The organism is Candidatus Contendobacter odensis Run_B_J11, assembly GCF_000531125.1.
Taxonomy (GTDB): domain Bacteria; phylum Pseudomonadota; class Gammaproteobacteria; order Competibacterales; family Competibacteraceae; genus Contendibacter; species Contendibacter odensensis.
In genome coordinates this window covers 1-42366 of sequence record NZ_CBTK010000071.1, presented here as the reverse complement: position 1 = coordinate 42366, position 42366 = coordinate 1, and the positions used below count along the sequence as shown (strand labels likewise).

Here is a 42366-nt window from a genome sequence, read left to right as displayed (position 1 = left end):
GAAAAATAGAATGGTATCTAAAAATTCCACAACCTGCATAGGAGAGCTATACCAAAATACCGAATATCACGTCACAGGAAAATTTACAGGAGGGAGTTTTTCGCGCGGTTCGTGGTGCATGGAGTATTCGGTATTCCGTTTCAGTCATAACACTGCCAGCCCGGTTTGACCGGACCGGCAGTATTGAAAAAGCGCATGACGACTGGCCTTCAAGCTCACAAAATAGCGATTAATTGGCCTTTCCCGACCCCGAACCACTTTGGCTCAGCGCCGCATCCTTGGCTGGGTCAATCCACCAGGCTTCCAGTTGCACGCCCTGCATCGGCGTCACCGGCGGATAACCGAATTTGTCCCAGAACGCGATGCGGGCATACGGAAGATGCCAGTGCGGGATGACCAGATAATTCCATTGCAGCGCCCGATCCAGCGCCCGCACCCGAGTCACCAGGCTAACGCGGTCGGGAGCGGCGATGAGCTGATCCACCAACCGGTCAACGACCGGATTTTTCAGACCGGCCAGATTGCGGCTACCCGGTTCGTTGGCGGCGGCGCTGCTCCAAAATTCCCGCTGCTCGTTGCCGGGTGACAGCGATTGACCCCAGACATTCACGATCATGTCGAAATCAAAATCGCGCACCCGATTTTCATACTGAGCCGAATCCACGCTGCGCACCGTCATTTCAATCCCCAACCGCTCCAGATTGCGCGCGAACGGTAGCGCGATGCGTTCCCAGGTCGGCTCATCAATCAGCAACTCGAAGCGGAATGGCTCGCCGGTTTTCGCATTGACCAGCTTGCGATCCCGAAACATCCAGCCGGCCTCCTGCAACAATTGCAACGCTTTCTGAAAATTGGCGCGGAGTTGGGCGTCATCGTTCGCGGTCGGCGGTTCATAAGCGGCGCTGAACACCTCCGGCGGCAATTCCTTGCGCAGCGGTTCCAAGACCGCTAATTCCTCCGGCGACGGCAAGCCGCGCGCTGCCAGTTCCGAATTGTCGAAATAGCTGCGGGTGCGGGTGTACTGGCTAAAGAACAGATTGCGGTTACTCCACTCGAAATCAAAGGCGTAAGCCAGCGCCTGGCGCACCTTGGCATCCTGGAACAGCGGACGGCGCAGGTTGTAGGCAAAGCCCTGCATCCCGGATGGCATCTGATGCGGGAAATTCTCCTTCTTCACCAGACCCTTGCTCAAGGCCGGGAAGTCGTAACCGGTGGCCCATAGCTTGGCGACATTCTCCATCCGCAGGTCATAATTCCCCGCTTTGAAGGCTTCCAGCGCCACTGTGACATCGCGGTAGTAATCGTAGCGCAGCCGGTCAATGTTATACCGTCCCCGGTTGACGGGCAGATCCTTGCCCCAGTACTGGTCGTCGCGCTGGTACACCACGAAGCGGCCAGGTTCAAAGCGCTCCAGCCGGTACGGGCCGCTGCCCACCGGTATCTCCAGAGTCGTCGCGCCGAACTCGCGGCCCTGCCAGTATTTTTTCGACAGCACCGGCATCTGGCCGATGATCAATGGCAGTTCGCGGTTTTCGCCGGGGTTAAAGCTGAACTTTACCTGCCGCTCGCCCAGTTTCTCGACCTTGGCGATGTTGGTGTAATAAAAACGGAACGACGGGCTGCCTTTGGTTTTCAGCGTCTCGAAAGAAAACAGCACGTCATCAACGGTGATCGGGCTGCCGTCGTGAAACTTGGCCTGCGGTCGCAGCACAAAAATCACCGAGCCGCGATCCTCAGCGACCTCCACACTTTCAGCAATCAGCCCATATTCACTGAATGGTTCATCGGCGCTACCGGTCAGCAGGCTCTCGAATAACTGACCGATGCCCGCAGCAGCTTGACCCTTGATGTTAAAGGGATTAAAGGTATCAAAGCTACCAATGGTAGCAAACCGGGCCTCGCCGCCCTTGGGTGCATTGGGATTGACGTAATCGAAATGGGAAAACTCCGGCCCGTATTTAGGTTGACCGTGCAGGGCGATACCATGCGTCGGCGCCGCAATGACCATTGCGGTTAGCAATGCGCCGCCCAAGCCGAACAAGCCCGCTACCCACCTACGCCGAAAACAGTATTTTGCGCACGTCATGCAGTATCCTTTACAGCTTGTGAAATGACCCGTCGAAACGATACCAAAACAGCATTAGGAGTTCATTATGGGCTTTCTCGCCGGTAAACGTGCCTTGATCGTAGGCATCGCCAGCAACCGTTCTATCGCTTGGGGCATCGCCCAAGCCATGCGCCGGGAAGGTGCTGAATTGGCTTTCACCTATCAGAATGACAAGTTGCAATCCCGAGTCGAGAAGATGGCTATCGAACTGGGCAGTTCCATCATCCTGCCCTGCGACGTGGCCAGCGACACCGATATTAACGCGGTATTCGCGCACTTGGGGCAACACTGGGACGGGCTGGACATCGTGGTGCATTCGGTGGCTTACGCGCCGCGTGAAGCGCTGGAAGGTGACTTTCTGGAAGGTATCAGCCGCGAAAATTTTCGCATCGCTCATGACATCAGCGCTTACAGCTTCGCAGCGCTGGCCAAGGCGGCCCGACCACTGATGAAGGGCCGGCGGGGCGCGCTGATCACCATGACCTATCTGGGCGGAGTGCGGGCGGTGCCCAACTACAACGTCATGGGCTTGGCCAAGGCCAGTCTGGATGCCAGCGTCCGCTATCTGGCCCAAGCGCTGGGGCCGGAAGGGATTCGGGTCAATGCCATTTCCGCCGGCCCGATTCGCACTCTGGCCGCGTCCGGCATCAAGAATTTCCGCAAGATGCTGGACACTTTTGAACACACCGCCCCGCTGCGCAAGTGCGTCACCATTGAAGAAGTGGGTAACACCGCAGCGTTTCTGTGCTCGGATCTGGCCTCTGGCATCACCGGCGAGATTGTGTATGTGGACAGCGGCTTCAACACCGTCGCGCCGGGCGCGATGGAATAAACATACTCAGCCCAACCCTCTCCCCCCAACGGAGAGGGAGGATTTTCTACAACCGGTCGGCGTGAGTCACAACCTTGATCTTGACACGTTGACTGCCGAGCAGCTTGTCAAATTGCCCGGAACCGGTCTGTTGCGCCAGTTGTTGCGTCAGTGCCTTGCGCTCATCCTCGGATAGCGCATCCTTTTGACCCGGCGCTACCCGGACCACCTCCAGCACCACCTGATCGCCACTCGCCAGCGCCGCGGTGCCGAGCGCTACCTTACCCGCCTCCGGTTGCGGCAAACGGAACGCAACGTCCAGCACCGCAGCGTCTACTGATGGCGCATCGCGCCCCACCAGCCCGACATTTTTGAACTCGCCGCCCAATTCCCTCGCCAAGGTTTGCAAATGCCCGCCTTGAGCGGCGCGGGTTTTCAAAGTCTCGGCGTCTTTGGCAATAGCCTCGCGGGCTTTCTGCTCACGCAACACCTTGACGATATCCTCACGGGATTCTTCCAGAGTGCGTGGCGTGGCGTCCTTATGCTCCTTGACCCGGATCATTACCACATGGCTCGGTTCCAGTTCGAGCGGCTCGCTGTTGACGCCTCGCTTAAGCACCTCTTCCCCAAAGGCGCTCTCGGTAACCTTGGGGTTGGCGGTGATGCCCTCTCCACCCTTGCGGCTGAACCAGTCGCTGTCCTGGATCGGCACCTTCAACGCTTGAGCGGCCAGTTCCAAACTATCTGGATGCTCGTAGCCAAGATTGGTCAGCGTCTGGCTAGTCTCGTAGAAACGACTCTCAGCCTGTTGTTGGCGGAGGTCCTTGGTTACGGACTCACGCACTTCCTCGAACGGCTTGACCTGAGCCGGAGTGATAGCGTCCAGCCGGATGATGTGAAAGCCCGACGGCATTCGCACCGGCCCGCTGACCTCACCGGCTTTTTGCAGGGCGTACAGCGCGTTCTCAAACGCCGGACTGTCGAACATTCCCTTGCCGATCACGCCCAGTTCACCGCCTTCCACTGCGCCAGCCGGGTCGGCCTTGGTTTCTTGCAACGCCTGATCGAAGCTCTTGCCACCGGAATGGATGCTATCGGCAATCTGCTGAGCTTTGGCGCGGGCATTTTCCACCGTGTCCTGACTGGCATTCAGCGGCAATGGGATCAGGATATGTGACGCCGAACGCTCTTCAGGCCGACCGTACTTGGCGATCTGCTCCTGATAGGCAGCTTTCAGCTCATCCTCACTGACTACGATGCCTTCAGCGATTTGCGCCAGTTTCAATTCGATAAATTGCACTCGCACCTGTTCAGGGTTGAAGAAACGTTCCTTGTTTTTCTCGAAGTAATCCGTGATTGCCGCATCGTCCACTGTCGCTTGGGTCACATATTTCGCCAACGACAGGACCACATACTGCAATTCCCGCTGTTGTTTGAGGAGAGCAATTAATGACTCCAGTTCCACTGGGGTAACCAGCGCCGAAGCTACCACGCTATCGCGCAGTTGTTCCGTCGCCAGCGACTGCCGCAAGCCCTCCTCAAACATTGCTGCGGTATAGCCCTGATTGCGCAGCAGTTGCTCGTACAGAGTTCGATTAAAGCCGTCGCTCTGCTGGAAAATCGGCAGCGCCATGACCGCGTCATGCAGTTGCTGATCGCCGATTCGCAGCCGCTGATCGCGGGCTATCTGGTTCAATACCCGCTCATCAATCAGTTGCCGCAACATTTCCTGTTTCAAACGCGGCCCATCCAGCAGCGCAGGATCGGTGTTACTACCCAGCATGGCCTGCAACCGCTGGCGTTGCTGCTGGTAAGCCCGCTGGAATTCCTGGAGTGAAATTTTGCTGTCGCCCACTACGGCGACATCGGTCGGCCCGCCACCCTCGAAGTAATAGTTAATGCCCCAGACGGCGAATGGGATGATCAACAAACCAATGATGGTATAGGCAAACCAGCCTTTAGCATGATCACGAATTTTCTGTAGCAGCATGGCAACTACCCAGGGTCAGAACAGAGGGTTGGAAGCAGAAAATGCGGCGGGCGCGCATAAAAAAAGGTGTCTGGAGACACCCTGAACATTTGGCGGAGCGGACGGGGCTCGAACCCGCGACCCCCGGCGTGACAGGCCGGTATTCTAACCAACTGAACTACCGCTCCGGGATACAACGAAACATCGACAAGGCACGACTATGCACAGTGTAAAAGGATAATATTTGGCGGAGCGGACGGGGCTCGAACCCGCGACCCCCGGCGTGACAGGCCGGTATTCTAACCAACTGAACTACCGCTCCGATACCCAAACCGTGGTGGGTGCTGAGGGACTCGAACCCGCGACCCTCGCCTTGTAAGGGCGATGCTCTACCAACTGAGCTAAGCACCCTAAGAAAGAACTTATTATTTTAAGCCATCCCGAAGCGTTTTACCAGCCTTGAAAACTGGCGTCTTACTGGCTTTGAGATCCATCGGTTTGCCGGTCTTGGGATTGTGCCCCGTCCGGGCCGGGCGCTCCCGCACCGAAAAAGTGCCGAATCCGGTCAGCACCACAGAATCCCCCTCCCTAAGCGCCTTGCCCACTGTCGCCAGTACGGCGTCCAAGGCTTTGCCAGCGGCAACTTTGGACAGCTCAGCCGCTTGAGCAACAGCATCAACGAGTTCAGTCTTGTTCATAGCCCCTTCCTGTGCGGTATTGTGCGTTATTGGGTTTGAAGCTGCTTGGCATGGCGCACGGTAGCCCGTGCCACGCAGTGAATGACAGCGATTTATCCTTATAGCAGGGCGTTTGAAGCAGTGTCAATTGGCGCTGAAGACATCAATGCGCCCGCACACCTTCCAACGCACCACCGACCTTGGCCGTAGATTCTGGTGCAGGCACCGACTCATCCGGTTCCGCTCCATCACCCATTTTTGGTATTGGCCGGGATTGCAATGCGATATCCAGCACCTGGTCGATCCAGCGCACAGGGCGTACATCCAGCTTAGCCAGGATATTTTCCGGGATATCTGCCAAGTCTTTGCGATTTTCCTCAGGAATGATCACGGTTGCGATACTCCCCCGGTGCGCGGCCAACAATTTCTCCTTCAGCCCGCCAATCGGCAACACCTCGCCACGCAACGTGATCTCGCCGGTCATGGCCACGCTGGCGCGGGCTGGAACATGGGTGAGTGCCGATACCAAGGCTGTACACATGCCGATGCCCGCGCTAGGACCGTCTTTGGGTGTGGCACCCTCGGGAACATGGATATGCAGATCATATTTTTGATGGAATTCCGGGTCGATGCCCAGAACCTCGGCGCGACTGCGCACTACGGTCATTGCTGCCTGAATGGATTCGCGCATCACTTCGCCCAACTGACCGGTATGGATCAGTTTGCCCTTGCCAGGCACCAGCGCCGCTTCAATGCTGAGTAATTCGCCGCCCACCTCGGTCCAGGCCAGCCCCGTCACCTGGCCGACCTGATCCTGTTCCTCGGCCAAACCATAACGGAAACGCCGCACTCCCAAGTATTTATCCACCATGTCAGGCGTAACCACCGTCTTTTGGCCGATGGGATGCAGGGTAACTTCCTTGACTACCTTACGGCAGATTTTGGCGATCTCACGTTCCAGATTACGCACCCCGGCCTCGCGGGTATAGAAGCGGATGGTATCGCGGACGGCATCCTCAGCGATTTCCAGTTCATCCTTCTTCAAACCATTATTGGCAATCTGCTTTGGAACCAAATAACGCAACGCGATATTGAGCTTCTCATCTTCGGTATAACCGGGAATGCGGATGACCTCCATCCGATCCAGCAACGGCGGTGGAATGTTAAGCGAGTTAGCGGTTGCTACGAACATCACATCAGACAGATCGAAATCCACTTCCATATAGTGATCGCTGAAGGTGTTGTTTTGCTCGGGGTCCAGCACCTCGAGCAAGGCCGACGAGGGATCCCCACGAAAATCCATCGACATCTTATCGATCTCGTCGAACAGGAACAGTGGATTACGCACTCCGACCTTGGACAGGTTCTGGATGATCTTACCCGGCAGTGAACCAATGTAGGTGCGCCGATGGCCGCGAATTTCCGCCTCATCACGCACCCCGCCCAGTGACATCCGTGAAAATTTGCGGTTGGTGGCGCGGGCGATGGATCGCCCCAGCGAGGTTTTACCCACGCCCGGTGGCCCGACCAGACACAGAATCGGTCCCTTGAGCTTACGCGCCCGCTGCTGCACGGCGAGATATTCGAGAATCCGTTCCTTGACCTTCTCCAAGCCATAGTGATCGGTTTCCAGAATCCCCTCGGCAGTCGACAGATTCTGATGAATCTTGGTGCGCTTCTTCCACGGCACATTGACCAGCCATTCCAGGTAGTTGCGGACCACGGTGGCCTCAGCCGACATCGGTGACATCATTTTCAGCTTGTTCAACTCGGCCTGCGCCTTGGCCTTAGCTTCCTTCGGCATTCCGGCTTTCTCGATACGCTGGGTCAGATCCTCAATCTCGTTAGGCGCGTCCTCCAGATCACCAAGCTCCTTCTGAATCGCCTTCATCTGCTCATTCAGATAGTACTCGCGCTGGCTCTTCTCCATTTGCTGCTTGACCCGGCCACGGATGCGCTTCTCAACCTGGAGAATATCAATCTCGCCTTCCACTAAAGCCAATAGATGTTCGAGACGTTCTCGCAGATCCTCAATTTCCAGTATTTTCTGTTTTTCGTCCAGCTTGAGTACCATGTGCGCAGCAATAGTATCAGCTAGCCGACCCGGATCCTCGATGCTGGAAACCGAAGTCAGCACCTCGCCAGGGATTTTCTTATTGAGCTTGACATACTGATCGAAGGTGCCGAGCAGCGAGCGCACCAGCGCCTGAATTTCCTGGGCTGCATCCTCGTCGGACAACTCCTCCAGTGGCGACACCTCGGCGATAAAGCAGGCATGGGTTTCGGTAAAACGATGGATGTAGACCCGTTGGCTACCCTCCACGAGTACTTTGACCGTGCCATCAGGCAACCGCAGCAATTGCAGAATATTCGATAGGGTACCAACGGCATAAACGTCGTCAGCTCCTGGATCGTCCACTTCGGCGCTTTTCTGCGCGACCAGAACGATACGCTTACTGCTCCGCATCGCCTGATCGAGCGCGTGAATCGACTTCTCCCGACCTACGAACAGCGGGATAACCATATGCGGATAAACGACCACGTCGCGAAGCGGCAACACCGGCATTAACGTCGGCACATCATTGGGCAAATAGTCAAACTGGGTTCCGCTAGGCTTCATGGGTAGTTCTCCGCAGTTGAACGCGGTCAACCGGTGGCAGGAATTTGACAAACCGCGCCGGACAATGTTGGAGCCTGAATGGGTGCAATACTGCACATTTTCAAGCCCCCCACTGCAAACAGGGCGGAAAAAGCGGCCACCCGGCGTGATTCACCGGGGTGGGAAAGGTTCCCCCTCAGTCGTTTCCGGTAGCGCGCCGTTCGGCGTTTTCGTAAATGAAATACGGTTTGGTGTGGCCTTCGACTACGGAATCATCAACGACCACCTTGCAAACGTTCTGCATACTGGGCAGGTCATACATGGTATCGAGCAGTATCTGCTCCAAAATAGTACGCAGACCGCGGGCGCCGGTCTTACGATTCATCGCCCGGCGCGCCACTGCTCGCAACGCTTCATCGCGGAATTCCAAGTCACTACCTTCCATCTCGAACAGCTTCCTGAACTGCTTGGCAATGGCATTTTTGGGTTCAGTCAAAATTCGCACCAAGGCATTTTCGTCCAGTTCGGTCAAGGTCGCCACGACGGGCAAGCGCCCGACAAATTCCGGGATCAATCCGTATTTGATTAAATCTTCTGGCTCAACCGCCATCAACACCTCGCCGACATTTTTGCCGGCGTCCTTGCTCTTGACCTCCGCCGAGAAACCAATCCCGCCCTTCTCGGAACGGCTGCGGATCACCTTATCCAGACCTGCAAACGCGCCACCACAAATAAATAAAATATTGGTGGTATCTACTTGCAGGAATTCCTGCTGCGGATGCTTGCGCCCACCCTGCGGCGGCACCGAAGCGATAGTGCCCTCGATCAGCTTCAGCAGTGCCTGCTGCACCCCCTCACCTGATACATCGCGGGTGATTGAGGGGTTATCGGACTTGCGCGAAATTTTGTCGATCTCGTCAATATAGACAATACCCGTCTGCGCCCTCTCGACATCGTATTCACACTTTTGCAGTAGTTTCTGAATGATGTTCTCTACATCCTCACCGACGTAGCCTGCCTCGGTCAGCGTCGTCGCGTCAGCGATAGTAAAGGGTACATTCAGCAGCCGGGCCAGGGTTTCAGCCAGCAGGGTCTTGCCCGAACCGGTGGGGCCAATCAACAGGATGTTGCTCTTGGCAACCTCAATATCAGGATTCTTGGCTCGCCCCGCATGTTGCAAATCAAGCCGCTTGTAATGATTATAAACGGCCACTGAGAGTACCTTTTTGGCGCGCTCCTGGCCGATCACATACTCATCGAGAACCTGGTTGATGTCGTGCGGCTTGGGTAGTTTGCTCGCGGCGACTGGAGCGCTCTCTTCCATCTCCTCACGGATAATGTCGTTGCAAAGTTCAACGCACTCATCGCAAATGAATACGTTTGGTCCAGCAATCAGCTTGCGAACTTCGTGCTGACTCTTGCCACAAAAGGAGCAATACAACAGCTTATCATCGTCGCTCCTGTCATTTCGGTCTCTGCTCATAGTGAAATCCTCATCATCGCGTTGGCGGGGGAACCAACAGATGCAGGGGGGCGACGGATGCCGCAGGAATTGAAACCGACGGCGGAACGCGACTCAGACCGCGACGCGACCCCGACGGCAGCGTGGATAAGAATCGGCTATTCAACGGGTAACAGCAGAGATGCGCTGATTTAACACGGCATCAATCAGGCCATACTCGACTGCCTCGGCGCCACCCATGAAGTTATCGCGGTCGGTATCCACCGCGATCTTCTCGACGGGTTGGCCGGTGTGTTTGGTCAAGATACGATTGAGTCGGTCGCGAACCAGCAGAATTTCCCGGGCGTGAATGTCAAAATCGCTGGCCTGCCCCTGAAACCCACCCAGCGGTTGATGAATCATCACCCGCGAGTGCGGCAGGCAAAATCGCTTGCCCGCCGCGCCGCCAGCCAGCAGCAGCGCACCCATGCTGGCAGCCTGTCCCACGCACATGGTGCTGACATCCGGCTTGATAAATTGCATGGTGTCGTAGATAGCCAAACCGGCGCTAACCGATCCACCTGGCGAATTAATGTAGAGATGGATGTCCTTGTCCGGGTTTTCCGCCTCCAGGAACAGCAGTTGCGCTACTACCAGATTAGCAGCGTAATCCTCGACGGGTCCAACCAGGAACACCACTCGCTCTTTCAGCAATCGGGAATAAATGTCATAGGCCCGCTCGCCGCGCGCCGTCTGTTCAACCACAATAGGTACGAGATTGAGCGCCCGGATCGAGGTGGAAGCAGTATTTTCATTCATTCCGCAGACTCCTGATCCACCGGATTCAGCGCCGATGCCTTGTTGGGCGTCATAATCTCGGCGAAGGTACTGGTTTTTTCGGTCACCTGCGCTCGCTCCAGCAACCAATCCACAACCTGCTCCTCGATCACCAAAGCACGTATGCTATCGAGCGCCTGCGGTGTCTGCTCGTACCAGCGTACCACTTCGGTGGGTTCTTGATAGGTAGCCGCGACGGAATGCAGATGATTTCGAACCCGCTGATCGTCCACCTTGATATCCTGAGCGGTTGCCAATCGGGAAATCAGCAGACCCAAGGCTACTCGCCGACGGGCATCGGCCTCGAACACGTAGGTCTTAAGCTGTTGAGTGCGCTCGTCGTCAGCGCCGGGTGGAAGACGCAATTGGCGGGCCAATTGCTCAATCTCACTATTGATCAGCACCCGTGGCAGCGGAATGGCATTAGCAGCCAACAGTCCCTGTAGCACTTGATGCTTGACTGCCGCATTAATGCCTTGGCGTAATTCGCGTTCCATATTCTCGCGCAGCGACTGCCGCAGAGCGGCAACACCGCCTTCCTTGACATCAAAACTCTCGGCGAAGGCATCATCTATTTCGGGCAGATGGGCTTCTTCGACTCTATGCAGCTTGATCTGGAAGTGAGCGACCTTGCCGGCGACTTCCTTAGCCTGATAGTCTTCTGGAAAAGTCAGATCAAACCCGGTTTCAGCACCCGCGCTTAGACCAACTAGGCGATCTTCAAAATCCTTGAGCATCGTTCCCTTGCCCAGCACGATATCAGCGTTCTCCCCCTTGCCTCCTGCGAAGCCTTGACCATCGCTGGCACCTTCAAAATCGAAACGAACCCGGTCGCCTATGCAAGCCGAACGCTCTACCGCGTTCCAGATCACCCGCTGCTGACGCAGAGTTTCGATCATATGATCCACATCCTGATCGGTGACTTCCGCTACTGGCCGCTCGACTTTGATATTCTCGAATCCGGACAATTCAAACTCGGGCATGACTTCAAATGTGGCGCAGTACTCCAGATCCTGGCCTTCTTCCAGCATTTTGGGCTCAAGCCTAGGCCCCCCCAACGGATTCAGTTTTTCCTGAACCAATGCCTCACGCAGGCTGTGCTCCATCAGTTCGCTGACTACCTCGTAGCGCGCCTGATCGCCGTACATCCGCCTGATAACTTTGAGCGGCACCTTGCCCGGACGGAAACCGTCCACTTTGAGTCGCCGGGACATGGATACCAGTCGATCCTGGATCTCCCTGGTGACTTGTTCTGCGGGCAACTGTACCGTCACCCGGCGCTCCAGATCGTTCAGCGTCTCAACTGAAACCTGCATCGATGCACCTCAAAACTTTCAATCATTGTGTTAGCGAACCCGCCAACGCCTGTTATCCAAAAGACAGGAGCTAGGTCAACCGCTCCCGAGCGCACGGCATGAATGGTGCGAAAGGAGGGACTCGAACCCTCACAGGTTACCCTACTGGAACCTAAATCCAGCGCGTCTACCAGTTCCGCCACTCTCGCGATGAATCGTGCTACACCGCAAAATAAACAAAAAACACCCACATGCAGAATGCTGCCACCCTTTAGAACAAGTATACAAGACAATGAGCTTCCCCGGGATAGTCATCGAGGTCGCTCTATCTGTGGCAGATGAGAATAGACAAAAAACCGCAGGTGTTTTGAAGATGGTGGGCCGTGTAGGACTCGAACCTACAACCAATTGATTAAGAGTCAACTGCTCTACCAAATTGAGCTAACGGCCCGAAAACGAGTGCGAATGAAACTAAAAATTGCTTACCAAAAAAACAGGCTTGAATGGGGTGAGCGATGGGGCTCGAACCCACGACCACCGGATCCACAATCCGGAGCTCTGCCAACTGAGCTACGCCCACCATTGCAACTTCACTGAATGAGCCGGGTTTGGCGCGCCCGGCAGGACTCGAACCTGCTACCCTCAGCTTAGAAGGCTGATGCTCTATCCGGATGAGCTACGGGCGCATTGTCACGAACCACAACTCCTTGCTCCAGGCGAACTTGGTTTTGGTCGGGGTAGAGGGATTTGAACCCCCGACACCCTGCTCCCAAAGCAGGTGCGCTACCAGACTGCGCTATACCCCGTCGCCAACTCACCTCAACGATTCCACGCGTCCATGCAGGATTGCGGATTCTATTTTTGAACCCGGCTGGCGTCAAGCGGGTTTTTCACTCCCGCCGCCAGATTGTGCCCTTCGGAGTATCCTCCAGCAGGATCCCCGCTTCTTGCAACAGGGCACGAATCCGATCCCCTTCCGCCCAATTTTTCGCTTTTCGGGCGGCGGTGCGCTGGTCAATCAACACATTAATCTGTTCTTCGGGGATCGTGGCAACTGTTAAGTCTGCGACAGAAGTCGTAGAACGGGACAATATGGAACTAACCAGAAAAATAGATTTGCCCTGAAGAAGTCTTTCAGGATCATCTTGTAACAATCCCAAAGCCCCTCCTAAATGCTTTAACGTAATGCCCAATCGTGCCGCCGCCGCTTCGTCTTCAACCCGTAGGCGATTGATCTCACGCGCCAGATCGAACAGTACCGCCAGCGCTTCGGGCGTGTTGAAATCATCGTCCATCGCCTGCTCGAACCGGGTGCGCCAACCTTCTTCAACTGGAGCTTCCACCATGGGCAATCCACGCAACGCCGTATACAGCCGGGTCAACGACGCTTTGGCATGTTCCAGATTCTCGTTGGCATAATTCAACGGACCCCGATAGTGACTGGATAAAATAAAAAATCGCACCACTTCGGGTTGGTAGCGTTGTAGCACTTCGCGAACCGTGAAGAAGTTGCCCAGCGACTTGGACATCTTCTCGTCGTCCACCTGAACAAAACCGTTATGCATCCAGATGTTGACATAACGATGGCCACTAGCGGCTTCGGACTGGGCGATCTCGTTCTCGTGATGAGGGAATTTCAAATCCATGCCGCCGCCGTGAATATCAAAATGCGCGCCCAGGCAGCGGGTAGACATCGCTGAACACTCGATATGCCAGCCGGGCCGACCTGCACCCCACGGCGACGGCCAACTCGGCTCACCGGGTTTAGCGGCTTTCCACAGCACGAAATCCAGCGGATCATTTTTGTCATCCTCGATCTCGACTCTGGACCCTGCGCGCAAATCATCCAGTTTCTTGTTAGCCAGTCGCCCATAACAGTCGAAGCGGCGCACGTCGTAGTACACATCGCCGCTGCCGCCTGCGTAGGCAAAACTTTTGTCCAACAGGGTTTGAATCAGGGCAACGATATCGGCTATCGCCTCGGTGGCGCGTGGCTCATGGGTCGGCGGCAAAATTCCCAGCGCCGCCAAATCCTCGTGCATAGCCTGGATAAAGCGAGCGGTCAGATCGTGGAAATCCTCGCCATTTTCCTGGGCGCGGCGGATGATTTTATCGTCAATATCGGTGATGTTGCGCACATAGGTCACATCATAGCCCTTGTCGCGCAGCCAGCGCAGCACCACATCGAACACCACCATGACCCGCGCATGACCGACATGACAGTAGTCATAAACTGTCATGCCACAGACGTACATCCGCACCTGACCTGCATCAATGGGATGGAATTCTTCCTTCTGGCGGGTCAGGCTGTTGAAAATCCGCAACATGGACAAAATCTCCATAAATGACGATAGGGGTTGATTCAGAGCATATCGGTCGAATTAACAACAGGCTTGCAGACGCTGGCGAATCCGTTCGGGTGACAGCAGCGCCAGAACCCGAGCCAGTTCCGGACCATGGGTTTCGCCGGTCAGTGCTGCCCGCAGCGGCATGAACAGCGCTTTGCCCTTGAGACCGGTGCGCCGCCGCAGGTCTTCAACCAAGGGTTGATAAGCGGCGCCCTGTTCGGCATACGCAGCCAGCGCATGGGTGAAAAATCCAGGACCGGCCTGAAAAATAACCGCCTGACTTTCAGGAGTGGCGGTCAACACTGCGCCGAACAACCGTTCTGCCCAAAAGCCGGCATCGCTTGGAAAGCGGACATTGGGTCGAACCGTGGCGATAAATTCCTCTTGGCAGGCCAGCGGCACCCTAGCGTGGATCGCCAGCCTCATCCAGTCCCAAAGTCGTTCCGGGTGAGTATGCCGCACCGCTTCACTCTGCCAGTGCAGCAGTTGCGCCGCATCATAGCGAGCCGGGGCGCGGCCCAGGCGTTCAGGCGCAAAGCCTGCGGCTAATTCAGCCGGATCCATCCAGCTATCGCGCTCGTAGCTATGGCCGAGCCGCGCCAGATAGTTCAGCAACGCTTCCGGCAGATAGCCCGCAGCCCGCAACTCACGCAGGCTAAGATCGCCTTCTCGCTTGGACAGCGGCCCGCCGTCACTGCCGACGATCAACGCCAGATGACCGTACTCCGGCGCCGGCAGACCCAGCGCTTGCAGTAGCAATAACTGACGCGGGGTATTGGTGAGATGATCTTCGCCGCGCAAAACCTGGGTCACTTCCATCAACGCATCGTCTACCGCATTAGCAAAGAAAAACTGCGGCGTGTCATCGGCCCGTCGGATCACGAAATCGCCGATATCGGCGCTGGCGAAGCGCTGCGGGCCACGCACCCGGTCGGTGAATTCCACCGTTTGCGCCATAGGCACCCGGAAGCGCAGCGTCGGTTGTAAACCCCGCGCTCGCCGTGCCTGCCGTTCAGCCTCGCTTAACCGGGCGCACGTCCCCGCATAGCGCGGCGGACGACCAGCCGCCAGTTGCAGCTTGCGGCTCAGTGCCAGTTCCACCGGGGTGCAAAAGCAGGGATACGCCTGATCCGTGGTTTCCAGCAATTTATAGTATTGCGCATAGATCGCGGCTCGCTCCGACTGGGCGTAAGGCGCTTGCGGACCACCAACTTCCGGCCCTTCCTGCCACTCCAACCCCAGCCAGCGCAAATCCTCCAGCAACGCCGCGACATACTCAGAGCGACTGCGTTCCTGGTCGGTATCTTCGATCCGCAATAGAAACTGCCCTCCCCAATGCCGGGACCACAGGGCGTTAAACAGTGCGGTACGGACATTGCCCAAATGCAAATAGCCGGTCGGACTGGGGGCGAAACGAGTTTTGATGGTCTTTATGGTCATAGTCCAATCATGGTATCGGAAAGCGCTCACGCCACCAAATATGGCGGTGTACGTATCCACTGACTATCATGTCCCATCATTTCCGTAACCAAGCGACTTTCCATGCGCAAAATATCCCTGTTACTCGCCACTGCTCTCAGCCTGGCCTGCTCCATCGCCTTGGCCGGCTCCCAAGTTCGGCTGGATACCAGCCTTGGTCCGATCACCCTGGAATTAGCCGATGACAAGGCTCCAAAAACCGTGGAAAACTTTCTCGGCTATGCCCGTGAAGGTTTTTACAACGGCACGATCTTTCACCGGGTTATTGACAGTTTCATGATCCAGGGCGGTGGCTTCAGCACCGATTTCCAGCAAAAGCCGACCCGCGCCCCGGTTGCCAACGAGGCCGATAACGGCCTCAAGAACTTGCGTGGCAGCGTTGCCATGGCCCGCACCAGCGATCCCAACTCTGCCACCGCCCAGTTCTTCATCAGCGTCCAGGACAACCCCAACCTGGATCACCGCTCGCCTACCCCGCAGGGTTGGGGTTATGCCGTATTTGGCAAGGTGATCAGTGGCATGGAGGTGGTGGACAAAATCCGCCAGACTCCCACTGGTAATGGTGGCCCAAGCGGACGGTTCTCCGACGTACCGACCACCCCGGTCGTCATCACTGCGGTTACTGTTCTCCCGGCCCCGACCCTGGCAGCGCCCAGCGTCGGCGAACCCACCCCTCAAAAATGAGTACGCTCATGATCCATCTGCATACCAATCTAGGCGTTATCGGGATTGAACTTGACGTTGACCACGCCCCGGCTACCGCCGCCAACTTTCTCCAGTACGCCAAGGAGGGGTTTTATGAGGGCACCTTGTTTCATCGGGTGATCCCCAGCTTTATGATTCAGGGCGGTGGTCTCGAAGCGGGGATGAACCCGAAAACAACTCGCGCCGCCATTCGCAACGAGGCTGAAAATGGGCTAAAAAACCAGACCGGCACGGTCGCTATGGCACGCACCTCCGAACCTCACTCGGCCAGCTCGCAGTTTTTTATCAACCTCAAGGACAATGACTTTCTCGATCACAAAGCGCCGAACAGCCAGGGTTGGGGCTATTGCGTATTTGGCCGAGTGGTCGAGGGCATGGATGTAGTCAACGCCATCGCCGGCGTCGCTACCACCAGCCGGCGCGGTCATCAGGACGTGCCGGATGCTGACGTGATCATTGAAAAAGTCGAAGTTGTGGGTGAATAAGCAGCAATGACCACCTTGTTCATCTCGGATCTGCACCTCGATCCGGCTCGCCCCGCCATCACCGCTTTACTGCTGGATTTTCTGGAGCAGCGGGGGCGGCGAGCCAAGGCTTTGTACATCCTGGGCGATCTGTTCGAGGCGTGGATCGGCGATGACGACGATACAGAATTGGGTCGGACCGTCATGAAAGCCCTGCGGGCGCTTACCGACCACGGCATTCCCACCTATTTTTTGCATGGTAACCGTGATTTCCTAATTGGCGAGCGGTTCGCTGCCGCCAGCGGCGTCCAACTGTTGCCGGAAAGCGTAACCATCGAACTGGCGGGCGAGCGGGTGCTGCTGCTGCACGGCGATACCCTCTGCACTGACGATATGGAATATCAGGCATTTCGCGCTCAAGTCCGCACCCCGGCCTGGCAGGCGCGAACCCTGGCTTTGCCTCTGGAACAACGGCGGGCGCTGGCCGGCCAGTTGCGGGAAACCAGCCAGCAGGCTCTCCAGCAAAAAGCGGCTGACATCACCGACGTCAACGTAGCTGAGGTTGATCGGGTGATGCGCACCCACCGGGTTCATCGCCTGATTCACGGCCATACCCACCGGCCAGCCATTCACAACTGGAGCCTTGACGGCCATCCGGCGCGACGGGCGGTATTGGGCGATTGGCATCAGCAAGGCAGTGTCCTGTATTGCGATGCGGCAGGCTGGCGGCTGGAATCCCTGTCCTCGTCCAGCGTCGCGCAGCAATGATTCTGATCCGCCCTTCCCACACCGGGCTGATCCAGCACGATACCCCCGGTACTTTTGCAGCACTGATGGACTTATACGAACGCAACTACATTAATCTGCGTCGCCTACTACCTGTCATGCCCTCAGTACAGACTGCTCGCGTATCACGGATCTGTGGCGGACTGGATCTGCACCTGCGAGTTATTGATCGCTGTCGCTATACCAGCGAACTGCTCCTGAGCTACCAGTTTGACCAGGACGATGGTTCGGTCATCGCCGAGCCGAATCTGCGGATTCGGGTATATCATGATGCCCGAGTGGCCGAGGTGCTGGCAGCTCAGCCGCGCCACCCGCCCACCTTTGCCGCTGACCTTTTCGGCTGCCATCCGACCCATAGCGCCTCGCTCTTTGCCCGCTGGCGAAGCAACCGCTTCCTCTATAAGTGGCTCACTTACTGTCTGCGGCAAGGCCACTATTTCGCTGAGTAAGCTGCCGGATCAGCCGGAATATCCCCGGAAATTCGCGAAATTATGCAGATATTGTTCGCCAAAATTAGTTGACTAATCTAATAGGTTAATATAGTTTCCCTACTTAATACTCAGGAATTACCTTTTTTCAATACACCACTCAGCGGGGTCACTGACAATGAAACTTTCGACGAAAGGCCGCTATGCGGTCACTGCGATGATGCATTTAGCGATTCACGACAAGTATGGCCCAGTGACGCTGGCCGAGATTTCCCAGTGCCAAGGTATTTCACTGTCCTATCTGGAACAGTTGTTCGCCAAACTACGCAAGCGCACGCTGGTGGAAGGGGTACGCGGGCCAGGCGGTGGTTACCGGTTGGCGCGCACGCCGGATCAGGTTACGGTTGCCGACATCATCAGCGCGGTCGACGAACGGCTGGATGCGACCCGCTGTTGTGGCAATGAGAACTGCCAAAACGGTCGGCGCTGTTTGACTCATGAGCTGTGGACTGACCTCAGCCGGCAGATATTTTCCTTCCTGGAAGGGATCACGCTGGCGCAGTTCGTCGAACGCCCAACAACCGGTGATATTGTGCGCCATCAGAACAGCCGGCGGCGCGACCGCTCTTCCGAGCGCTTTATCGCACCGGCCATGATGTAACCACAGCCGGAACGGCTCACTCGTTACCCGATGGATTTGCCGATCTATCTGGATTATGCGGCGACCACGCCGGTTGATCCCCAGGTCGCGCATCTCCTGATCCAGCATCTGAGCCGGGGCGGAGTTTTCGGCAATCCCTCCTCGGCTACCCATCCTTTCGGTCAAGCAGCAGCCCGGGCGGTTGAAGCCGCCCGGGTGCGGGTTGCCACCCTGCTGAACGCTGATCCCCACGAAATAATCTGGACCTCTGGCGCCACTGAAGCCAATAACCTGGCTCTGCAAGGCGCTCTGCGTATCTGCGCCCACCAAGGCCGGCATCTGATCACCAGCAAAACCGAACATAAAGCGGTGCTGGATGTGTGTCGGCGGCTGGAACGGGACGGTTGCGTCATCGCCTATCTGGACCCGGACCCGAATGGACTGATTCCGCCGGATCGAGTGGCAGCAGCGCTGCGTCCAGATACCGTGCTGGTATCGCTGATGCACGTCAACAACGAAACCGGTGTGGTGCAAGATATTGCCACCATCGGCCAGATCACCCGCCAGCGCGGCATCCTGTTGCATGTAGATGCCGCCCAGAGCGCGGGCAAACTGCCGCTCGATCTGCAAACGCTGCCGGTGGATCTGCTGAGCCTGAGCGCCCACAAACTGTATGGACCCAAGGGGATCGGCGCACTGTATGTCCGCCAGCGTCCTCACCGGGTACGGTTGGAGCCACTGCTGTACGGCGGCGGTCAGGAGCGGGGTTTACGCGCTGGCACCTTGCCCACCCATCAGATCGTTGCCATGGGTAAAGCCTGCCGCATCGCGAGCGAGAACATGGCGGTTGAACAAGCTCGAATCCGAGCCTTGCGCGACCGGCTTTGGTACGCCTTGGCGGCATTGGGCGATGTGCTATTGAACGGCCATCCCGACGACAACGTGGCGGGTATTCTCAACCTCAGTTTCACCGGCATCGCCGCCGAAGCATTGCTTACGGCGATTCCAGAGATCGCGGTTTCTACCGGTTCCGCCTGTACCTCCGCCGGCAACGAACCTTCGCATGTGCTACGGGCGATGGGCTGTGATGCAGTTCGGGCGCGTGGTGCGGTGCGCTTCAGTCTGGGCCGTTTCACCACGGCGGAGGAGATTGAATACACCGCTCAGAGGGTGAGCGCGGCAATCCATCGGCTTCGGAAGCTATCGCCATTATGGGAACTGCGCCAGCGGGGACTGGACCAGCGCGTGGTAGACTGGGCGGCAGTGCCATAAGCTGCGCGCCGTTCAACCCGTGACTGTGTTGAGGAACAGGATCGATGAATATTCAGGAACAGCAATTGATGGTGGACCTCATTCGCAGCCGGCGCTGGGCGGCGCTGGCCACGCGCGGCCCCGATGGGCCGGAAGCCTCCTGGGTCGCCTATGTCCCGGAGGCCGATTTCAGCGGTTTTCTGCTGCATCTCAGCACCTTGTCCGCGCACACCCGCAACCTGCTGGCCGACTCACGCGCCGGATTGGCCATCAGCGAACCAGAGCGGGACGATGAAGATCCGCAAACGCTGGCACGGGTGATGATTCATGGCCGGGTCGAGATCATCGCCAAGGACAGCGCGGACTACCGGGCAACCTCACGGCGCTACCAGGAGCATTTGCCTGATTCGCCCCCGCGCTTCGAGTTCGGTGATTTTCTGCTGCTACGGCTGACGCCGGCGCGAGTGCGCTTCGTCGGTGGTTTCGCTCGCGCCTACCTGTTTGACGACATAGCCTTGCGAGCGGCGGCTCAGCGCACCAGTTGATTGAGATCGAAGATCGGCAGCAGGATCGCCAGCACGATCACCAGCACCACCCCGCCCATCACCAGGATCAGCATCGGCTCAAAAATGCCCAGCAGCGCCGCGATCAGGGTTTCGGTCTCGCGCTCCTGCTGCACCGCCGCCCGTTCCAGCATGTTCTCCAACCGGCCACTGGCCTCGCCACTGGCAATCAGTTGCACCGTCATCGGCGGAAAATAGCCACTGGCGCTGACCGCCTTGTACAGACTGGCGCCTTCCTTGACCCGCAGCGCCGCCTGCTCCACCGCTTCCCGCATCGGCAGATTGCTCAGCACCTGGGCGGAAATCCGCATCGCTTCCAGTACCGGCACGCCACTGGCCATCAGGATGCTGAAGGTGCGGGCGAAGCGGGCGGTATTGGCGCCGCGGATCAGGCGCGCCAGCAGCGGCATGAGCAGTAACACTTGATGCACCCGCCGCCGGAATCCGATCCGGCGCAGAGCGTACACCCAACTGGCGGTGCCCGCTGCCAGCGCCGCCAGCACCAGCCAACCGGATTGACGCAGAAAATCGCTGACCGCGATCAGGCCACGGGTCAGGGCGGGCAATTGCTGGTTGAGGCTGCTGAAGACTTGAACCACTTGCGGCACCACATAGGTCAGCAGGCCAGCGACGATCAGGACGGCAACGGTGGTCAACAGCAAGGGATAGAACAGCGCCAGCCCGACTTTTTGGCGCATTTGCTGGCGGGCCTCGGTGTAATCGGCCAGCCGCTCGAATACCACTTCCAGATGGCCGGACTGTTCGCCGGCGGCCACCGTCGCCCGGTACAGTTCCGGGAACACTTGCGGAAAATCGCCCAGCGCGGTGGCCAGGGTGTGGCCTTCCAGCACCCGGGTGCGCACCGCCAGCAACAGACCGCTCAATCGCGCCCGCTCAGCCTGACGCGCCACTGCACCCAACGACTCTTCCAGCGGCAGGCCGGAACCAACCAGGGTCGCCATTTGCCGGGTGATCAGCGCCAGGTCGGTGGCGCTGATCCGCACCTGTCCGCTCCACCACTGCCGGCCACGCCGCCGCTCCTGGCTGGCGACTTCTTCGACCCCCAGCGGGTTCAGGCCACGTTCGCGCAATGCTTGACGGGCCAGGCGCGGCGTATCCGCCTCAATCAGCCCCTTGCGCTGGCGACCCCGATCATCAAGTGCGGCGTATTGAAAGGCAGGCATGGCGATGGAAATCGAGTAGGAAAGGATGGAAAGACTTCAAATGCAGCCCGCTTTTTTAACGTCATCCTTCTGCCGTGCAAGATACGCCAAATTGCGTTCTGCTATTCTTAGTTTTAACTGGCCCTGACTGGATTTCGATATTGCTTGAATCCAATGGAAATACTGTTCTTCAATAGCAAGCTCTTGGGCTAAAGCCTTGAATGATAACCTCCTCAATATCTCGGAGGTAATGGGTCTCTTTTCATCCCAGAAAATCATTGATTCAAGTAATTCAGATGCAGGTTTTGAAGAGACAAGTTTATATATAAACTCTGCTTCTTCTGCGCTATAAAAAGACAAAAAATAAACTGTATCATCGAATACTACTGGACGATCATTTATTGGGCCTACAACCACAAAATTCAGTTTCTTATACAACCCTGAAATAGCGATCTTCCATTCTGTAAATGTATATTCTCCAACACCAAAAACTGAGAAGGGTGGCTTATTTTTGTAGATAGAACTTGCTCTTTTTTCCAAGTAACTACTGTGTTCAGAGAGATACCGCCACGTTTTTGGTGCATTTTCCGAGATAGAACTTGTATCTTCTCCCACAGATTTTTGAGTCATCAAAACCATTCTTCGATTTAATTTAACCCGCCTGTTTCCAATATCAGAACTTTTTAACAGCGGATATAAATAATTGCTCTCCAAATCGACAAGTTCGCCAAGCCCGTTTCGCAAGTAGTTACCTACCAGTTCTAACTCCATCACATCTGAACAATCGTGCTTTGCTCCTGACCGCCAGATATAGTGTGGATCTTGTCCTACTAGATGTTTCCACTTTTCGTAGGCGTCTACATTTTTAACAATAAAACCATCTCTATCATCAATAACGTATGAAGCCTGTTTTAAATCAAGCCGTTCATAAACTTCATACCCTGAATGTTTTATATCAACAGTTAGGACAAAAAGACATGCATCGACCGACGCGCCAAAATGAATTTTAGCATCAATAAGATATATATAGCCTGAAAATTGGGTTACGCGGCCCTGCCTAATTTGGCGCATTACTTTCCTAGCAACAGAGTATTTACATAATATGGCTATCATGCCCTGCCTATTTGATAGCCAATCAACATATCTGAGCAACATCCACTCCGAAATATCAAAGTTACCCAATCCGGTTATTGCTTCAATTCCCCGGCGATTCTGAAAGTTAGATTTTGCAGGAAGATTTTTGCTGTTGAGCAAACCTAGTTCACTGCTTGTTACCCAAGGAGGGTTACCAAGAATCAGAATATAACCTGGCAAATTCTTAATAAGATATTCCCAATTGGTATCAAAAAAATCTGACTGATTGATTTGAATTTCATTTGAGCTAAAAAATCCGTTTACCGAAGAGTTAGCCTCAGCTACATATTGATCGTTAATATCAAATCCTAAGATTTTTGATCCACTAAAACCACAGGCGGCGGCGCGGATAAAGGCACCTTTTCCACAGCTAGGTTCGATGATTACATCGGGTTGGATAGCATGATTCCTCTTAAGCGTTTCAATCACTTCTTTAGCAAGATTTTCAGGGGTTTGAAAATCACCAAACTGCCATTTATCAATCGATTTCTTCGCCATTATTTATCGAACCCTTATGATGCCTGTAACGACACCTGCCTGTTGAATAACGCGACCATATTGAAGCCTCCATTGTAGAGCATTTGAAATTGTTAAATAACCTTGAAGTAGTGGAGACTCCAGAATACGTTCAGCAAGTTGATCAGCACCAATTTCATCTACAGGAAGATTTCTTTCGGTTATAAATGCGACAACATCATCTTTATTACCTTCTCTCTCCAAAATTTCTAACAAACCTTTAGTGGTCTGAAAATCGGCAGTGCGTTCTTTTTCAACAAATATCGTGTGCTGCATATTCAATCTGCCCGTCTTTTTCTCATGATCGTCAAACTTATCATATACGAATATCAACAAGTGGTATCCTAATCCAAACACTTTTTGAGATGCAGATTTGAAAGGACAAGAAGATTGTGGCTGTTTAATGCTGGTAACTTTTATATCAATCTCAAGACCTGGAATATCAATTCCAGACGCAGAATTTCCTTGTTGGTAGCTGTAATTTTCTGACAGATAAGAAATAAATTGGTCCTGTAAATTTTCCTGTGATGGCGAGGGTTGGTAGCGTCAGGCTAGGGTGTTGACTGAATCCAACTCATTGATTTCAATAGGTGATGTTTATTTTATCTGTCTGTCCCACAGTTCCGATCACAGGAAAATTTACAGGAGGAATAAATTTGTGTTCAAGATAGGTGCCGACTGCTTTTCCGTCGGTTATACCGTAAAGGGTTGGCTCATCGTATGAAGTTTCTATTTCAGCGAATTTTGCCGCTTCATCCTTGATGTGTTCTATCATCAGTTCTGGCTTCACTTTCACTCTCTTAGTTGCACTTAACGATTAGAAAACACCCTGTAAAGAGACTTGTTTCACACCGAACAGGTACACTGAACCCTATTAAATTTTCCGCGTCTTCACATTCGCAAAGAGAACAATCTCTGCTAGAAAATCCTCAATCTTCCCGCGTCACCCGCACCAGTTCCGCCAGCGCAGTATCGCCGGCCAGCACCCGGCGGCGACCGTCATCGCGGATGCTGCGGCTGGACCGCCGGGCATGACGTTCCATCTCCTGCTCGCCTTTGCCCTCGTGAACCAAGGTTTGCATCGCCTCGTCCACCGTGACCAGCTCGAAAATGCCGGTGCGGCCCCGGAAGCCGGAATGATTGCACTGCTCGCAACCGACCGGCGTATACAACGTCGGCGGCGTCGCCGGATCGATACCCAGCACTGCACAATCCGCCAAGCTGGCGAGATGCGGGTGCTTGCAGTGGGGACAAAGTTTGCGCACCAGCCGTTGCGCCAGTACGCCAATTAACGAGGACGACAGCAGAAATGGCTCTACCCCCATGTCACGCAAGCGGGTAATAGCACCGACCGCGCTGTTGGTGTGCAGGGTCGAGAGAACCAGATGGCCGGTCAGCGACGCCTGTACCGCGATTTCAGCGGTTTCCAGATCACGGATTTCACCAACCATCACCACGTCAGGGTCCTGACGCAGAATAGCGCGCAGGCCGCGAGCAAAGGTCATTTCTACCTTGGTATTCACCTGGGTCTGGCTGATGCCATCCAGGTAATACTCAATCGGGTCTTCCACCGTCATGATGTTGCGCTTACGGTCGTTAAGCTGAGTCAGCCCCGCATACAGCGTCGTGGTCTTGCCGGAACCGGTGGGACCGGTGACCAGCAGGATGCCATGCGGGCGATGGATCAGTTTCAGCAGCCGGGTTTCGTCCTCCGACTCCATGCCCAGATGGCGCAAATCCAGCCGGCCTTCGCGCTTGTCCAGCAGTCGCAGCACCACCCGCTCGCCGTGTCCGGTTGGCAAGGTCGAAACCCGCACATCCACCGGTCGCCCGGCGACCCGCAACGAAATCCGCCCATCCTGTGGCAACCGCTTTTCGGCGATGTCGAGATGAGCCATCACCTTGACTCGCGACACCAGCAGCGGCCCCAACGCCCGGGGCGGCTGCAAGGCTTCCCGCAACACCCCGTCCACCCGGAACCGCACCAGCAGCCGATTCTCGAAGGTTTCAATATGAATATCCGAGGCGTTCTCCTTGATCGCTTCAGTCAGCAGGGCGTTAATCAGCCGAATGATCGGCGCATCATCGGCGCTTTCCAGTAAATCTTCCGGTTCGGGCAGAGCCAAGGCGACCTGATTCAAATCCATTTCTTCACCCAGATCTTCCATCATCCGCGCCGCGCCGTTGCTATCGCCCTCGTAGCTATCCTGCAACAGCCGTTCAAAACGCTCGGCGGGCACCAGGGTTGGACGTAACGGCGCGTTCAGATAGCGGCGCAATTCCATCAGACTGTGCGGGCTGACCCCAGGGCGGTAGGCAACATTGAAGCCGCTCTCGGTCTGTTCCAGCACCAGCACCCCATGACGCTTGGCGAAGGCATAGGGCAGGTGACGTGGCAGCAGATGATCGCGCTGGTCTGCCGTGACCAGCACCGATTCGGCGCTCATTTGTTGCCGAAGCCGGATTCTGCGGGAGCCAGCGGCGGGGGTGGCGGCGGGGGTGGTGACGGCGGAGCCGCTGGCTGCGTATCGAGAATCGTCCCTTGCGCCCTGACCTCTTCCACCGGCTTCAACACCGGCGACTGCACGTTGGGCAGCAGTGAAACCTCGCGGGTGCGCGCCGCCAGTTGTTGATCGCGGATATAGCTGTATTTGCTATCGGTGTGCAGCGTTCCCTGCCCGGCATCGCGCAGAATGACCGGATGCAGGAACACCATCAGATTGCGCTTGAGCTTGGTAGTGTTGCGGTAGCGGAACAGGCCACCCAGCAGCGGCAAGTCCCCCAGCAGTGGCACTTTTTGCGCGCTTTCGTCGAGCTTGTCGTCAATCAAGCCACCTAACACCAGAATCTGCCCATTTTCTACCAGTACATTGGTCTTAATCGCCCGTTTATTGGTGGTTGGTCCCTGGGTGGAAGCATTGGCCGATGGCACCACATTGGAAACTTCCTGGCTGATTTCCAGTTTGACCGCGTTGCCTTCGTTGATCTGCGGCTTGACCTTGAGCTTGATGCCGATGTCCTCGCGCTGGATGGTCTGGAACGGATTGCCAACTTGTGAGGTACTGTTGCCACTGGTCGCGGTAGTGTAGGAGCCGGTGACGAAGGGTACATTTTGGCCGACGATGATTTCTGCCTCCTCGTTGTCCAGCGTGACCACGGTCGGGGTGGACAACACGTTGGTATCGGCATCCTTGGCCAAGGCGCTGATCAGCGCGCCAAAGCGATTATTGCCGGTGAAATCGCCCACACCGATCTGGATCCCCTGCGGAATTCGCGCCGCCGAGATCGCGGTTAAGTCACCTTGATCGGCTTGGGCCGCCAACCCGATGATATTAGCCAGGCTGGAGGTGCCGGCGTCGAAGTTGGTGAAGCCTATGGCATTGCTGGTGCCTACTGCCCATTGCACCCCCAATTCAGCGGTCTTCTCGGCCGAAATTTCCGCGATCACCGCTTCGACCAGCACCTGGGCACGGCGAATATCCAGTTGCGCAATGATGGTCCGCAGCGACCGAATCATTTCCGGCGGGGCCGTGATTACCAGGGAATTAGTGGCCGCGTCGGCCTGAATATCGACCAGACTGCTGCTGCTGCTGCTACTGGGTGCCGCGCCTGGAACCTGCCCCGGCAGCGGCGCACTGCGCCCGGCCTCGCCGCTCAGGCTTTTGCTGACGCCCTGCAACACCGTCATCAAATCCTTGGCCTTGGCATAGCGCAGATAGACGACTTGAGTGTTGCCACCGCCGTCCCGTGGGGTGTCCAGATGAGTCACCAGCGCCCGCAGCCGCAACCGCGATGCCTTGTCGCCGCTCAGCAGGATGCTGTTGGTGCGCTCGTCCGCCACCATTCGTGGCGGCGTACCTACGGCGGCAGCCGGATCGTTGCGGGCTTTGCCTTGTTCCAGCGCAGTCAGCACCCGCACGATCTCCGTGGCCGAGGCATGACGCAAGGCCACAATCTCGACTTCTTCATTACTGGCCAAATCAACTCTAGCGATGATGCTGGCGATGCGTTCCACATTGGCGGCGCTGTCGGAAATGATCAGCACATTAGTCGGGGTATAAGCGGCCAGATGACCCTGCGGCGGAATCAGCGGACGCAGGATCGGTACAATCTGGGCGGCTGAAACATTTTGGACCTGAATCACCCGGGTCACGATCTGATCGGGTTCGACGCCGCCCCGCTGATCCACCGTGGGAATGCTCTCCTGCTTGGCTCCGGCGGCGGGCACAATCTTGATCACATTGCCACTGGGCACCGCCGCGAAGCCGTGAACGCCCAGCACCGCTAAAAACACCTGATAGAGTTCCTTCTCATCCATGGGCTTGGCGGAAATAATGGTAACTCGGCCCTTGACTCGGGGATCGACAATGAAATTCTTGCCGGTCAGTACCGACATGCTCTCCACCAGTGCGTTGATCTCGGCATCCTTGAGATTCAGCGTCACCGGTGCCGCGTTCACCGGAACAGCCAGAATCGCACTTAGCAACAACCCACCCAAAGCGCGGCGGCGCAGTGCTTGTCGTCGAAAAATCATGGCGTTCATCTCGGTAATGGAGTGCTCAGGGAAAAGATCAAAGGTATCTCAGCGCCGCTGCGCAGCACGCGCACGCTCACCTGATCGGCGCTCATCACTTCCTGCAACATGGAGAAGCCCTGCATCGGATTGTTGAGGCGGCTGCCATTGATTTCAGTGATCACATCGCCGCTGTTTAATCCCAACTGACGTAACAATTGCTGATCGCGCCCCGGTCGCAAGCGGAAGCCCACAAACTGACCGTTTTGCACGTAGGAACTGGCGAAAGCGATATCTTCCAGCGCCTGGGGTCGAGTCGCCATCTCTCCGCGTAACCGCTGTGCCATCGCGCTCGCATCAATCACTCGCGGCTCGACAGAAGATGTCGGGCCGGATTCCTGATCGGGGACGGGCAGCGACGCGGGCGACGGCGTGCTGTTGGGATCGCCGAGCTTGGGCAGATTAAGCACTTCCTGCCGACCATTGCGGGACACCACTACATGGTCGCGTTGCACCCGTTCCAACCGCGCTCCGCCCGGTAACGGCTCACCGATGCGATAGCCCCGCTCCGGCCCACTGCCATCGGCGATCAACGCCAACGCCCGATCACCACCGCGCTCGATGAAAAATACCCCCACCAAGCGCAGATTGAGCGGCGTCACTGGCAGAGGTGCAGGCGGCGCTTCCACCGGACGACCTGCTTCCAACCGACCAAACAGGTGCCAGGCAACGATAGCCGTATAGTCCGTCGGTGTAGGGTTGATGCCCGCGCTGGCGGAGGATTCCACTACTGGCGCAGTCACTGCTGCGGTCGGTACCGACGATCCGACCAGGAACGCCAGCGTCAGGCCGGCAAGCGCACGGGCCAGCGCAATCACCAGGACAGCGTTGACCGCTACCACCGCGATCCGCAGCCAGGCTTCAGGGCGGGAGATCACCGAGGGTATGCGTTTCTGTGCCGCTGACAGGGCGCGTTGGGTAATTGGAATCAAAATGAAGGGCGTTTGCCGGTATCCATCTACATCCGCTGCTCACTATCACCATGGATAGAGTCAGTGAGCGCACGGGATTTTAGCGGGATTGAGGATAACAAAATTTCGCCCGGATCGGCTTCGAGTTTTCGCTTCCGATCCAGGCGGCACCACCGGCTGTCATGCTGTATCGCTCCCACATAGAACGCGGGAACGATCATCAAATCAAATCAATCCCAATCGTGATAATGCCGGTAATGGCCCCGATGCCGCCCTGGGCGGTGATAATAGGAAGGCGGCGGGCCGTAATCGTAATCGCGGGGAGCCACATAGACCGGACGATTCGTATATTGATATCGGTCCACATAGATCACCTCGCGCTGCGGGCGACGGTAGCGCTGGGTTGCGAGAGCGGTTCCAGTCGCCCCCCCGATGGCGCTTCCCACAATGGCACCGTCGCGCCCGCCCAGTTCGGAGCCTACGGCAGCACCCAATGCGCCGCCCACCGCGCCACCTAGAATGGCATCGCCTCTGCCACCCGCCAGCAGCGTTATCGGTATGCTGATCAGCGTCACAAACCACAAAGTCGGTATCGTTTTGGTCATGGCTGTTCTCTCCACACAGTGAGCCTTATCGCTAACTAATGTAGAGCTACCAGACTGAACGAACGCTGACCGCCACCGCGAGCATCCGTCCCTGCTGAAGGATTAGCAGGACAGCCAGCGCAAGACCGGCGCTTCAAACAGAATGGTTGGAGTTTTGGCGCGTACCCCCATCACCCGGCCCGATTGTGGCGGACGCGACAGTTGGATGTGCGCCGCCATCAACGCACTCAGGCGATCCAGCACCGGCAACGCCATCGGTGCGCTATGCCGCTCGGCCAAGTCCACATGAATCAGCATCAGTTCAGTGGTCGCCGACAAAAACCCCTTGCTGGCATGATACAGGCGATGGAAACAGTGGATGCGCTTGCTATCGAAGCCGAGCAGTTGGGTGGTAATGCGGATGGGATCGCCGGCGATTAATTCGCGTTGATAGTTGACATGCGTTTCCACCACGAAGGCTGAACATTGCTGCTGATCGCGATAGTCCTGCCCCATTCCCAAGGAATCCGTGAAAGCGTCGGTGGCGTGATCGAACGCCAGCACATAATAAGCAACATTCATGTGGCCGTTGTAGTCGATCCACTCGGGCGGCACCGTACTGGTGTACAGGCACAGGGGGGATTCAATCCGCATGGTTATTACGTCACTGTCCGTGAAAAACGCGGTACGCTACTGGCTTTTGTAACATTACGCAATTGTTAAAACCTTGAAGCAGGAGAAAGCCGGTTAATGAACGGGCGGGTACTGATTATAGCGGGTTCGGATTCCAGCGGCGGTGCGGGAATTCAGGCCGATCTGAAGACGGTTACCGCGCTGGGAGGCTACGCAGCGACGGCTATTACTGCCCTGACCGCGCAGAATACCCAGGGCGTATTAAGTATTGTTGGGGTCGATCCGATGTTCATCACCCAACAGATGCGGGTAGTGCTGGATGACATCGGCGCTGACTGCATCAAAACCGGGATGTTGCATAACGCTGCCGTCATCGCCGCTGTGGTCGAGGCGCTGGACACCCTCGCAACGGGTATTCCGGTCGTGGTGGATCCGGTGATGTACGCCAAGAGCGGCGATTCCCTGCTCAACCCGGCGGCATGTGACACCTTGATCCAGCGGTTATTGCCCCGCGCAGCGGTCATTACGCCTAATATCCGCGAGGCAGAAGCACTAAGCGGCTTATCCATTCGCAACCCCGATGATCTGGCGGCGGCAGCACATCAATTACTCACGCTTGGCCCAGCCGCAGTATTGGTCAAGGGTGGGCATTTGCCCGGCGACTCGGTTAGCGATTGGCTGGTGTGGCGCGAGGGCGCGGAAGCGTTTACCGCACCGCGTTTCGCCAGTCGTAATACCCACGGCACCGGTTGTACCCTGGCCTCGGCCATAGCGACCGGATTGGCTCAGGGGCTGCCGTTAAATGCAGCGGTACGCCGAGCATTAACTTATGTGCGGGAAGCCATCCGCACCGCGCCCAATCTCGGTCAGGGTTGCGGCCCGCTGAATCATGGACATACAGTGCAACCCTGGAACTGAGCGATAACCACCCAAGCAGAGGCAAAAATTCATGCAGATTTGGATCTGGGCACCCCTGATGCTGTTTCTATGGACCTTCTTTTTGGCATGGCTATTGATCCGGCACTTTCTAAAGGGGCCAAGTCTGCTGGCCTACGATAATCCGCCGCTGGATCGTCATGCCGGATCGCGGGATCGGGCGAGTCCAGAACATCAGGAAGCGGTTCGGCTGCTGGAACGCAGTTCGGCGGAAATTCGCTCGGTTCCCAGAAAACAGCGGCTGGAAACCGTCAGGGGGGTTATGGCGCGAGGGTTTTGCGAACCGCCCCTGCTGGCGGGCGCTTCAGAATACCGAATTCAGGCTGCGAACGCCGGCGGGGTACCGGGCGAGTGGGTGCTGGCACCGGATTCCGATCCAGATCGCCGCCTGCTGTATCTGCATGGTGGCAGCTTTATCAGCGGTTGTCCGCACGGTCATCGGGTGATCACCACCCAACTGGCGCGAGTCAGCCGAGCTTCGGTGCTAGCGCTGGACTATCGGTTAATGCCGGAACATTCGCGCCGGGACATCATCGCCGATGGTCAGACCGGTTATCGCTGGTTGCTGGATAACGGTCCGGCCGGATTGGCGCCCGTTCGGGAATTGTGGGTGGCTGGCGATTCAGCGGGCGGCAATTTGACCCTGATGCTGATTGCCTGGGCGCGTGATGCGGGGTTGCGCCCGGCTAACGGAGCCATCGCGATTTCGCCGGGTACCGACATGACCTTTTCCAGTCCGACGCTCAAAAGCAATCTCAAAACCGATCTCATACTGGGTCCCAGCCTGAGATGGTTTCTGCAAGCGCCCCGGTCTATTCGGCTGCTCCTGATCGGAATGGTGAACCGGATGGCTCCGCCGAATCCACTGATCTCGCCGGTCTTTGGCGATTTGTCAGGGTTGCCGCCGGTGCTGATTCAGGTCAGCACTGCGGAAATGATGCTGGGCGATGCCTGGCGCTACACCAATAAAGCCCGTGCTGCCGGTTCTCGCGTGGAACTGGAAACCTGGCCGGACATGCTGCACGTCTGGCATCTGTTCGAGCCGATTCTGCCAGAAGCCCAGGAAGCCTTCGAGCGCATAGGTCAGTTTGTAGAACGAATCCGATCTGGCAGTGCTTCTTAAACTACCTTCAGGTTTCAAACTCGCTCCATCCTGCAACATCGCGCCGTGTTAATAGCAGACCGGTAAATTCCAGCGCCGCCGCAAGATTCACTTCCGCCGCTGCGCTGAGCGGTTCGCCCAGTTCAAAGCGCTCGCCGCGAATCGCCAATTGAAACGCGGGCGGCGGTGGGGCGTGATTGACTTGCGCGTAGACCTGCAACACGGCGACCGGCGATAACGCATGGCTGGTATAGCTGGTATCACAAGCGGGTTGAAGACGGGTGAACTGATACGGCGGCGGACAGGACACGCTGGCATCTACAAACAGCACCAGCGCCCGACCTTCCAGATCGACCACGTGTTCGATCTGCAACTGAAAGTCGGTGAGCAGTTCAACATCGTCCCCGCCGAATGGCTCCTGTGCCGCCTCCAGCCGCTCCAGAAACAATGACCCCAGTGCATCATCGCCCCGGCTGGGATTGCCGCAGGTGAGAATTAGCACCCTGGGGCATGGCGGCTTAGAGACGGTTGCGGAAAGTTCCATCGGCGTCCCGCACCAGGCAGTCGACGATGGCCCCGCTCTCCTCATCCACCAACTCCACGTAAAGCGGCATCTGGCCCAGGGCGTGCGTCGCGCAGGACAGGCAGGGATCGTAGGCCCGCACCGCGACTTCGATCTGGTTCAACAGTGGCTCAGTCAGTTCCTTGCCGTCCAGATAACGCTCGGCCACCTGGCGGATGGACTCGTTCATCGCCTGGTTATTATTGGTGGTGGAAACAATCAGATTGGCCTTCTCAATCAACCCATCCTCGTTGATGCGGTAATGGTGGAACAGAGTGCCACGTGGCGCTTCGACCACGCCAATGCCTTCCTGCGCCATCTCGCCGCGCACCACCAGCTCGCCGCCCAGGATATCCGGGTCATGCAGCAATTCCTTGATCGCCTCGGCGCTGTACAGCAGTTCGATCATCCGCGCCCAGTGATAGGCCAGAGTCGCATGAATCAGTTGCCCCTGACCCATTGCCATGAACTGACGCCGCTCTTCCTCGGCCAGCGGGGTGGGAATGAAATCACAATTGTTGATTCGGGCCAGGGGGCCGACCCGGTACCAGCCCTTGTCCGGTCCCAGCGAGTGGATGAACGGGAACTTCATATAGCTCCACGATTTCACCTGCTCGTGAATAACCTGGAAAGAGCGCTGATAATCGAGATGGTCGAATATCATCCCGCCGCGCCGGTTCTTGGCCCGCAACCCGCCGTGATAGAGATCCAGCGCCCCGTCGGCGCGCACCAGACTGAGGTAGTTGCTGCGAATGGTGGCGAAATAGGTGAAATAGGCGGGGTTTCGCTCGAAGGCTTGCCGCATCAGTTTGATGACCTCCTGAGTCCATTCGATCATCTGATCCAGATCAGTCAGCAGATAATCACGTTCTGCCGTCGTCAGCGCCTTGTTAACCCCGCCCGGCACCGTTGCGACCCCGTGAACCCGCTTGCCGGAAATGACCCGAATCACTTCCTGCCCATATTTGCGCAGCAACACCCCTTGGCGGGCGATATCGGGATAATCGGCCATCACCCCGGCGATATTGCGATGCGCCACCGGATCATCGAAATCAAACAGGAAATCCGGCGAGGCCAGATGAAAGAAATGCACAGCGTGGGATTGCAGGGTCTGGCCCAGATGCAATAACCGGCGAATCTTTTCGGCGGTCGGCGTCAATTCCCGCGCTCCGACCAGTTGATCAATCGCCTTGGCCGCCGCCAGATGGTGACTGACCGGGCAAATCCCGCACAGCCGTTGCACCACAATTGGCAATTCCCAATAAGGCCGGCCCTGGATAAATTTCTCGAAGCCGCGAAACTCGACAATATGCAACCGCGCCTGGCGGATATGGTGGTTTTCGTCCAGCAGCAGAGTCACTTTGCCGTGGCCCTCGACCCGGCTGATCGGGTCAATAGCGATGCGCTGCAATGTTTCCGATTCGGCAACCGTTTCCAATGTATTCATGGCTCGCCTCATTCAATCATAGTGAAGCTGGGTATAGGACAGGGCAATCGGCTGACCGGACAGCAATTGGGTCAGAAAGGTCCAGATCGCATCCGCTGACGGTGGGCAACCGGGCAGGAAGTAGTCAATTTTCACCACTTCATGGATCGGATGAACCTGACTGAGTAGCAATGGAATTTCCGGATCATTGGGAATTTGCGCGTCCACCAGCCCGGCCCCGCTGATATAGGATTCCTCCAGACATTCCTTGAGGGTGAAGCGGTTGCGCATCGCCGGAACGCCGCCGGTGATCGCACAAGCGCCCATTGAAATTAGAATCTTGCAATGGGCGCGAAATTCCCGCAGCACATGGACATTTTCGGCGTTGGCGACGCCGCCCTCGATGATGCCGACATCGCAGTAACCAATCTGCTTGACATCGGTAATCGGACTACGGTCGAACTCCACCAAATCAACCAGGGTGAACAGTCGCTCATCGAGATCCAAAATTGACATGTGGCAGCCGAAGCACCCGGCCAGCGAACAGGTGGCAACTTTCAGTTTACTCATGGCGACGTCCTCCTTCGCTTTCCGGCACTTGCGCTACATCGCCTACCACATTGACGGGCTGCCGGTCGTACAGCCGCCGGCCAATTGGCGTTTCATAACCCCGGTTCTTGATCAGAATCGCCCCGGTCGGACAGACCTGAGCGGCCTTGTCGGTGATGCTGAAAGTAGTCGCGCCCAGCTTGCCGGACGGAGTATTGATCACCAGATGGGCTTTGAGGCCCCGATTCTGTACCGCGAACACGTTTTTGCCGTCAATATCGCGACTGGCCCGGACGCACAGCTCGCAGAGAATGCAGCGGTTGAAGTCAATGACCGCATCCGGGTGTGAAGCATCCAAGGTACGCTGCGGGTAAAAGTAAGTGAAGCGCGGCGCCAGCATCCCGACGTAATAGGCCACCGCCTGCAACTGACAGGCGCCGCTTTTCTCGCAGGCCGGGCAGATGTGGTTGCCCTCGACAAACATCATTTCCAGGATGCCCCGGCGGATTTCCTGTAGCTCCTCAATCTCGCTCTGCACCACCTGACCGGCGACCGCCGGCGTGGTGCAGGCGGCTTGGGGGCGGCCATTAACCTTGACCAGACACACCCGGCAACTGCCGTGTGGGGCGAAGTCCGGGTTGAAGCACAAATGCGGAATGTAGACGCCGGCGACCCGCGCCGCCTCCATAATGGTCTGGCCGTCCTGAAACGGAACCGGCTGATCATCCAGGGTGAAACTCGGCTCCCCGCTCATGGTAGTGCTCCCAGCAAGTTCCGCTCATCATCGGACATCGGCGCGTCCTGATCCGCCAGTAGTTTGGCCAAGCGCACCAGATCGCTCTGTTCATCGGGCAAATGCGCACCCGGATCATCCCGCCCACTCAAGCGCCGGGCTTCACTCAACGCCGCATCCAGATCGAAGGCCGGTTCATAGCTCGTCGAACGCAATCGCCGTTCCCAGGCTTCCGGGAATTGATCCAGACTGTCCAGTACTGAATTAGGTGCAGTCTGGCCGAGGCCGCAATGGCTGGCCGCCTTCATGATCCGGCCCAGCCGGCGCATCTCGTCGAGATCGGCGCGGGCACCATGGCCGGTATGCACCTTGTCCACCAGATCGCGCATCAGTGAAGTACCCACTCGGCAGGGAGTGCAGAACCCGCAGCTTTCATGGACGAAGAAATGAGCGAAGTTGCGCATCCCGTCGAGAATGTCGCGGTGCTTGGCGAACACCATAAATGAACCGCCAGTCGCCAGATCATCGAAGCAGATGCGCCGGTCGTACTGTTTGGGGGAAATGGTATGCCCGGCCGGGCCCGCCATCTGGATGCCCTGCGCATCCCGCGCGCCGCAATCCTCCAGCACCCGCCGCACGGTGACACCGAAGGGATACTCGTAGATGCCAGGTCGCTCGCAGTCGCCGCTCACACTCAGCAGCTTGGTGCCCTTGGATTCAGCAGTGCCGCGACTGGCGAACCAGGCGCCGCCTTCAGTGGCGATCTTGGCAGTGACGGCGAAGGTTTCGACGTTGTTAACCACGGTGGGTTTGTTGAGATAGCCATGCGTGGTCGGAAACGGCGGGCGAATGCGCGGCACCCCGTGCTTGCCCTCCAGCGATTCGATCAGCGCCGATTCCTCGCCGCAGACATAGGCGCCGGCGCCGAGGTGGATGTCAATGTCGAAATCGAAGCCTGACTCGCCCAGAATGCTCTGGCCCAACAACCCGATCTCGCGCCGCCGTTGCAAAGTGGCCTTGAGCGAATCCAGCAGGTAGCGATACTCACCGCGCAGATAGACGAACCCCTGGCGGGCGCCGATTACCCGGCCACACAGGGTCATGCCCTCGAACACCAGATCGGCGTATTCCTGCATTAACACCCGGTCCTTGAAGGTACCCGGCTCGCCCTCGTCGGCGTTGCAGACCACATATTTCACCTCGCCGGGCGCGTCGTGGCAGGAAATCCATTTCAGGGCCAGCTTGTAACCGGCACCACCTTGGCCGCGCAAGCCGGATTTGATCAGCTCCTCCAAAATCGCCTGCGAACCACGCTTCAATACCGCCCGTAAGGCTGCGCCGTCGGCAAAATGCCGGCCCAGCAGAATATCAGCGCGGCGAATATTGCTGGTTACTTCAAAAAAATCCTGCGGCCATTCCGAAAGTGGCGTTTGGCTGTTGATCAGTTCCGCGATCCGATCCAGGCGCGGCTTATCAAGGCGGGGCAATGCATAGCCGTTGACCAGCGCAGCGGGACCCTGATCGCACAGGCCGGTACAGGAGGTAACCCCGATGCTGACCCGGTTATCAGCGCGAGTCTGACCAATTCCAACCCCCAGCAGGTCACAGAGATAGCGCAGCAACCGGCGATTGCCCAGCATCCGGTCGGTGATATTGTCACTGAACAGGATGTCGTAAGAACCGCGTGGTGCGGTATAGAGAAAAGAATAGAATTCGGCGACCCGCTGCACCTTGTCCGGCGAAAGACCAATTTCATCGGCCACTCGCTCTATGGCTTCAGGGGATAGCCAAGTCAGGCTATCCTGCACCTCGCGCAGGATTTGCAGCAGCCGGGTTGGCACACTGTTGTGGCGCTGGACGATGTCGTGGATCGTCTGGGCCAGCGTACTGGATTCCGCCATGGACCACCTCTGTTATTCATCCGCCAACCCGCTGGATTCAGGGCGCGGAAAGCGTGATGCTTCAATCTGGAAGGCCGTTCAATCAAGGTCATATCCAAACGTAGTTTATGCCAATTTTTTGGTATTCGTTTTGTTTTTACGGGGATTGAGCGCAATTTCCGGGCCTTGTTCGGAACATGGCGGGTCTTGCATGAATCCAATCGTAAGCAACTCCTCCTTACCACCTATCAGTTCCTCATCACGGGGCAGACGCGATAGAAAGGCGGCAAAGGTTGTTGCATCTGAAGCCGCCGCTGGAGCGCGCGCAGACCGCGCTTGAACCACGAGACGGCACTGCGGGCGAGTTGGGTAAAGGTCCAAGGGTTCGGATCGGTCTGCGCTTGAGTTTTTTTTCCAATGACGTCGGAGGCTCGCGAGCCTCCTCTGGCCCGACGCGCACGCACCCGTGCATCGCCAAGGCCATGATCACCCGCAGCCGATCCAGCCGATCCGGGGCACGCCATTGCGTGGCTTCGAGTTGAAAACCGCGACTCTTAAAGTCCGAGAACATCGGCTCGATACCCCAGCGGCTGCCGTAATCGCGAACCGTCGCCCGATTCGGCGGGTCATTCAGGGCGATGATCCAGGGTTCGGGGTGCCCCGGCTCTTGCAGAATCCCCAGGTTCGTCGGTACGCCGGGGTTGAACAACCGGACATCCCGCAGAGACCGCTCGGCATGGCCCGCAGCGAGTTCACCGGCGGAGGTCCGATCGCCAACGCCCGGATCGACGATCAGATTCCCTTTCAACCGCAACCGGTAATGCCCATTCGGCTGCGCGGGCAGCCACTCGAATCCGTCCACCGACGGATAGAAGCGATCGGCCAACCGCAGCATCGCGATGGCGGCCGGTAGCCCGTCCCGAACCCGCTCGAACAGGATCTGCTGGGCGTCAAATCCCCGATGGGCCGGGCCGGCTTCCACCGCCCACGCCAGCGGTCAGGCCCGATCGCCCACCCCGAGGCTGACCATCAAGATCGCAAAGCGGTCTCCCCAATCGGTTGGGTCCCTACTGAGAACCACCGGTTGCCCGTGCTGGCCCGCCAGGGCCTGGCGCGCCCAAGGTTCCAGCCATTCCGCACTCGACCGCCACGGATTCTTCAACAACCGCCGCAGCCACGGCTCGCGCAGGTCCTGGCGTTCGGTCGGGAGTGGCAACCGATGGGCCAGCTCCATCGTATTCGGGGTCTGCGCCTCGAGCCTCGCCCTCACCGCCAAGGCCACCTTCGTCACCACGGTTTTGCGCAGCTGCGGGTGAGCTTCGCGCAACCCCCGTTCGATTTCCGTCGCCAATTGCCGAACCGTTCCCATCAGCCCCTCGCGATCTCAGTTAAACTCGCCAGATAGCCTAATTCAAAACTGATAGGTGGTGAGGCAACTCTTCTACCTATGGCTCCAGGGCCGTTCGGCTCTGGTATTATCGCGGGACTGTGGGAAAAACCTGAGCATTTTTCCCCGACAACTGAATTGGAGATGAGACAACCCCATGCCGAACCCCTCATTGAAATGCTGCCATTGGCTACTGCTGGGGTGGCTGACTACCAGCGCCGCGCACGCCACGGTTTATCCACTGCCGCCCCCGGACAGCGACGTGATCGGACAGATTAAGGTGATGTACGCCACCAAGGACGACACGCTGGTTGATATTGCCCGCCGTCATGGCTTGGGTTATGACGAAATTGTTCACGCCAATCCGGGCGTGGATCGCTGGGCGCCGGGCGAAGGCAATCCCATCGTGCTGCCGACTCGCCACATCCTTCCCGACACCCCACGCGAAGGACTCGTCCTCAACATTGCAGAAATGCGGCTTTATTACTACCCCAAAGCCAATCCCAGCGAAGAGCGGGTGGTAATCACCTATCCAGTGAGCATTGGCCGGATGGATTGGAATACGCCAATAGGCTTGACCAAGGTCGTCGCCAAGGACATCGATCCGCCGTGGCGGCCCCCGGCTTCGATCAAAGCTGAACACGCTGCTGAAGGCGACATCCTGCCGGATGTGATTCCCGGCGGTCCGGATAATCCGTTAGGGCGCTTCGCCATGCGCTTGGGCGTGCCCGGTTATCTGATCCACGGCACCAATAAACCTTACGGCATCGGGATGCGGGTGACGCATGGCTGCGTGCGCATGTACCCGGAAGACATTGAACGACTGTTCAGCATGGTGCCGGTCGGCACACCGGTGCGCCTGATTGACCAGCCGGTGAAAGTCGGTCGACTGAATGGCGTGTTAATGGTCGAATCGCATGAACCGCTGGAAGAAGACAATTTACCGCTCAAGGTCTCTCTGGAACAGGCCCGGCAGGCGGTGATCGCCAAGACCGGCCCGGATATGCCCGGTGTAGATCAAGCAGCGCTGGAAGTGGCGGTGGAACAGGTTAGTGGTATTCCAGTAGCGATTAACGCCGAGCCGGGGCCAGATCCTACTGAACCGGTGGATAGGGCACGACCCGCAGATTCCTCGCTTGGCGCCCCGGTCGCCAACCGAACGCCGATCCCCGCTCCGCCCCCTGCCTATCACAATCCGTCCCCGCCCGCTTACCGTCCGGCTCCAGCCAACCCGCCTGGATACGCCACGCCCTACGGCAATCCGGCGGCGAGCTACCCACCGCCGCCGCCCTATTCCTACCCGGTAGAGGCTCCCAGAGCAGTACCACCGGCGTATCGGCCAGATCCGATTAACCCGACACCCTACTCCAGGCCCGCCGCTCCACCGGTTCGGCCATCCACCGGTTATGCACCGATGGAACCTCCACCCATCAATCGGTTATAGCCAGACAATAAAAAACCCCGCGATATATGTCGCGGGGTTTTTTTATACTACTGTCAAGCGTTCGACAGATCCAGTTGGATTATTTGAACATCGACTTCTTGAACATGCGATTGATCTTCTCTTCAGTCGCCATGCTTACGGACTTGGCTTCGTTAGCCGTGGACAGCGCAGTGTTAGCAGTATCCATCGCGTTACGAGCCATACCCTTCGCTTCGTTGGCATCCTTCTGCACCGCCGCCAGATCGCTGGTACTGGCGCAGCCCACAGTCAACCCGGCAATCAGGGCCAGCGCGGAAAGTTTGGTTACAGTTTTGAGGGACATCTTCAACTCCTGAATTAATCTAAATCGAACGAAAAAAGGTGCTAGACAGCGATGTTGTCAAAGCACAACCGAGTTGCCACAACACAACAATAGCTTAATATAACCAAATTCGGGCGTGCAGACAATTCCATAATTATCCAACCTAGCGAATTTCGACCCGCATCCCCTTTTTTACCCAAGGTCTGAGTACGTCAATCTGCCGATTATCCAGTGCCACACAACCACTGGTCCAATTGATACCAGCACTGTGTACCTGCGGGTTGCCTGCGCCTACGCCATGGATGCCAATCTGCCCACCCAACGGCGTGTCCTGCGGTGGGGTATGACCGCTGGCCCAGGCGGTCTGGATGCGTTCGTAGGTCACCCGGTCAATCCGATGCTCGCGCAACGCCTGCTCCGCGTAATCAGGATTGGGGTAATCGAGACCGATAAAGGTTTTGAACCGACTATTGTCGTTGACCCAACCCACCCGAAATACGCCGGTCGGAGTTTTGTTATCACCGCGTTTGAATTTGACACCCGCACCGCTGCTACCCAAGGCGATTTTGCGGAACACTTCGACCGGGCGATTACCCTGCATGATGCTCAGCGTGTCCGCCTTGGTGTCCACCAGCAGCCAGGAGCCGTCCGGCACTGCCGTTCGATTCGTTGCCAACGGCGACTGTACCGGTTCCTGGAGGTTATTCGGGGCGCAGCCGCTGCTTAGCCACGCCAGAATACCGAGAAGAACCACCCGCTCGCCAAATGTCCGCATACCGATCTTTTCACCTCTCGCCGCTACTCATCGGGCATGGAGTTATAGGGCAGACAGGGCAGTGATGCAAGATTCAGAACCTTTCCCCGGAATGATCTTACTCCTGCCCGTGCCTGCCTGCCGTCAGAAACGCGGTTCCAGAACCAGTTGGCTCAACAGGGAATTGCCGATAAAGCAGTTCTCCTTGGCCTTACGGTGCAGTTCTCGTACTGCGTTGGCGTCAGGAATCGTGGCACTGCCAAAAGTTACTTTGGGTCGCAGAACCATTCGCGCCACCATCATCTTGCCGTTCTCGTTCTTGCCGAGTTCGGCGACCGGATCATCTTCGTAGCGATCTACGACCAGTCTCTTGAGTGCGGCAATGGACAGAAAGGTCAGCATGTGACAACTGGACAGCGCCGCCAGTAACGCTTCTTCAGGATTGCTCATGTTTGCGTCGCCGGCATATTCCGGCGCTGCCGATCCTTGCACGGCCTGTCCGCCAGCCAGATGCCAAACATGGTCGCGATTAAAGGTTTTTACGTCGAAATCCGGCGTTGCGCGCTGCCAGATCAGGCCAATGGAATAGCTCGACACAATGGACTCCTTTTAGAAGCAGTCTTGAAAAACTACTTTTACTTACAATTGGTTGCTAACGATTGATCGTAACATGACGACTATTCAAATCATAATTTTCCGCCATGCTCACTCGACACGATCCGCATCACCCTTTCATCCATCACAAACACCCATCAGCATCCAAAATTTTCGCTTGACACCAGAAATGTAAACGATTACAAATAAAATCGTTAGAATTTAAAAAAACAGTTGGAGGATAAATATGAAAACGATTACTAAATCCTGCATCCGGCTGGATGTGCGCGCCGACAACAAGGACGAAGCGATCCGCCTCGCCGGGCAGATGCTCGCCGACGCCGGTTACATTGATCCCGGCTACATTGACAGCCTGCGCCAACGCGAGCAGGTGGCGAACACCTTTCTCGGCAGCGGAGTGGCGATTCCGCACGGGATGATCGAGGATCGCCATCTGATCCATCACACCGGCGTCGCCATTCTGCAATTACGCGACGGGATCGAATGGAACGAGGGTCAGAAAGCGCATCTGGTGGTGGCTATCGCCGCCCAGTCTGATGAACACATCGCCGTGCTGCGCCGGCTGACCCGGCTGATGCAACAGCCCGAAGCGTTGGATGTCCTGTTTCATGCCGAAAATCCGCTGGTGCTGATCGCCGCCTTGGGCGATGCGGCGGAACCGGCTCCCGCCCTGGAAGCGCCCGCCGCGCCGGCCTGGCCGGCGGATGCCGAAGTCACCTGGATCATGGATTATCCCAACGGTCTGCACGCTCGCCCTGCGACC

General features: G+C 57.1%; 38 protein-coding genes, 8 tRNA genes and 1 pseudogene. 12 read left to right on the top strand and 35 right to left on the bottom strand.

Annotated features, from left to right (window positions below; genetic code table 11):
* Window positions 1–229 precede the first annotated feature (229 nt).
* Complete coding sequence (locus tag BN874_RS06265) at window positions 230–2086, bottom strand: extracellular solute-binding protein (protein ID WP_081756185.1); 1857 nt, start codon at window positions 2084–2086, stop codon at window positions 230–232.
* 67 nt (window positions 2087–2153) lie between these two features.
* On the opposite strand from BN874_RS06265, the gene BN874_RS06260 reads away from it, so the two are divergent.
* A complete protein-coding gene (locus BN874_RS06260) occupies window positions 2154–2939 on the top strand; it encodes an enoyl-ACP reductase FabI (RefSeq protein WP_034431545.1) in 786 nt (261 codons plus the stop codon).
* A gap of 46 nt (window positions 2940–2985) precedes the next feature.
* Here BN874_RS06260 and BN874_RS06255 read toward each other — a convergent pair whose 3' ends face one another.
* The 16 genes from BN874_RS06255 to gltX all read right to left on the bottom strand — a co-directional run bounded on the left by BN874_RS06255 (window position 2986) and on the right by gltX (window position 15524).
* Window positions 2986–4908, bottom strand: a complete 1923-nt coding sequence (locus BN874_RS06255; protein WP_051497492.1) for a SurA N-terminal domain-containing protein — start codon at window positions 4906–4908, stop codon at window positions 2986–2988.
* A gap of 90 nt (window positions 4909–4998) precedes the next feature.
* Window positions 4999–5075: transfer RNA gene (locus tag BN874_RS06250), tRNA-Asp, on the bottom strand.
* A 57-nt stretch (window positions 5076–5132) separates the two neighbouring features.
* Window positions 5133–5209: transfer RNA gene (locus tag BN874_RS06245), tRNA-Asp, on the bottom strand.
* 13 nt (window positions 5210–5222) lie between these two features.
* Window positions 5223–5298: transfer RNA gene (locus tag BN874_RS06240), tRNA-Val, on the bottom strand.
* A gap of 14 nt (window positions 5299–5312) precedes the next feature.
* Complete coding sequence (locus BN874_RS06235; protein ID WP_496109734.1) at window positions 5313–5615, bottom strand: HU family DNA-binding protein; 303 nt, start codon at window positions 5613–5615, stop codon at window positions 5313–5315.
* Window positions 5616–5727: 112 nt separating this feature from the next.
* On the bottom strand, window positions 5728–8184 hold the full coding sequence (gene lon / locus BN874_RS06230; RefSeq protein WP_051497491.1) for an endopeptidase La: 2457 nt from the start codon (window positions 8182–8184) through the stop codon (window positions 5728–5730).
* A 175-nt stretch (window positions 8185–8359) separates the two neighbouring features.
* The gene (gene clpX, locus BN874_RS06225) at window positions 8360–9646 is read right to left on the bottom strand and encodes an ATP-dependent Clp protease ATP-binding subunit ClpX (protein ID WP_034431543.1); all 1287 of its coding nucleotides are present in this window, start codon (window positions 9644–9646) and stop codon (window positions 8360–8362) included.
* A gap of 141 nt (window positions 9647–9787) precedes the next feature.
* Window positions 9788–10423: an ATP-dependent Clp endopeptidase proteolytic subunit ClpP gene (clpP, locus tag BN874_RS06220; RefSeq protein WP_034431542.1), complete on the bottom strand. Its 636-nt coding sequence runs from the start codon at window positions 10421–10423 to the stop codon at window positions 9788–9790.
* A complete protein-coding gene (gene tig, locus BN874_RS06215; protein WP_034431541.1) occupies window positions 10420–11757 on the bottom strand; it encodes a trigger factor in 1338 nt (445 codons plus the stop codon). Before tig ends, clpP begins: the two co-directional genes overlap by 4 nt.
* A 103-nt stretch (window positions 11758–11860) precedes the next feature.
* A tRNA-Leu gene (locus tag BN874_RS06210) sits at window positions 11861–11945 on the bottom strand.
* 165 nt (window positions 11946–12110) lie between these two features.
* Window positions 12111–12187 (bottom strand) — tRNA-Lys (locus BN874_RS06205).
* A gap of 53 nt (window positions 12188–12240) precedes the next feature.
* Window positions 12241–12316, bottom strand: a tRNA-His gene (locus tag BN874_RS06200).
* A gap of 29 nt (window positions 12317–12345) precedes the next feature.
* A tRNA-Arg gene (locus BN874_RS06195) sits at window positions 12346–12422 on the bottom strand.
* 43 nt (window positions 12423–12465) lie between these two features.
* Window positions 12466–12542 (bottom strand) — tRNA-Pro (locus BN874_RS06190).
* Between the two features lie 84 nt (window positions 12543–12626).
* Window positions 12627–14063 (bottom strand): cysteine--tRNA ligase, encoded by a 1437-nt coding sequence (cysS, locus tag BN874_RS06185; RefSeq protein ID WP_034431540.1) that lies wholly within the window; start codon window positions 14061–14063, stop codon window positions 12627–12629.
* Window positions 14064–14117: 54 nt separating this feature from the next.
* On the bottom strand, window positions 14118–15524 hold the full coding sequence (gene gltX, locus BN874_RS06180) for a glutamate--tRNA ligase (protein ID WP_034431539.1): 1407 nt from the start codon (window positions 15522–15524) through the stop codon (window positions 14118–14120).
* A 102-nt stretch (window positions 15525–15626) separates the two neighbouring features.
* On the opposite strand from gltX, the gene BN874_RS06175 reads away from it, so the two are divergent.
* The 7 genes from BN874_RS06175 (at window position 15627) to BN874_RS06145 (ending at window position 20382) form a co-directional block, all read left to right on the top strand.
* Window positions 15627–16247 carry a peptidylprolyl isomerase gene (locus BN874_RS06175; protein WP_051497490.1) on the top strand — a complete coding sequence of 207 codons (621 nt, stop codon included), beginning with the start codon at window positions 15627–15629 and terminating at the stop codon, window positions 16245–16247.
* A gap of 8 nt (window positions 16248–16255) precedes the next feature.
* A complete protein-coding gene (locus BN874_RS06170; protein ID WP_034431538.1) occupies window positions 16256–16753 on the top strand; it encodes a peptidylprolyl isomerase in 498 nt (165 codons plus the stop codon).
* Between the two features lie 6 nt (window positions 16754–16759).
* Window positions 16760–17500 carry a UDP-2,3-diacylglucosamine diphosphatase gene (lpxH, locus tag BN874_RS06165; protein WP_034431537.1) on the top strand — a complete coding sequence of 247 codons (741 nt, stop codon included), beginning with the start codon at window positions 16760–16762 and terminating at the stop codon, window positions 17498–17500.
* Window positions 17497–17967, top strand: a complete 471-nt coding sequence (locus BN874_RS06160; RefSeq protein WP_034431536.1) for a DUF1249 domain-containing protein — start codon at window positions 17497–17499, stop codon at window positions 17965–17967. The genes lpxH and BN874_RS06160 overlap by 4 nt, the downstream gene beginning before the upstream one ends.
* 157 nt (window positions 17968–18124) lie before the next feature.
* Window positions 18125–18607, top strand: coding sequence for an Rrf2 family transcriptional regulator (locus BN874_RS06155; RefSeq protein WP_034431535.1), 483 nt, complete (start codon window positions 18125–18127; stop codon window positions 18605–18607).
* A gap of 30 nt (window positions 18608–18637) precedes the next feature.
* The gene (locus tag BN874_RS06150) at window positions 18638–19858 is read left to right on the top strand and encodes an IscS subfamily cysteine desulfurase (RefSeq protein ID WP_034431534.1); all 1221 of its coding nucleotides are present in this window, start codon (window positions 18638–18640) and stop codon (window positions 19856–19858) included.
* A gap of 44 nt (window positions 19859–19902) precedes the next feature.
* Window positions 19903–20382 carry a pyridoxamine 5'-phosphate oxidase family protein gene (locus tag BN874_RS06145; RefSeq protein ID WP_051497489.1) on the top strand — a complete coding sequence of 160 codons (480 nt, stop codon included), beginning with the start codon at window positions 19903–19905 and terminating at the stop codon, window positions 20380–20382.
* Here the strand turns inward: BN874_RS06145 and gspF are convergent.
* The 8 genes and pseudogenes from gspF to BN874_RS06100 all read right to left on the bottom strand — a co-directional run bounded on the left by gspF (window position 20367) and on the right by BN874_RS06100 (window position 29935).
* Window positions 20367–21584 (bottom strand): type II secretion system inner membrane protein GspF, encoded by a 1218-nt coding sequence (gene gspF / locus BN874_RS06140; protein WP_034431533.1) that lies wholly within the window; start codon window positions 21582–21584, stop codon window positions 20367–20369. The genes BN874_RS06145 and gspF overlap by 16 nt on opposite strands.
* Before the next feature lie 36 nt (window positions 21585–21620).
* Window positions 21621–23195: an SAM-dependent methyltransferase gene (locus BN874_RS06135; protein WP_081756184.1), complete on the bottom strand. Its 1575-nt coding sequence runs from the start codon at window positions 23193–23195 to the stop codon at window positions 21621–21623.
* A gap of 3 nt (window positions 23196–23198) precedes the next feature.
* A pseudogene (locus BN874_RS06130) lies at window positions 23199–23988 on the bottom strand (restriction endonuclease).
* A gap of 154 nt (window positions 23989–24142) precedes the next feature.
* Entirely contained in the window at window positions 24143–25660 is a 1518-nt protein-coding gene (gene gspE / locus BN874_RS06120; RefSeq protein WP_034431530.1) for a type II secretion system ATPase GspE, read from the bottom strand.
* Window positions 25657–27747, bottom strand: a complete 2091-nt coding sequence (gene gspD, locus BN874_RS06115; protein ID WP_081756186.1) for a type II secretion system secretin GspD — start codon at window positions 27745–27747, stop codon at window positions 25657–25659. Before gspD ends, gspE begins: the two co-directional genes overlap by 4 nt.
* Before the next feature lie 5 nt (window positions 27748–27752).
* Window positions 27753–28718, bottom strand: coding sequence for a type II secretion system protein N (locus BN874_RS06110; protein WP_034431529.1), 966 nt, complete (start codon window positions 28716–28718; stop codon window positions 27753–27755).
* Between the two features lie 209 nt (window positions 28719–28927).
* Complete coding sequence (locus BN874_RS22245; RefSeq protein WP_051497487.1) at window positions 28928–29302, bottom strand: glycine zipper domain-containing protein; 375 nt, start codon at window positions 29300–29302, stop codon at window positions 28928–28930.
* A 102-nt stretch (window positions 29303–29404) separates the two neighbouring features.
* Window positions 29405–29935, bottom strand: coding sequence for a thioesterase family protein (locus BN874_RS06100; protein WP_051497486.1), 531 nt, complete (start codon window positions 29933–29935; stop codon window positions 29405–29407).
* A gap of 96 nt (window positions 29936–30031) precedes the next feature.
* On the opposite strand from BN874_RS06100, the gene thiD reads away from it, so the two are divergent.
* Window positions 30032–30832 carry a bifunctional hydroxymethylpyrimidine kinase/phosphomethylpyrimidine kinase gene (thiD, locus tag BN874_RS06095; RefSeq protein WP_034431528.1) on the top strand — a complete coding sequence of 267 codons (801 nt, stop codon included), beginning with the start codon at window positions 30032–30034 and terminating at the stop codon, window positions 30830–30832.
* 31 nt (window positions 30833–30863) lie between these two features.
* Window positions 30864–31973 carry an alpha/beta hydrolase gene (locus tag BN874_RS06090; RefSeq protein WP_051497485.1) on the top strand — a complete coding sequence of 370 codons (1110 nt, stop codon included), beginning with the start codon at window positions 30864–30866 and terminating at the stop codon, window positions 31971–31973.
* 7 nt (window positions 31974–31980) lie between these two features.
* On the opposite strand, the gene BN874_RS06085 is transcribed toward BN874_RS06090, so the two are convergent.
* From BN874_RS06085 to BN874_RS25420, 7 genes are all read right to left on the bottom strand, one after another.
* Window positions 31981–32496, bottom strand: a complete 516-nt coding sequence (locus BN874_RS06085) for a hydrogenase maturation protease (RefSeq protein ID WP_051497484.1) — start codon at window positions 32494–32496, stop codon at window positions 31981–31983.
* Window positions 32471–33961 (bottom strand): Ni/Fe hydrogenase subunit alpha, encoded by a 1491-nt coding sequence (locus BN874_RS06080; protein ID WP_034431526.1) that lies wholly within the window; start codon window positions 33959–33961, stop codon window positions 32471–32473. Before BN874_RS06080 ends, BN874_RS06085 begins: the two co-directional genes overlap by 26 nt.
* A gap of 12 nt (window positions 33962–33973) precedes the next feature.
* Window positions 33974–34510, bottom strand: coding sequence for an NADH-quinone oxidoreductase subunit B family protein (locus tag BN874_RS06075; RefSeq protein ID WP_034431525.1), 537 nt, complete (start codon window positions 34508–34510; stop codon window positions 33974–33976).
* The gene (locus BN874_RS06070) at window positions 34503–35243 is read right to left on the bottom strand and encodes a 2Fe-2S iron-sulfur cluster-binding protein (RefSeq protein ID WP_051497483.1); all 741 of its coding nucleotides are present in this window, start codon (window positions 35241–35243) and stop codon (window positions 34503–34505) included. Before BN874_RS06070 ends, BN874_RS06075 begins: the two co-directional genes overlap by 8 nt.
* Window positions 35240–37123 carry an NAD(P)H-dependent oxidoreductase subunit E gene (locus tag BN874_RS06065; RefSeq protein WP_081756182.1) on the bottom strand — a complete coding sequence of 628 codons (1884 nt, stop codon included), beginning with the start codon at window positions 37121–37123 and terminating at the stop codon, window positions 35240–35242. The genes BN874_RS06070 and BN874_RS06065 overlap by 4 nt, the downstream gene beginning before the upstream one ends.
* A gap of 238 nt (window positions 37124–37361) precedes the next feature.
* Entirely contained in the window at window positions 37362–38084 is a 723-nt protein-coding gene (locus BN874_RS25425; protein WP_230314349.1) for a transposase, read from the bottom strand.
* A 15-nt stretch (window positions 38085–38099) separates the two neighbouring features.
* Window positions 38100–38372 (bottom strand): hypothetical protein, encoded by a 273-nt coding sequence (locus BN874_RS25420; protein ID WP_230314348.1) that lies wholly within the window; start codon window positions 38370–38372, stop codon window positions 38100–38102.
* Window positions 38373–38646: 274 nt separating this feature from the next.
* Between BN874_RS25420 and BN874_RS06055 the strand changes: the two genes are divergently transcribed.
* Window positions 38647–39933, top strand: a complete 1287-nt coding sequence (locus BN874_RS06055) for a L,D-transpeptidase family protein (protein WP_081756181.1) — start codon at window positions 38647–38649, stop codon at window positions 39931–39933.
* Window positions 39934–40012: 79 nt separating this feature from the next.
* On the opposite strand, the gene BN874_RS06050 is transcribed toward BN874_RS06055, so the two are convergent.
* From BN874_RS06050 to BN874_RS06040, 3 genes are all read right to left on the bottom strand, one after another.
* Complete coding sequence (locus tag BN874_RS06050) at window positions 40013–40255, bottom strand: alanine-zipper protein (RefSeq protein WP_034431524.1); 243 nt, start codon at window positions 40253–40255, stop codon at window positions 40013–40015.
* Between the two features lie 142 nt (window positions 40256–40397).
* Window positions 40398–41009, bottom strand: a complete 612-nt coding sequence (locus BN874_RS06045) for a L,D-transpeptidase family protein (RefSeq protein WP_081756180.1) — start codon at window positions 41007–41009, stop codon at window positions 40398–40400.
* Between the two features lie 123 nt (window positions 41010–41132).
* Window positions 41133–41585, bottom strand: a complete 453-nt coding sequence (locus tag BN874_RS06040) for an OsmC family protein (RefSeq protein ID WP_034431523.1) — start codon at window positions 41583–41585, stop codon at window positions 41133–41135.
* A 244-nt stretch (window positions 41586–41829) separates the two neighbouring features.
* On the opposite strand from BN874_RS06040, the gene BN874_RS06035 reads away from it, so the two are divergent.
* A partial coding sequence (locus tag BN874_RS06035) for a PTS mannitol transporter subunit IIA (RefSeq protein ID WP_034431522.1) occupies window positions 41830–42366 on the top strand: 537 nt, incomplete at its 3' end.

Coding starts and splice junctions, on each gene's coding strand:
- BN874_RS06265 (WP_081756185.1), bottom strand. CDS start 2,086: ATGACGTGCGCAAAATACTGTTTTCGGCGTAGGTGGGTAGCGGGCTTG.
- BN874_RS06260 (WP_034431545.1), top strand. CDS start 2,154: ATGGGCTTTCTCGCCGGTAAACGTGCCTTGATCGTAGGCATCGCCAGC.
- BN874_RS06255 (WP_051497492.1), bottom strand. CDS start 4,908: ATGCTGCTACAGAAAATTCGTGATCATGCTAAAGGCTGGTTTGCCTAT.
- lon (WP_051497491.1), bottom strand. CDS start 8,184: ATGAAGCCTAGCGGAACCCAGTTTGACTATTTGCCCAATGATGTGCCG.
- clpX (WP_034431543.1), bottom strand. CDS start 9,646: ATGAGCAGAGACCGAAATGACAGGAGCGACGATGATAAGCTGTTGTAT.
- clpP (WP_034431542.1), bottom strand. CDS start 10,423: ATGAATGAAAATACTGCTTCCACCTCGATCCGGGCGCTCAATCTCGTA.
- tig (WP_034431541.1), bottom strand. CDS start 11,757: ATGCAGGTTTCAGTTGAGACGCTGAACGATCTGGAGCGCCGGGTGACG.
- cysS (WP_034431540.1), bottom strand. CDS start 14,063: ATGTTGCGGATTTTCAACAGCCTGACCCGCCAGAAGGAAGAATTCCAT.
- gltX (WP_034431539.1), bottom strand. CDS start 15,524: ATGACCATAAAGACCATCAAAACTCGTTTCGCCCCCAGTCCGACCGGC.
- BN874_RS06175 (WP_051497490.1), top strand. CDS start 15,627: ATGCGCAAAATATCCCTGTTACTCGCCACTGCTCTCAGCCTGGCCTGC.
- BN874_RS06170 (WP_034431538.1), top strand. CDS start 16,256: ATGATCCATCTGCATACCAATCTAGGCGTTATCGGGATTGAACTTGAC.
- lpxH (WP_034431537.1), top strand. CDS start 16,760: ATGACCACCTTGTTCATCTCGGATCTGCACCTCGATCCGGCTCGCCCC.
- BN874_RS06160 (WP_034431536.1), top strand. CDS start 17,497: ATGATTCTGATCCGCCCTTCCCACACCGGGCTGATCCAGCACGATACC.
- BN874_RS06155 (WP_034431535.1), top strand. CDS start 18,125: ATGAAACTTTCGACGAAAGGCCGCTATGCGGTCACTGCGATGATGCAT.
- BN874_RS06150 (WP_034431534.1), top strand. CDS start 18,638: ATGGATTTGCCGATCTATCTGGATTATGCGGCGACCACGCCGGTTGAT.
- BN874_RS06145 (WP_051497489.1), top strand. CDS start 19,903: ATGAATATTCAGGAACAGCAATTGATGGTGGACCTCATTCGCAGCCGG.
- gspF (WP_034431533.1), bottom strand. CDS start 21,584: ATGCCTGCCTTTCAATACGCCGCACTTGATGATCGGGGTCGCCAGCGC.
- BN874_RS06135 (WP_081756184.1), bottom strand. CDS start 23,195: ATGGCGAAGAAATCGATTGATAAATGGCAGTTTGGTGATTTTCAAACC.
- gspE (WP_034431530.1), bottom strand. CDS start 25,660: ATGAGCGCCGAATCGGTGCTGGTCACGGCAGACCAGCGCGATCATCTG.
- gspD (WP_081756186.1), bottom strand. CDS start 27,747: ATGATTTTTCGACGACAAGCACTGCGCCGCCGCGCTTTGGGTGGGTTG.
- BN874_RS22245 (WP_051497487.1), bottom strand. CDS start 29,302: ATGACCAAAACGATACCGACTTTGTGGTTTGTGACGCTGATCAGCATA.
- BN874_RS06100 (WP_051497486.1), bottom strand. CDS start 29,935: ATGCGGATTGAATCCCCCCTGTGCCTGTACACCAGTACGGTGCCGCCC.
- thiD (WP_034431528.1), top strand. CDS start 30,032: ATGAACGGGCGGGTACTGATTATAGCGGGTTCGGATTCCAGCGGCGGT.
- BN874_RS06090 (WP_051497485.1), top strand. CDS start 30,864: ATGCAGATTTGGATCTGGGCACCCCTGATGCTGTTTCTATGGACCTTC.
- BN874_RS06085 (WP_051497484.1), bottom strand. CDS start 32,496: ATGGAACTTTCCGCAACCGTCTCTAAGCCGCCATGCCCCAGGGTGCTA.
- BN874_RS06080 (WP_034431526.1), bottom strand. CDS start 33,961: ATGAATACATTGGAAACGGTTGCCGAATCGGAAACATTGCAGCGCATC.
- BN874_RS06075 (WP_034431525.1), bottom strand. CDS start 34,510: ATGAGTAAACTGAAAGTTGCCACCTGTTCGCTGGCCGGGTGCTTCGGC.
- BN874_RS06070 (WP_051497483.1), bottom strand. CDS start 35,243: ATGAGCGGGGAGCCGAGTTTCACCCTGGATGATCAGCCGGTTCCGTTT.
- BN874_RS06065 (WP_081756182.1), bottom strand. CDS start 37,123: ATGGCGGAATCCAGTACGCTGGCCCAGACGATCCACGACATCGTCCAG.
- BN874_RS06055 (WP_081756181.1), top strand. CDS start 38,647: ATGCCGAACCCCTCATTGAAATGCTGCCATTGGCTACTGCTGGGGTGG.
- BN874_RS06050 (WP_034431524.1), bottom strand. CDS start 40,255: ATGTCCCTCAAAACTGTAACCAAACTTTCCGCGCTGGCCCTGATTGCC.
- BN874_RS06045 (WP_081756180.1), bottom strand. CDS start 41,009: ATGCGGACATTTGGCGAGCGGGTGGTTCTTCTCGGTATTCTGGCGTGG.